This window comes from Erwinia aphidicola (genome assembly GCF_014773485.1).
GTDB classification, from domain to species: domain Bacteria; phylum Pseudomonadota; class Gammaproteobacteria; order Enterobacterales; family Enterobacteriaceae; genus Erwinia; species Erwinia aphidicola.
The window spans coordinates 1-57,671 of record NZ_JACXBP010000011.1; the positions used below are offsets into that span (position 1 = coordinate 1).

Annotated in this window: 52 protein-coding genes and 1 riboswitch (1 of these 53 running past the window's edge); of the genes, 28 read left to right on the forward strand and 24 right to left on the reverse strand. The window is 57.4% G+C overall.

What is annotated here, in order from left to right; translation table 11 throughout:
• Positions 1-360: 360 nt before the first annotated feature.
• Both murI and btuB read right to left on the reverse strand, forming a co-directional pair.
• Complete coding sequence (murI, locus tag ID864_RS20605; RefSeq protein ID WP_048914303.1) at positions 361-1,212, reverse strand: glutamate racemase; 852 nt, start codon at positions 1,210-1,212, stop codon at positions 361-363.
• Complete coding sequence (gene btuB, locus ID864_RS20610; RefSeq protein ID WP_191150298.1) at positions 1,157-3,046, reverse strand: TonB-dependent vitamin B12 receptor BtuB; 1,890 nt, start codon at positions 3,044-3,046, stop codon at positions 1,157-1,159. The genes murI and btuB overlap by 56 nt, the downstream gene beginning before the upstream one ends.
• Positions 3,047-3,113: 67 nt before the next feature.
• Positions 3,114-3,419, reverse strand: a riboswitch (cobalamin riboswitch).
• 123 nt (positions 3,420-3,542) lie between these two features.
• On the opposite strand from btuB, the gene trmA reads away from it, so the two are divergent.
• Positions 3,543-4,643, forward strand: a complete 1,101-nt coding sequence (gene trmA, locus ID864_RS20615) for a tRNA (uridine(54)-C5)-methyltransferase TrmA (protein WP_191150299.1) — start codon at positions 3,543-3,545, stop codon at positions 4,641-4,643.
• 38 nt (positions 4,644-4,681) lie between these two features.
• On the opposite strand, the gene ID864_RS20620 is transcribed toward trmA, so the two are convergent.
• On the reverse strand, positions 4,682-5,035 hold the full coding sequence (locus tag ID864_RS20620; RefSeq protein ID WP_048914300.1) for a YijD family membrane protein: 354 nt from the start codon (positions 5,033-5,035) through the stop codon (positions 4,682-4,684).
• A 12-nt stretch (positions 5,036-5,047) separates the two neighbouring features.
• The gene (fabR, locus tag ID864_RS20625) at positions 5,048-5,689 is read right to left on the reverse strand and encodes an HTH-type transcriptional repressor FabR (RefSeq protein ID WP_048914299.1); all 642 of its coding nucleotides are present in this window, start codon (positions 5,687-5,689) and stop codon (positions 5,048-5,050) included.
• 191 nt (positions 5,690-5,880) lie between these two features.
• Here fabR and sthA point away from each other — a divergent pair, with 191 nt between their 5' ends.
• Positions 5,881-7,281, forward strand: coding sequence for a Si-specific NAD(P)(+) transhydrogenase (sthA, locus tag ID864_RS20630; protein ID WP_048914295.1), 1,401 nt, complete (start codon positions 5,881-5,883; stop codon positions 7,279-7,281).
• Here the strand turns inward: sthA and oxyR are convergent.
• The gene (gene oxyR / locus ID864_RS20635) at positions 7,264-8,184 is read right to left on the reverse strand and encodes a DNA-binding transcriptional regulator OxyR (RefSeq protein WP_048914294.1); all 921 of its coding nucleotides are present in this window, start codon (positions 8,182-8,184) and stop codon (positions 7,264-7,266) included. The two genes, sthA and oxyR, sit on opposite strands and share 18 nt — an antisense overlap.
• A 135-nt stretch (positions 8,185-8,319) precedes the next feature.
• On the opposite strand from oxyR, the gene ID864_RS20640 reads away from it, so the two are divergent.
• Positions 8,320-9,051 (forward strand): glutathione peroxidase, encoded by a 732-nt coding sequence (locus tag ID864_RS20640; protein ID WP_048914293.1) that lies wholly within the window; start codon positions 8,320-8,322, stop codon positions 9,049-9,051.
• Between the two features lie 72 nt (positions 9,052-9,123).
• Here ID864_RS20640 and argH read toward each other — a convergent pair whose 3' ends face one another.
• The 3 genes from argH to argB form a co-directional block, all read right to left on the reverse strand.
• On the reverse strand, positions 9,124-10,497 hold the full coding sequence (argH, locus tag ID864_RS20645; protein WP_048914292.1) for an argininosuccinate lyase: 1,374 nt from the start codon (positions 10,495-10,497) through the stop codon (positions 9,124-9,126).
• A 90-nt stretch (positions 10,498-10,587) separates the two neighbouring features.
• On the reverse strand, positions 10,588-11,802 hold the full coding sequence (locus ID864_RS20650; RefSeq protein WP_048914291.1) for an argininosuccinate synthase: 1,215 nt from the start codon (positions 11,800-11,802) through the stop codon (positions 10,588-10,590).
• A 26-nt stretch (positions 11,803-11,828) separates the two neighbouring features.
• Entirely contained in the window at positions 11,829-12,605 is a 777-nt protein-coding gene (argB, locus tag ID864_RS20655; RefSeq protein WP_048914298.1) for an acetylglutamate kinase, read from the reverse strand.
• Between the two features lie 122 nt (positions 12,606-12,727).
• Between argB and argE the strand changes: the two genes are divergently transcribed.
• Positions 12,728-13,879 (forward strand): acetylornithine deacetylase, encoded by a 1,152-nt coding sequence (gene argE / locus ID864_RS20660; protein ID WP_048914290.1) that lies wholly within the window; start codon positions 12,728-12,730, stop codon positions 13,877-13,879.
• A 245-nt stretch (positions 13,880-14,124) separates the two neighbouring features.
• Positions 14,125-16,776 (forward strand): phosphoenolpyruvate carboxylase, encoded by a 2,652-nt coding sequence (gene ppc / locus ID864_RS20665; protein WP_048914289.1) that lies wholly within the window; start codon positions 14,125-14,127, stop codon positions 16,774-16,776.
• A gap of 147 nt (positions 16,777-16,923) precedes the next feature.
• Here ppc and metF read toward each other — a convergent pair whose 3' ends face one another.
• From metF to metB, 3 genes are all read right to left on the reverse strand, one after another.
• Positions 16,924-17,826, reverse strand: a complete 903-nt coding sequence (metF, locus tag ID864_RS20670) for a methylenetetrahydrofolate reductase (RefSeq protein WP_048914288.1) — start codon at positions 17,824-17,826, stop codon at positions 16,924-16,926.
• 235 nt (positions 17,827-18,061) lie between these two features.
• Positions 18,062-20,497 (reverse strand): bifunctional aspartate kinase/homoserine dehydrogenase II, encoded by a 2,436-nt coding sequence (locus tag ID864_RS20675; RefSeq protein WP_191150300.1) that lies wholly within the window; start codon positions 20,495-20,497, stop codon positions 18,062-18,064.
• 2 nt (positions 20,498-20,499) lie between these two features.
• Positions 20,500-21,660 (reverse strand): cystathionine gamma-synthase, encoded by a 1,161-nt coding sequence (metB, locus tag ID864_RS20680; RefSeq protein WP_048914286.1) that lies wholly within the window; start codon positions 21,658-21,660, stop codon positions 20,500-20,502.
• A 241-nt stretch (positions 21,661-21,901) separates the two neighbouring features.
• Here metB and metJ point away from each other — a divergent pair, with 241 nt between their 5' ends.
• Complete coding sequence (gene metJ / locus ID864_RS20685) at positions 21,902-22,219, forward strand: met regulon transcriptional regulator MetJ (protein ID WP_013200201.1); 318 nt, start codon at positions 21,902-21,904, stop codon at positions 22,217-22,219.
• Between the two features lie 120 nt (positions 22,220-22,339).
• Here the strand turns inward: metJ and rpmE are convergent, their stop codons facing one another.
• Positions 22,340-22,552 (reverse strand): 50S ribosomal protein L31, encoded by a 213-nt coding sequence (rpmE, locus tag ID864_RS20690; protein ID WP_048914285.1) that lies wholly within the window; start codon positions 22,550-22,552, stop codon positions 22,340-22,342.
• A gap of 217 nt (positions 22,553-22,769) precedes the next feature.
• Here rpmE and priA point away from each other — a divergent pair, with 217 nt between their 5' ends.
• The 7 genes from priA to rraA all read left to right on the forward strand — a co-directional run bounded on the left by priA (position 22,770) and on the right by rraA (position 30,936).
• Entirely contained in the window at positions 22,770-24,971 is a 2,202-nt protein-coding gene (gene priA / locus ID864_RS20695) for a primosomal protein N' (RefSeq protein WP_048914284.1), read from the forward strand.
• A gap of 208 nt (positions 24,972-25,179) precedes the next feature.
• Positions 25,180-26,217: a DNA-binding transcriptional regulator CytR gene (cytR, locus tag ID864_RS20700; RefSeq protein ID WP_191150301.1), complete on the forward strand. Its 1,038-nt coding sequence runs from the start codon at positions 25,180-25,182 to the stop codon at positions 26,215-26,217.
• A 154-nt stretch (positions 26,218-26,371) separates the two neighbouring features.
• Entirely contained in the window at positions 26,372-27,289 is a 918-nt protein-coding gene (ftsN, locus tag ID864_RS20705; RefSeq protein ID WP_133622284.1) for a cell division protein FtsN, read from the forward strand.
• A 90-nt stretch (positions 27,290-27,379) separates the two neighbouring features.
• The gene (gene hslV / locus ID864_RS20710) at positions 27,380-27,910 is read left to right on the forward strand and encodes an ATP-dependent protease subunit HslV (protein ID WP_048914281.1); all 531 of its coding nucleotides are present in this window, start codon (positions 27,380-27,382) and stop codon (positions 27,908-27,910) included.
• A 12-nt stretch (positions 27,911-27,922) separates the two neighbouring features.
• Positions 27,923-29,257, forward strand: coding sequence for an HslU--HslV peptidase ATPase subunit (gene hslU / locus ID864_RS20715; protein ID WP_048914280.1), 1,335 nt, complete (start codon positions 27,923-27,925; stop codon positions 29,255-29,257).
• 160 nt (positions 29,258-29,417) lie between these two features.
• A complete protein-coding gene (locus ID864_RS20720) occupies positions 29,418-30,344 on the forward strand; it encodes a 1,4-dihydroxy-2-naphthoate polyprenyltransferase (protein WP_099753993.1) in 927 nt (308 codons plus the stop codon).
• Positions 30,345-30,450: 106 nt separating this feature from the next.
• Positions 30,451-30,936, forward strand: coding sequence for a ribonuclease E activity regulator RraA (gene rraA / locus ID864_RS20725; RefSeq protein WP_048914278.1), 486 nt, complete (start codon positions 30,451-30,453; stop codon positions 30,934-30,936).
• Between the two features lie 65 nt (positions 30,937-31,001).
• On the opposite strand, the gene zapB is transcribed toward rraA, so the two are convergent.
• The gene (gene zapB, locus ID864_RS20730; RefSeq protein WP_048914277.1) at positions 31,002-31,241 is read right to left on the reverse strand and encodes a cell division protein ZapB; all 240 of its coding nucleotides are present in this window, start codon (positions 31,239-31,241) and stop codon (positions 31,002-31,004) included.
• Between the two features lie 445 nt (positions 31,242-31,686).
• Between zapB and ID864_RS20735 the strand changes: the two genes are divergently transcribed.
• The 3 genes from ID864_RS20735 (at position 31,687) to glpX (ending at position 35,184) form a co-directional block, all read left to right on the forward strand.
• The gene (locus tag ID864_RS20735; protein ID WP_191150302.1) at positions 31,687-32,526 is read left to right on the forward strand and encodes an MIP/aquaporin family protein; all 840 of its coding nucleotides are present in this window, start codon (positions 31,687-31,689) and stop codon (positions 32,524-32,526) included.
• A gap of 34 nt (positions 32,527-32,560) precedes the next feature.
• Positions 32,561-34,075, forward strand: a complete 1,515-nt coding sequence (gene glpK / locus ID864_RS20740) for a glycerol kinase GlpK (RefSeq protein WP_048914275.1) — start codon at positions 32,561-32,563, stop codon at positions 34,073-34,075.
• A 98-nt stretch (positions 34,076-34,173) separates the two neighbouring features.
• On the forward strand, positions 34,174-35,184 hold the full coding sequence (gene glpX / locus ID864_RS20745) for a class II fructose-bisphosphatase (protein WP_099753992.1): 1,011 nt from the start codon (positions 34,174-34,176) through the stop codon (positions 35,182-35,184).
• 69 nt (positions 35,185-35,253) lie between these two features.
• Here glpX and emrD read toward each other — a convergent pair whose 3' ends face one another.
• Positions 35,254-36,432, reverse strand: a complete 1,179-nt coding sequence (gene emrD / locus ID864_RS20750; RefSeq protein WP_048914273.1) for a multidrug efflux MFS transporter EmrD — start codon at positions 36,430-36,432, stop codon at positions 35,254-35,256.
• A gap of 310 nt (positions 36,433-36,742) precedes the next feature.
• On the opposite strand from emrD, the gene fpr reads away from it, so the two are divergent.
• Positions 36,743-37,489, forward strand: a complete 747-nt coding sequence (fpr, locus tag ID864_RS20755; protein ID WP_191150303.1) for a ferredoxin--NADP(+) reductase — start codon at positions 36,743-36,745, stop codon at positions 37,487-37,489.
• On the opposite strand, the gene ID864_RS20760 is transcribed toward fpr, so the two are convergent.
• Positions 37,480-37,923: a DUF805 domain-containing protein gene (locus ID864_RS20760; RefSeq protein WP_048914297.1), complete on the reverse strand. Its 444-nt coding sequence runs from the start codon at positions 37,921-37,923 to the stop codon at positions 37,480-37,482. The two genes, fpr and ID864_RS20760, sit on opposite strands and share 10 nt — an antisense overlap.
• A 91-nt stretch (positions 37,924-38,014) precedes the next feature.
• Here ID864_RS20760 and ID864_RS20765 point away from each other — a divergent pair, with 91 nt between their 5' ends.
• Together ID864_RS20765 and tpiA are read left to right on the forward strand one after the other, a co-directional pair.
• Positions 38,015-38,608 (forward strand): DUF1454 family protein, encoded by a 594-nt coding sequence (locus tag ID864_RS20765; RefSeq protein ID WP_048914296.1) that lies wholly within the window; start codon positions 38,015-38,017, stop codon positions 38,606-38,608.
• Between the two features lie 118 nt (positions 38,609-38,726).
• Positions 38,727-39,494, forward strand: coding sequence for a triose-phosphate isomerase (gene tpiA / locus ID864_RS20770; RefSeq protein WP_048914271.1), 768 nt, complete (start codon positions 38,727-38,729; stop codon positions 39,492-39,494).
• Between the two features lie 31 nt (positions 39,495-39,525).
• Here the strand turns inward: tpiA and pdxR are convergent, their stop codons facing one another.
• Positions 39,526-40,962, reverse strand: coding sequence for a MocR-like pyridoxine biosynthesis transcription factor PdxR (pdxR, locus tag ID864_RS20775; RefSeq protein WP_191150304.1), 1,437 nt, complete (start codon positions 40,960-40,962; stop codon positions 39,526-39,528).
• Positions 40,963-41,021: 59 nt separating this feature from the next.
• Between pdxR and ID864_RS20780 the strand changes: the two genes are divergently transcribed.
• Both ID864_RS20780 and mqo read left to right on the forward strand, forming a co-directional pair.
• Positions 41,022-41,477, forward strand: coding sequence for a carboxymuconolactone decarboxylase family protein (locus tag ID864_RS20780; protein WP_191150305.1), 456 nt, complete (start codon positions 41,022-41,024; stop codon positions 41,475-41,477).
• 286 nt (positions 41,478-41,763) lie between these two features.
• Complete coding sequence (gene mqo, locus ID864_RS20785) at positions 41,764-43,359, forward strand: malate dehydrogenase (quinone) (protein WP_099754403.1); 1,596 nt, start codon at positions 41,764-41,766, stop codon at positions 43,357-43,359.
• Positions 43,360-43,431: 72 nt separating this feature from the next.
• Here the strand turns inward: mqo and ID864_RS20790 are convergent, their stop codons facing one another.
• Entirely contained in the window at positions 43,432-44,019 is a 588-nt protein-coding gene (locus tag ID864_RS20790; protein WP_048914266.1) for a LysE family translocator, read from the reverse strand.
• 136 nt (positions 44,020-44,155) lie between these two features.
• On the opposite strand from ID864_RS20790, the gene ID864_RS20795 reads away from it, so the two are divergent.
• The gene (locus ID864_RS20795; RefSeq protein ID WP_048914265.1) at positions 44,156-45,607 is read left to right on the forward strand and encodes an aminotransferase-like domain-containing protein; all 1,452 of its coding nucleotides are present in this window, start codon (positions 44,156-44,158) and stop codon (positions 45,605-45,607) included.
• A 54-nt stretch (positions 45,608-45,661) separates the two neighbouring features.
• Here ID864_RS20795 and ID864_RS20800 read toward each other — a convergent pair whose 3' ends face one another.
• Positions 45,662-46,285, reverse strand: a complete 624-nt coding sequence (locus ID864_RS20800) for a glutathione S-transferase family protein (protein ID WP_048914264.1) — start codon at positions 46,283-46,285, stop codon at positions 45,662-45,664.
• 111 nt (positions 46,286-46,396) lie between these two features.
• Between ID864_RS20800 and ID864_RS20805 the strand changes: the two genes are divergently transcribed.
• Positions 46,397-47,248, forward strand: coding sequence for a PhzF family phenazine biosynthesis protein (locus tag ID864_RS20805; RefSeq protein ID WP_191150306.1), 852 nt, complete (start codon positions 46,397-46,399; stop codon positions 47,246-47,248).
• A gap of 161 nt (positions 47,249-47,409) precedes the next feature.
• Here the strand turns inward: ID864_RS20805 and ID864_RS20810 are convergent, their stop codons facing one another.
• The gene (locus ID864_RS20810; protein WP_191150307.1) at positions 47,410-48,168 is read right to left on the reverse strand and encodes an SDR family NAD(P)-dependent oxidoreductase; all 759 of its coding nucleotides are present in this window, start codon (positions 48,166-48,168) and stop codon (positions 47,410-47,412) included.
• A gap of 115 nt (positions 48,169-48,283) precedes the next feature.
• Between ID864_RS20810 and ID864_RS20815 the strand changes: the two genes are divergently transcribed.
• Entirely contained in the window at positions 48,284-49,183 is a 900-nt protein-coding gene (locus ID864_RS20815) for a LysR family transcriptional regulator (RefSeq protein ID WP_191150308.1), read from the forward strand.
• A 53-nt stretch (positions 49,184-49,236) separates the two neighbouring features.
• Positions 49,237-50,250 carry an inner membrane protein YhjD gene (yhjD, locus tag ID864_RS20820; RefSeq protein WP_048914260.1) on the forward strand — a complete coding sequence of 338 codons (1,014 nt, stop codon included), beginning with the start codon at positions 49,237-49,239 and terminating at the stop codon, positions 50,248-50,250.
• A 129-nt stretch (positions 50,251-50,379) separates the two neighbouring features.
• Here the strand turns inward: yhjD and ID864_RS20825 are convergent, their stop codons facing one another.
• The 5 genes from ID864_RS20825 to cpxP all read right to left on the reverse strand — a co-directional run bounded on the left by ID864_RS20825 (position 50,380) and on the right by cpxP (position 55,178).
• Positions 50,380-51,135, reverse strand: a complete 756-nt coding sequence (locus ID864_RS20825) for a CDP-diacylglycerol diphosphatase (RefSeq protein WP_187497871.1) — start codon at positions 51,133-51,135, stop codon at positions 50,380-50,382.
• Positions 51,136-51,316: 181 nt separating this feature from the next.
• Positions 51,317-52,306, reverse strand: a complete 990-nt coding sequence (locus ID864_RS20830; protein ID WP_191150309.1) for a sulfate ABC transporter substrate-binding protein — start codon at positions 52,304-52,306, stop codon at positions 51,317-51,319.
• A 153-nt stretch (positions 52,307-52,459) separates the two neighbouring features.
• Positions 52,460-53,422: a 6-phosphofructokinase gene (gene pfkA, locus ID864_RS20835; protein ID WP_048914257.1), complete on the reverse strand. Its 963-nt coding sequence runs from the start codon at positions 53,420-53,422 to the stop codon at positions 52,460-52,462.
• Positions 53,423-53,632: 210 nt separating this feature from the next.
• The gene (gene fieF / locus ID864_RS20840) at positions 53,633-54,535 is read right to left on the reverse strand and encodes a CDF family cation-efflux transporter FieF (RefSeq protein WP_048914256.1); all 903 of its coding nucleotides are present in this window, start codon (positions 54,533-54,535) and stop codon (positions 53,633-53,635) included.
• A 130-nt stretch (positions 54,536-54,665) separates the two neighbouring features.
• Positions 54,666-55,178: a cell-envelope stress modulator CpxP gene (cpxP, locus tag ID864_RS20845; RefSeq protein ID WP_191150310.1), complete on the reverse strand. Its 513-nt coding sequence runs from the start codon at positions 55,176-55,178 to the stop codon at positions 54,666-54,668.
• Positions 55,179-55,330: 152 nt separating this feature from the next.
• Between cpxP and cpxR the strand changes: the two genes are divergently transcribed.
• The 3 genes in view from cpxR to trmL are tightly spaced (at most 39 nt apart) and all read left to right on the forward strand, a layout consistent with a single transcriptional unit that may run on beyond the window.
• The gene (gene cpxR, locus ID864_RS20850) at positions 55,331-56,029 is read left to right on the forward strand and encodes an envelope stress response regulator transcription factor CpxR (RefSeq protein WP_048914254.1); all 699 of its coding nucleotides are present in this window, start codon (positions 55,331-55,333) and stop codon (positions 56,027-56,029) included.
• Positions 56,026-57,405 (forward strand): envelope stress sensor histidine kinase CpxA, encoded by a 1,380-nt coding sequence (cpxA, locus tag ID864_RS20855; protein WP_048914253.1) that lies wholly within the window; start codon positions 56,026-56,028, stop codon positions 57,403-57,405. The genes cpxR and cpxA overlap by 4 nt, the downstream gene beginning before the upstream one ends.
• A 39-nt stretch (positions 57,406-57,444) precedes the next feature.
• On the forward strand, positions 57,445-57,671 hold the 5' portion of the coding sequence (trmL, locus tag ID864_RS20860) for a tRNA (uridine(34)/cytosine(34)/5-carboxymethylaminomethyluridine(34)-2'-O)-methyltransferase TrmL (RefSeq protein WP_099754397.1). Its footprint extends 247 nt past the window's final position; 227 of the gene's 474 nt are visible here — the first part of the coding sequence; its start codon is at positions 57,445-57,447; the stop codon falls past the right edge of the window.

Genomic DNA, 57,671 nt, shown 5'->3' on the forward strand with positions numbered 1-57,671 from the left:
AACGTCATAATGAATTTCATTATGTGTTCACTCGTGAGGCTTGATATTTTTTACGTCCGGAGACGTTGATATCAATCCTGCGAGTGCCCACACAGATTGTCTGATAAATTGTTAAAGAGCGTTGCGAGCAGTGCCGGGGCATCCTGTCGCGAGGTGGCGTATATTACGCTTTCCTCCTTCGGAGTCAACTTCTTTTTGAGAAGTTTTTCCGGCGGTTCAGAACTTCCTGAACCTCTTAACACGCTGGCCTGTAAGCCGTTGTTCCGTGTCAGTGGAGGCGCATTATAGGGAATTTCTGGAGGCTGACAAGGGCAAATCGTAAAAAACTTTTTGAGTGCTGTTTTTTTGCTCTAAACACCCTTAAACAGCCAGTTTTTCGAGCTTTTCGAAGCCATAACGCTGTAAAACGGGCATTAATTGCACAGCTTGTTCAGTAATATCCATACAAAAAGCGATATTGGCATCCGCGGAAACGGCATGCGGGGATACATTTTCCAGTAACCAGACGGTGCGTCGCGCAATCGCCGCGCCAGAATCTATTAAACGCGTCCCTTCCGGCAGCACCTGTTGCAGCTCTTCACTAATAAGAGGGAAGTGGGTACAGCCCAGCACCACCGTATCCGGTGGCTCCTGCATCCGCAGCCACGGCTGCAGAACGCGCTTCACTTCTTCTATTGCTACCGGTTGCCCATGCAGTTTTGCTTCCGCCAGCGCCACCAGTTCTGACGAACCGATCATCTCCGTTTTGCATTCGCTACCGAAACGCGCCACCAGCTCATGAGTATAAGGGCGTTTAACGGTGCCGCGCGTTGCCAGCAGGCCAACGACACCGTTACGCGTCAGGCGTGCGGCAGGTTTAATGGCAGGTACGACGCCCACCACCGGAAATTCAAAGCGTGCGCGCAGGGCCGGCAGCGTCACGGTACTTGCCGAGTTACAGGCGATAACCACTAACGCAAGAGGATAGAGGCGGGTGACCGCTTCAACGATAGCGAGCACGCGCTCAACGATAAACTCTTCCGACTTCTCGCCATAAGGAAAGGCAACGTTGTCGAAAGCGTAGAGATAATGGAGGTCCGGCAGCAATTTGCGGATCTCATCATAGACTGAAAGCCCACCGACGCCGGAGTCAAACACCAGCACGGTGGGCCGTTCTTTAGAAGTTGTAGCTGCCGCTGAGGTAGTATTCCCGTCCAGGGGTTTCATAACCATACGCTGTCTCGTAATCTTTATCGAACAGGTTGGCAATTCTACCACGAACGGTGAGATGGGATGTGACCGGATACGAAACTGCAAGATCCCACAGGCTTACGCCGCCCATTTTTACACGCGGGCTTGGATAAACGCTGTAGTCGGTATCATAGCGCTGACCGAGATACTGATAGCTCAGGGACCAGTCAAACGTCGCCACGGCCCAGTCCAGCTGATATTTAACCTGCTGTTTAGCACGGCGCGCCAGCACTTCATTGGTCACGGCATTACGCGGGTCAAGATAGTCGTAAGATAGGGTATGCGCCAGTGGACCGGTATCAAAGGACGCCGTCGCCTCCACACCTTTAATACGCGCTTTCTTAATATTGCTGTAATGCGAGGTGGAATCGAAATCGATCAAATCATCGATATCGTTACGATAGCCGGAAAAACGCCAGTTTACCGGCCCGGTTAACCCTTCAAAGCCCCCTTCCCACTGCTTGCTTTTCTCAGGCTGCAGATCGCGATTACCGTAGCTTTCGCTGTAAACCTGATTGAGGTTAGGAGCCTTAAAAGCAGTACCGTAGGAAGCAAACACGCTGTAGCCATCGACAAACTCCCAGGCCGCGCTGCTCTGCCAGGTGTTATGCCAGCCAAAAGCATTATTGTCATCGCCGCGCACCGCGCCTTCCAGCGTCACGCTACCCAGTTTCTGCTGTGTGGTGGCGTAGATGCCGGTGTTACGCTGCTCCTGGCCCGCCGCAACATAATTAGTGCCAGGTTCTGATGTCTGCTTCTGCCAGTCAACGCCGCCGCTAACCGTACCATAACCGGCCGCCAGCGTATTACCCCACTGCAAGTTGTATTGCTGCACATCATCTAACGTCGAGGCCGGGCCATAGCGCCCTTTTGACGGGTCAAAGTTGAGATCTTTCGTGTGGCTGTAGCTGGCAATCAGCTGTGAGGAGTAAATCCCGCGGTTGAAACGCAGCCCGGTATCCCAGCTTTGGCTATAGAGCTGGCGGGTATCCGGCATGCCCAATAAAGCGAAGGAGGAACTGTCGTAGACCAGTGAACCATCATAGTCAGAGCGGTTGTCAAAGCCATAACCACGGAAAAAACCGGTGAACTCATCATTAAACTGATGCTCCACGCTCCCGTACAGGGATTTACTCATAAAGCCATCGCGATCCGGCTGGGCAGGGTCACCGAATGCATTCGGGTATCCAGCCACCACATCGTAGCCTTTGGTATAGGTGTAGCTGCCGGCCAGCGTCACCAGGGTATTTTCCCCCAGGCGCTGCTGCGTGGAACCGTCATAGGACTGATAGCCATTTGAACCGATACCGGCGTTCAGCGTGGTACCCGGCTTATCACGTCCGGTAATGATATTAATCACGCCACCAATCGCGTCCGAACCATAGACCGCTGAGCGCGCCCCGCGCACATATTCAATGCGCTGAACCAGAGAAACCGGGATCTGGCTAAGATCGGACGCACCGCTAATGCCCGCCTGATTCAGGCGAATACCATCAATCAGCACCAGCACGTGGTTAGAGTTGGTTCCGCGAATAAACAGCGAGCTTTGCTGGCCCATTCCGCCGTTTTGAGCGATATCAACGCCGGGCAAGCGGCGCATCACATCCGTCAGCGTTTTCGACTGCCAGCGGTCGATCTGCTCTTTTGTGACGACCGTCGTGGGTGCCAGCACGGAAGAGACGGGTTGCGCAAAACGATTCGCCGTCACCACCTGCGTCTCTTCATTACTGACTTGTGCAAAGCCGTTTTGCGCCCAGAGGGAAATCGCCGTAGCGCTAAACGCCAGCAGCGTGTTTTTGTTTTTTGTTGTAAACATGACCAAGCATCCAAAAGAAGTGCAGGATGCCGCAGGCATACGATCGATAGCACGCGATGATCGTAAGAAATGCGACGTTATTCCGGCAGGTCTTCGGGCTCAGAATCGGTTGCTCGTCATACTGCACGTTACATGTGCGTTGGCTTCACTCATTCACCCGAATCACTTACTACTGTAAGCTCATTGGGACTCACTTATTTGCCGCCTTCCTGTAACGCGAAGTATTTTGAGCATTGGTGGCAATGACTTCCCGTCCTGAGACAGTGTCTGCGTTACGCTATTGTCACGACATTCTTTACCGCTGCGCGTCAGCTCCAGATTTGCACTGGATTCCCTTTTAACTCGCGGGGAGGCCGGAGCCGCAGTTTAAGTTCAATAAAATTAGAAATCCAGATATCCGGACATCCATAAATGACGATTTTTGCACAATACTGGACATGAGTTAAAGAATCCCTACAATCGCCCGGCTATCACCGCCAAATATTCAGGAATAACCATGACGCCCGAACAGCTGCCTATTGAACAATACGATGACCAACTCGCCGAGAAAGTGACACGACTGACGTCGATGATGTCCGTGTTTAACGCTCCCGAGGTCGAGGTCTTCCGTTCACCGGTAAGCCACTATCGGATGCGCGCCGAATTCCGCGTCTGGCATGACGGTGATGACCTCTACCACATCATTTTCGATCAGGAGACGCGCGACCGCATTCGCGTCGACAGCTTCCCGGCAGCCAGCGAGCTGATTAACCGCCTGATGCCGCGTCTGATTGCCGCTGCCCGAGAGCAGCACGTTCTGCGCTATAAGCTGTTCCAGATTGACTATCTGTCAACGGTCAGCGGCCAGATCGTGGTCTCCCTGCTGTATCACCGCAAGCTGGATGAAGAGTGGCAGCAGGCCGCCAGCACTCTGCGCGACGCGCTACGTGCCGAAGGGTTTGATCTGCATCTGATTGGCCGCGCCACCAAAACTAAGATCTGCCTCGACCGCGACTATGTCGACGAGTGTCTGACTATCGACGGTCGGGAGATGATCTACCGCCAGGTGGAGAACAGCTTCACTCAGCCGAATGCGGCAATGAATGTGCAGATGCTGGAGTGGGCGCTGGATACCACGCGCAATTCAAGCGGTGACCTGCTGGAGCTGTACTGCGGCAACGGTAACTTCTCACTGGCGCTGGCGCGCAATTTCCGTCGGGTGCTGGCGACCGAGATCGCCAAGCCTTCCGTTGCCTCTGCGCAGTACAATATCGCGGTGAACCAGATCGATAACGTGCAGATCATTCGCATGGCGGCAGAAGAGTTTACCCAGGCGATGAACGGTGAAAGAAGCTTCAGAAGGTTGGAAGGGATCGATCTGACCAGCTACGAGTGCGAAACCATCTTCGTCGACCCACCGCGCAGCGGTCTGGATGAGGAAACGGTGAAGATGGTGCAGGCTTATCCACGCATCCTGTATATCTCCTGCAACCCGCAGACGCTGTGCGATAACCTCGCCACGCTGTCGGCTACGCATGAGGTGACGCGCCTGGCGCTGTTCGACCAGTTCCCGTATACCCATCATATGGAGTGCGGCGTGCTATTGACTCGCCGCTGATGAATGATTGTCGGGCGACGCCTGTCGCCCGGCTGTATTCAGCTAACTTTACGTGCTCGCCACTTCATCGCGATCCAGAACACCACTACCACCATCAGCACGGTCGGCACAAAATTCGAACCGATATCAGGGTATTCCGCCCGCACCATTGCGCTATACAGCAGAATACCAAGCAGGAAAAACGCAGCGGCCAGCGAAGGCATCCCGTCCGGCATCGCACGGTTCAGATAGCGCTGATGCAGGCACCAGGCAGCAAGGCACAGCGTGATGAGCGGGAAGATAGAAAATGGTACCAGTGAACTGAACAGTACCGAAAATGAACCGTTGAGTGAAAGCCCGGCAATAAAGGTCAGCAGTAGCGTTCCCTTGTCCCGGCTCGTAGCTAAATTCATGTCACCACCCTTTTAGTCTTTGGATTCCAGCGTCACCGCCAGCCTCTCCTGTTCACGACGATACCAGTAGTACGCCCCTTTCGAGATCATCCGCAGCTGCAGCACCAGTCGTTCTTCCAGCTGGCGGCGCTGTTCAGCGTCAATATCCAGCGCTTCCGCACCGGCATTAAACACAATAATGACCATCGCTTCCGCCTGCGCTTCAGTAAAGCTGCGCGGCATGCGGTTTTCTATTTCCAGATAGTCGGCCAGTTCGGCAATAAAGTGCTGAATTTCACGCGCCACCGCAGCACGAAATGCAGCGGAGGTTCCTGAACGTTCACGCAGTAACAGGCGAAAGGCATTTGGGTTATCGCCGATAAATTCCATAAAGGTGGAGACGGAAGTGCGGATCACGCTGCCACCTTTGGCAATACGCTGACGCGCCTGACGCATCAACTGACGCAGCATCAGGCCGCTCTCATCCACCATGGTCAGCCCTAATTCATCTACATCACGAAAGTGACGATAAAATGACGTTGGGGCGATACCGGCTTCGCGGGCAACTTCCCTCAGGCTAAGGCTGGCGAAACTCCGCTCGGCGCTTAATTGACTAAACGCCGCTTCGATAAGTGTACGCCGTGTACGTTCTTTTTGCTGCGCTCTGACGCCCATATTAGTGCCTGTTTTGCCTGCAAGGGGGCACTATAGCAAAAATTTCAGCGTACAGTGGGTCAAACTTTGTGAACGCCTGTTAACCCTGTAATTTGGCAATTGATGGCAAAAAATACGGTTACAATTGGGAACTGCGCGCTGAGATGTTAGAATCTCGTTGTAAAATTGTATAAGAAATAGGACGTATTGGTATGCAACAGTCTTATGATTACGACGCCATTGTTATTGGTTCCGGTCCGGGCGGTGAAGGTGCCGCAATGGGGCTGGTGAAACAGGGAGCGCGCATAGCCGTTATCGAGCGCTACCACAATATCGGCGGCGGGTGTACACACTGGGGAACCATCCCTTCGAAAGCGCTGCGCCACGCCGTCAGCCGCATTATCGAGTTTAACCAGAACCCACTGTATAGCGACCACACACGTCTTCTGCGTTCTTCTTTTGCCGACATTCTGAATCACACCGAAAACGTTATCAGCCAGCAAACCCGCATGCGTCAGGGTTTCTACGAGCGTAATCACTGTGAGCTGTTCCAGGGTGATGCACGTTTTGTTGATGCCAACACCATCGAAGTTGAAAGCCATGACGGCACGATTGAACGCCTGACCGCCAGCAAATTCGTTATCGCCTGCGGTTCACGCCCTTATCATCCGCCGGATGTCGACTTTGCCCATCCACGCATCTACGACAGCGACTCTATCCTCAACCTGCACCACGAACCGGACCATGTGATTATCTATGGCGCCGGGGTGATCGGCTGTGAGTACGCGTCAATTTTCCGTGGCCTGTCGGTCAAGGTTGACCTGATCAACACCCGCGACCGCCTGCTGGCGTTCCTCGATCAGGAAATGTCAGACTCGCTTTCCTACCACTTCTGGAACAATGGCGTAGTTATTCGTCATAACGAAGAGTTTGAGAAAATTGAAGGGGTGGCAGATGGCGTGATTATGCATCTGAAATCCGGCAAAAAATTGAAAGCCGACTGCCTGCTTTACGCCAATGGCCGTACCGGTAACACCGACTCACTGTCGCTGGAAAACGTCGGTCTGGAGGCGGATGGTCGTGGTCTGTTGAAGGTTAACAGCATGTACCAGACGGCGCAGCCGCATATCTACGCGGTGGGGGATGTGATTGGTTACCCAAGCCTGGCGTCTGCCGCCTACGATCAGGGCCGTATTGCTGCCCAGGCAATGGTAAAAGGTGAAGCGACCGCACACCTGATTGAAGATATCCCAACCGGTATCTATACCATCCCGGAAATCAGCTCCGTTGGTAAAACCGAGCAGCAGCTGACGGCGATGAAGGTGCCTTACGAAGTGGGCCGTGCGCAGTTTAAACACCTGGCGCGTGCGCAGATCGTTGGCATGAACGTCGGTAGCCTGAAAATCCTGTTCCACCGCGAGACCAAAGAGATCCTCGGCATTCACTGCTTCGGCGAGCGTGCTGCGGAGATCATTCACATCGGTCAGGCGATTATGGAGCAGAAAAACGGTGGCAACACGATTGAGTACTTCGTGAATACCACCTTTAACTACCCGACAATGGCGGAAGCCTACCGGGTGGCGGCGCTAAACGGCTTAAACCGCCTGTTTTAACGCGCCGCTGCTCATCACGCCCTGCATATGTTCACGGATCGCCTCAGCCAGCTGCTCATAGCGGCCGCGCAGAGGTGAACCGGGGCGATACACTAACGCGATGGTGCGCTGTGGAACCGGCTTATAACAGTCGAGATAACACACCCCGTCGCGTACTCTCTCCTTAGGCACCGCCAGCGATGGCAACAGCGTAATCCCGCTGCCTGCCGCCACCATATTACGCAGCGTTTCCAGACTGGTTGCGCGGAAGTGCGTATCTTCATCGGCACCCGCCTGGAAGCAGAAGCCCATCGCCTGATCGCGCAGACAGTGTCCGTCTTCCAGCATCAGCAGCTTCTCACCGGCCAGATCCGACATCGGCACGCGATCGCGCTCATGCCATGGATGATCGGCATAGATTGCCAGCTTCATCGGTTCGTCAAACAGCGGGACTTCAATAAACGCTTCCGACTCTTTCACCAGCGCCAGAATGGCACAGTCCAGCTTGCCGCTATCGAGCTGCGCCAGCAGCTGCTGAGTCTGCGCTTCGTGCAGATACATCTCCAGCTTCGGGAAGGTCCGATGCAGCGAAGGAATAATCTGCGGCAGCAGATACGGGCCAACGGTTGGGATCAGGCCGATATGCAGCGGGCCGGACATCGCCTCGCCCTGTTGGCTGGCCATCTCTTTCAGCACTTTCACTTCGCGCAGCACGGTACGCGCCTGATCCACCAGCAGCAGCCCGGCCTGGGTGAATAACACTTTGCGGCTGGTGCGCTCCAGCAGCATCACGCCCAGCTCATCTTCCAGCTTGCGGATCTGCCCGCTCAGCGTTGGCTGGCTGACGTGGCAGGCATCGGCGGCACGGCGAAAATGGCGATGTTCCGCCAGCGAAACCAGATACTCCAGATCACGAATGTTCATCTCAATCCTCTATTCCACGATAGCCCGTGACGATAGATAGCATAGCAACCAACGATTATCCCTATCAAGCCTGAATGACAATAATGTGCCCCTGCAGAAATACAGCAGCCTTATCCGTTTATTAAGAGGTCTTTTATGTTTGCAAGTCAGGAAGGTAAATCAATCCCGCAGGTCACTTTTCACACGCGTCAGGGCGATAGCTGGGTCGACGTCACCACTGATGAGCTGTTTAAAGATAAAACGGTGATCGTCTTTTCACTGCCGGGCGCATTTACCCCAACCTGCTCCTCCAGCCATCTGCCGCGCTACAACGAGCTGTCCGACGTGTTCAAAAAACATGGCGTGGACAGCATCCTGTGCGTGTCGGTCAATGACACCTTTGTGATGAACGCCTGGAAAGCCGATCAGCGCGCCGGGAACATCACCTTTATTCCCGATGGCAACGGGGATTTCACCCGCGGTATGGAGATGCTGGTTGAGAAAGCCGACCTTGGCTTTGGTCCGCGCTCATGGCGCTACTCAATGCTGGTGCGCAACGGCGTGGTAGAGAAAATGTTTGTCGAACCAAACAAGCCGGGCGACCCGTTTGAAGTGTCCGATGCGGATACCATGCTGCGCTATGTTGCGCCGGAATATAAGGTGCAGGAGTCCGTTTCCCTGTTCAGCAAGCCGGGCTGCCCGTTCTGCGCCAAGGCAAAACAGATGCTGATTGACCGTGGGATTCAGTTTGAAGAGATCGTGCTGGGCCAGGATGCGACCACCGTCAGCCTGCGTGCCGTTAGCGGCCGCTCCACCGTGCCACAGGTGTTTATCGGCGGGCGCCACATCGGCGGCAGCGATGATTTAGAGCAGTTCTTCGCGGCGTAAAACAAAAAGGGGATGGTATGCCCATCCCCTACAACTTTACCCAGGGGTCGGACTTGCCGACCCACAACGCGATTACGCCAGACGCTGCTTCGCTGCGGTAATCGCTTTCGATACCTGATGCGGTGAGACGCCGCCTTGCGCATTACGCTTGTCGAGGCAGGATTGCAGCGACAGGATCGGGTAAACATCCTCGCCAATCACGCTGCTGAACTTCTGCAAATCAGATAACTTCAGTGCTTCCAGCGCCACGCCCTGCTTGATCGCTTCCACCACGGTTTCACCGACAATATGGTGCGCTTCACGGAACGGTACGCCTTTGGCGACCAGATAATCCGCCAGCTCGGTGGAGTTAGCATAGCCCTGCTCGGCCGCTTCCTGGCAGCGCGGACGTTTCACCTGAATGCCATCCAGCACCAGTGCCGCCATATGCAGACAGTCAGACCAGGTATCGAGCGCGTCGAACAGCCCTTCTTTGTCTTCCTGCATATCTTTGTTGTACGCCAGCGGCAGGCCTTTCAGCGTCATGCTCATCGCGGTCAGGGCACCCTGTACGCGGCCCACTTTGCCACGGATCAACTCCAGCGCGTCCGGATTTTTCTTCTGCGGCATCAGGGAAGAGCCGGAAGTCACTTTATCAGACAGCTCAACAAAGCCCGCCTCACCGGTATTGAAGAAGATCAGGTCTTCGGCAAAGCGCGACAGGTGCACCATACCGATAGACGCATCGGACAGCAGCTCCAGCACATGATCGCGGTCAGAAACGGTATCAAGGCTGTTGCGGGTGGCAGAGGCAAAGCCTAACCAGCCGGCCAGCTGCTCGCGGTCGATTTCATAGGCGGTTCCTGCCAGTGCGCCACAGCCCAGCGGGCTGACGTCAAGGCGCTTCAGCGTGTCCTGCAGGCGGCTTTCGTCGCGCGCCAGCATCTCAACATAGGCAAGGCACCAGTGTGCAAACGTCACCGGCTGGGCGCGCTGCAGGTGGGTATAACCCGGCATCACCGCGTCCTGATTGGCTTCCGCGGTGGCGATCAGCGCCTGCTGGAACTGACGTGTGGCGATCAGCAGCTCGCTGACCTGCGCCTTACACCACAGTTTCAGGTCGGTCGCGACCTGATCGTTACGGCTACGGCCGGTATGGAGCTTTTTGCCCAGCGAACCGACTTTGTCGATCAGCTTGCCTTCCACCCAGCTGTGAATATCTTCGGCGTCACTTTCCAGAATCTGCTGTGGATTCGCGCGCACTTCTTCCAAAAGAACATTCAGCGCGCCTTCCAGCTGCTGCTGCTCATCGGAGGTTAAAACATTGACGGTCACCAGCGCTTTGGACCAGGCAACGGAACCGGTGATGTCCTGCTCTGCCAGACGATAGTCGAAGCGCAGTGAGTCATTGAATAACTTGAAACGTTGATCTGCAGCCTGCGTAAACCGTCCACCCCAAAGTGCCATGATGCGTACTCCCTTCAAATAATGTAATAAGGGCGGCACATGTGCCGCCCCTACGAATGCCTGTAGGGGCGAGTTACCTCGCCCGAAATATTACTTCTTCTCGTTCAGCGCGCGGATGCGTGAAGAGAGCGAGAACAGACGGATAAAGCCGCCCGCGTGACGGTGATCGTACACTTCGTCTTCGCCGAAGGTGGCGAACTCTTCAGAATAGAGGCTGTTGGCCGATTTCTTCTGGATAGCGGTCACCTGGCCTTTGTACAGCTGCAGCACCACTTCGCCGTTCACATCTTCCGCCAGTGCAGCGGCAGAAGCCTGAATGGATTTACGCAGCGGTGCGAACCAGCGACCGTCATAAACGACATAGGACATTTCCAGGCCCAGCTGCTCACGCCATTTGAAGCTATCACGGTCCAGAACCAGCTGCTCAACCGCGCGCAGCGCGTTAACCATGATGGTGCCGCCAGGCGTTTCGTAGCAGCCGCGGGACTTGATGCCCACCAGACGGTTTTCCACGATGTCGATACGGCCCACGCCGTGACGCGCACCAATGGCATTCAGTTTGTCCAGGCAGCCGAACGGGCTAAGCGCTTCACCATTGACGGCAACCACGCGGCCTTTCTCTACGGAAACGGTAACCTGCTCAGGCTGATCCGGTGCTTCCAGCGGATCGACGGTCCACACCCAGCAATCTTTGTTCGGGGCATTCCACGGGCTTTCCAGCACGCCGCCTTCGGTAGAGATGTGCCACGCATTTTCGTCACGGCTGTAGATTTTCTCCAGCGACGCGGTGGTCGGGATATTACGCTCTTTCAGATAGTCCAGCAGCGCTTCACGGGAACGCAGGTTCCACTCACGCCATGGCGCGACCACTTTCAGCTGGGGAGCCAGCGCAGTGTAGGTGGTTTCGAAACGTACCTGGTCGTTACCTTTACCGGTTGCGCCGTGGCACAGGGCATCAGCCCCCACTTTCAGCGCCAGCTCAACCTGCGCTTTAGCAATGATTGGGCGCGCCATCGACGTCCCCAGCAGGTAAGTGCCTTCATACAGCGCACCGGTCTGCAGCACCGGATAAACGTACTCGCTGATGAACTCTTCACGCAGGTCCACCACGTGACATTCTGACGCACCGGACTGTAACGCTTTCTGCTCAACGCCTTCCAGATCGCCACGCTCCTGACCGATATCCGCCACGAACGCCACCACTTCACAACCGCCGTAGTTCTCTTTCAGCCATGGAATAATGGCCGAAGTGTCCAGACCGCCGGAGTAAGCCAGTACGATTTTTTTGATGCTTTTGTCTTGCATTGTCTTTTCCTTGAAAACGTTTCTGTTTAAGCGAGGATACGGGTGCCGATGGACACGCCGTTAAATAGGGTCGGCAGCTGTTCGGCATGGCGCCAGCTGGCGATATCCACCGGGCGGCCCAGAGTACGGGCGGCTTCCAGTGCAGCATTCACTTTAACGATCATACCGTCGGTAATCACCCCGTCAGCGATCAGCTGCCCGGCTTTTTCCGCCGTCATCTCTTCGATGCGCTGCTTGTTAGCATCGAGAATACCGCTAACGTCCGAGAGCAGGACCAGATCGGCACCCAGCGTCGCGGCCAGTGCCGTCGCCGCCTGGTCAGCGTTGACGTTCATCAGCAGGCCATCAGCGGTGATGCCGATTGAGCTGACCACGGGCAGATAGCCCGCGCCCAGCAGCGTATTAATCAGGCGTGGGGAACCCGGCGTTGCCAGCCCCACGTGACCCAGTTCATCATCAAACTGTGCCACCTCAACACTGCCGCCGTCGCCGAGACACAGGCCAACGGCATCAATGCCATGTTTTTTCGACCAGGCCAGCAGGGTTTTGTTCGCTGTACCCGCCAGCGCCCCGGTGATAATGTCGATCTGATCGGCGGGAGTAACGCGCAAACCGTTTTTCTTCTTCACCGGCAGCGCCAGCTTGCTCATCAGTTCATCGACCAGGCAGCCGCCACCGTGAACGATCAGCAGCGGTCGCTGATGCGTGGTACGGTAGCTAACCAGTGCAGTAAACAGACGCTCAAGCGCCTCTTCGCTGTCCAGCAGCACACCGCCTAACTTGATAATTAACGGATTGGTCATCAACTCAACTCGCTCTCTGTGATAGATAGAATTATTGGTTTCCATCTGGTCGCTGATATTGTATTTTTATTCACTATTAGTGCATGAATATTGATACTATCCTAACCCAAGGACTGTCAACAGTGAAGACAAAATTACCCCCTTTTATTGAGATTTACCGCCAACTGATTGCAACGCCATCAATCAGCGCCACCGACAGCGCGCTCGACCAGAGTAATGAAACTTTAATCAGTTTGCTGGCCGGCTGGTTCCGCGATCTGGGCTTCAGCGTGGAAGTGCAGCCGGTGCCCGGCACGCGCAACAAATTCAATATGCTGGCGAAGAGCGGCGAAGGCGCAGGTGGCCTGCTGTTGGCCGGCCACACCGACACGGTGCCGTTTGACGATGGCCGCTGGACGCGCGACCCGTTCACTCTCACCGAGCACGACAACAAGCTTTACGGCCTCGGCACCGCCGACATGAAAGGTTTCTTCGCCTTTATTTTAGACACCCTGCGTGATATTGACGTGTCAGTGCTGAAAAAGCCGCTGTATATCCTCGCCACCGCCGATGAAGAGACCACCATGGCCGGGGCGAAATTCTTTTCTGAATCCACCACGCTACGCCCGGACTGCGCGATAATCGGTGAGCCTACCTCGCTGAAACCGGTGCGGGCGCACAAAGGCCATCTGTCTAACGTGATCCGCATTCAGGGCCAGTCCGGCCACTCCAGCGATCCGGGGCGCGGCGTCAATGCCATTGAGCTGATGCATGAGTCAATCACCCAGCTGATGGAGCTGCGCAACACGCTGAAGACACGCTTCCACCACGACGGCTTCGCCATTCCTTATCCGACCATGAACTTCGGCCACATCAGCGGCGGTGATGCGGCCAACCGTATCTGCGCCTGCTGCGAGCTGCATATGGATATCCGCCCGCTGCCGGGGCTGACGTTAAGCGATCTCGATGAGCTGCTGAATGACGCGCTGGCCCCGGTCAGTGCGCGCTGGCCGGGTCGACTGACCGTTGGCGAACTGCACCCGCCAATCCCGGGCTACGAATGCCCGCGTGAGCACCAGCTGGTGCAGGTGGTGGAGAAACTGCTGGGGACCGAAACCGAAGTGGTGAACTACTGCACCGAAGCACCGTTTATTCAGGAAATCTGCCCGACGCTGGTTTTAGGCCCGGGATCGATCAATCAGGCACACCAGCCGGATGAATTTATCGATACCGCATTTATTAAGCCGACTCGCGAACTGATCGCCCAGGTGGTGCATCATTTTTGCTATCACTAAGTGAAAATCGGGGCAATTGACTGTGAAAACAGCCGTTTGCCCCTGATTTCAATTATTCGGGATGATAAGAATAACTTATCTCACTCCGTCGCCATTAAATTTCATAAATTCCCGCAAGTTAGCACCACAATGGGGCAGATTTAAGTCAATTGACGAATGGTTCTTAACGTGGCTAGATAAAAGGCTGCGTTATGCCCATAAGGGTGAAATAAAGTAACAAATACAAGAAGGGTGTCAGGGGTCATATGAACGAACAATATTCCGCAATGCGAAGTAATGTCAGTATGCTCGGCAAACTGCTCGGGGATACAATTAAGGATGCTCTGGGAGAGAACATTCTCGATCGGGTTGAAACAATCCGTAAGCTCTCCAAGTCATCACGTGCGGGAAATGATGCCCACCGTCAGGAACTGCTGACCACGCTGCAAAATTTGTCCAACGATGAACTGCTGCCGGTCGCCCGCGCGTTCAGTCAGTTCCTCAATCTGACCAACGTGGCCGAGCAGTACCACACCATTTCACCAAAGGGCGAAGGCCCGAATCAGACAGAGCTGCTGGCGAAGACCTTTGAACGCCTGAAGCAGCAGCCGGACCTGACCGAAGCCGCCGTTCGTGAGGCCATTGAATCCCTGTCGCTGGAACTTGTTCTTACCGCGCACCCGACTGAAATTACCCGCCGTACCCTGATCCACAAACTGGTGGAAGTGAACAGCTGCCTCAAACAGTTGGATCACAACGACCTGTCTGACTATGACCGTGGGCAGATCATGCGCCGCCTGCGCCAGCTGGTCGCCCAGGCCTGGCACACCGATGAAATTCGCAAATACCGCCCTTCCCCGATTGATGAAGCCAAATGGGGCTTTGCTGTGGTTGAAAACAGCCTGTGGGAAGGGGTGCCTAACTTCCTGCGCGAGCTGAACGAGCAGGTTGAAGAGTCCTTTGGCTATCAGCTGCCGGTCGATTTTGTCCCGGTGCAGTTCACCTCGTGGATGGGCGGCGACCGCGACGGCAACCCGAACGTCACCGCCGACATTACCCGCCATGTGCTGCAGCTCAGCCGCTGGAAAGCCACCGATCTGTTCCTGCGTGATATCGCCGTGCTGGTCTCTGAGCTGTCGATGTCGGAATGTACGCCAGAAGTGCGCGAGCTGTGCGGCAACCCGGAAGCACTGGAGCCGTACCGCGAGATCATGAAAAACCTGCGCGGCCAGCTGATGAGCACCCAGGCCTATCTGGAGCGCCGTCTGAAGGGCGAGCGCCTGCCGCGCCCGGCCAACCTGCTGATCTCCAACGACCAGCTGTGGGACCCGCTCTATACCTGCTATCAGTCACTGCAAGCCTGTGGCATGGGCATTATCGCCAACGGCCAGCTGCTCGATACCCTGCGCCGCGTGAAGTGCTTCGGCGTACCGCTGGTGCGTATCGATATCCGTCAGGAGAGCACCCGCCACACCGAAGCCATTGCCGAAATTACCCGCTACCTTGGCCTTGGTGATTATGAGAGCTGGTCAGAAGCCGACAAACAGGCCTTCCTGATCCGCGAGCTAAGCTCTAAACGTCCGCTGCTGCCGCGCCAGTGGGAGCCAAGCGCCGACACCAAAGAGGTGCTGGAAACCTGCCGCGTGGCGGCAGAAGTGCCAAAAGGCTCGATCGCGGCCTACGTGATCTCCATGGCGAAAACGCCGTCGGACGTGCTGGCGGTTCACCTGCTGCTGAAAGAGTCCGGGATAAATTACGCGATGCCGGTAGCGCCGCTGTTTGAAACCCTCGATGACCTGAACAACGCCAACGACGTGATGAGCCAGCTGCTGAATATCGACTGGTATCGCGGCCTGATTCAGGGCAAACAGATGGTGATGATTGGCTATTCCGACTCGGCGAAAGATGCCGGGGTGATGGCAGCCAGCTGGGCGCAGTATCAGGCTCAGGATGCGCTGATCAAAACCTGCGAGAAGGCCGGTATCACGCTGACGCTGTTCCACGGGCGCGGCGGTTCTATCGGCCGTGGCGGCGCACCGGCACACGCCGCGCTGCTGTCACAGCCTCCGGGCAGCCTGAAGGGCGGCCTGCGCGTCACCGAGCAGGGCGAGATGATCCGCTTTAAGTACGGCCTGCCGGAAGTGACCATCAGCAGCCTGTCGCTCTACACCGGGGCGATCCTCGAAGCCAACCTGCTGCCGCCACCGGAGCCAAAAGCAGAGTGGCGCGAGATCATGGACCAGCTGTCCGATGTCTCCTGCAACATGTACCGCGGCTACGTGCGCGAGCATGCGGACTTCGTGCCGTACTTCCGCTCGGCAACGCCGGAGCTGGAGCTGGCCAAGCTGCCGCTGGGTTCACGCCCTGCCAAGCGCCGTCCGACCGGCGGCGTCGAGTCGCTGCGTGCTATCCCGTGGATCTTCGCCTGGACGCAGAACCGCCTGATGCTGCCCGCCTGGCTGGGTGCCGGTGCCGGCCTGCAGAAAGCAATGGAAGATGGCCACCAGGCAACGCTGGAAGCCATGTGTCGCGACTGGCCGTTCTTCTCTACTCGCCTCGGCATGCTGGAAATGGTGTTCTCGAAGGCTGACCTGTGGCTGGCGGAATATTACGATCAGCGCCTGGTCGACAAATCCCTGTGGTCGCTGGGTAAACAGCTGCGCGACCAGCTGGATTCCGATATTAAAGCGGTGCTGACCATCGCCAATGACTCGCATCTGATGGCCGACCAGCCGTGGATTGCCGAGTCGATTGCGCTGCGTAACGTCTATACCGACCCGCTGAACGTGCTGCAGGCAGAGCTGCTGCACCGTTCACGCCAGCAGGAAGCAGAAGGCGGCGAGCCGGATGCCCGCGTCGAGCAGGCGCTGATGGTCACTATCGCCGGGGTGGCGGCGGGGATGCGCAATACCGGTTAAGCCGGTAAAACGGGCCGATCGGAAAAAATGATCGTCATCGTGGCCGGTGGAAATCATCGGCACGGGCCGATCGGAAAAAATGATCGGCCCCTACGGGTTTTGTAGGGGCGGACCTTCTTTTTCGGTCCGCCCTGAAACGTTTAAACCTCAGGCATTTACCACCGTTTCCGGGCGCACGCCCAGCGTGTGGCAGATGGCGTAGCTCAGTTCGGCGCGGTTCAGGGTATAGAAATGGAAGTCCTTCACGCCCTCGCGGCTGAGGATCTTCACCATATCCATCGCCACGTTGGCACCGACCATTTTGCGGGTTTCCGGGTCGTTATCCAGACCTTCAAACATGCTGGTCATCCAGCCCGGTACGCGCACGTTGGTCATGGCGGCGAAACGCTGCAGCTGCCTGAAGTTCGATACCGGCAGGATGCCAGGCACGATCTCGACATCAATGCCGGTCGACACGCAGCGGTCGCGAAAGCGCAGATAGCTCTCCACATCGAAGAAGAACTGGGTGATGGCACGGTTGGCGCCCGCATCGATTTTACGCTTGAGGTTAATCAGATCCGCCTGGGCGCTTTTCGCCTCCGGATGCACCTCCGGGTAAGCCGCCACGGAAATATCGAAATCACCCACCTCTTTCAGCAGCGCAACCAGATCCGCCCCGTACATTTCGGGCTTGCCAGCGCCAGGCGGCAGGTCACCGCGCAGCGCGACGATATGGCGAATCCCATTGTTCCAGTAATCCTGAGCAATATTGCGCAGCTCATCGCGGCTGGCATCGATGCAGGTCAGGTGCGGAGCGGCTTCCAGACCGGTGCGGTCCTTAATGCCTTTAATGATGCTGTGCGTACGGTCGCGCTCGCCGGAATTGGCCCCATAAGTCACCGAAACGAATTTCGGCTTCAGGCTGCTGAGGCGATCGATAGAGCTCCACAGGGTCTCTTCCATTTCACTGGTGCGCGGCGGAAAGAACTCGAATGAGACATTAATCTGCCCGTTAATCTCGGCCAGACTCTGATTCAGTGCTTCGCGCTGATTTGCATGGAAAAAACTCATACCCGCTTACCTCATCGATCGCTTTGGCTTATTTCTTCGCCGTCACACGTCTATCCGTTTAGACGTCCAGACATTCAAAATGACGGAATTTGCCTGGTCAGTCAACAGAAAAATCACGACCTGCGCTGACAGATATGCCATAAAGGTGAGGGAAATTCATACAGAGATTGTGCAGGGGCCAGGCATGCAGAGAGGGTGTAGGGGCCAGGCATGCCTGGCCCAAATCAGGGAGGGGTTACAGCAGCTGTGCCAGCCGATTCAGGTCAGACTGGATTGCCCCGGCAGTAACATCGCGCCCGGCGCCCGGGCCGCGGATCACCAGCGGATTATCGCGATACCAGCGGCTCTCAATGGCGAAGACGTTGTCGCACGGCAGCAGCGCCGCCAGCGGATGATCGGGGCGCACCGCTTCCACGCCGACACGCGCTTTACCGTTGGCATCGAAACGCGCCACGTGGCGCAGCACCAGTCCCAGCTCCTGCGCCGCTTCAAAGCGCTGCACCATCTGCTCATTCAGCTCGTCGGCATTTTCAAAGAAGTCATCCACCGAGCCGGACTGATAGCTGGCAGGCACCAGCGACTCGACGCGCACCTGATCGGGTTCGATGTCATAGCCCGCTTCACGCGCGAGGATCACCAGCTTGCGCATCACATCCTGGCCGGAGAGATCGACGCGCGGATCGGGTTCCGTCAGCCCCTGCTGCCAAGCCTGATCCACCAGCTCAGTAAACGGCACGGTGCCGTCAAACTGCAGAAACAGCCAGGAGAGCGTTCCGGAGAAGACGCCGCTGATCGACAGAATGCTGTCGCCGCTTTCGCGCAGGTCGCGCACGGTGTGGTTAACCGGCAGTCCGGCACCGACGGTCGCGTTATACAGCCAGTGACGCCCGGTTTTAGCGAAGGCATCACGGATCTGGCGATAGCTGCCGCTGGTTGCCGCCCCCGCCACTTTGTTCGCGCCAATCACGTGGAAACCGTAGCTGGCGAAATCGAGGTACTGGGCGGCAAGGGTTTCGCTGGCGGTCACATCCAGCACCACCAGGTCATCAAACGGGTGCTCGCGCATCCACAGGAACAGCGACTCCTGATCCTGCTCAACCGCTTCATCCTCGAAGAACGCCAGCGCCCGGCTGGCATCCAGACCGTCATAGCTCAGCAGGCTGCGGCGGCTGTCCACCACCCCGGCCAGGATATATTCAAAACCGGTGCGCGCAGAAAGGGTCTTCTGCTCGCGCGCGAACAGCTCAAGCCAGCGTGAACCGATATTGCCTTTGCCAAACAGCACCAGGCCAATCTGCTTCTCAGCGCGGAACAGCGTCTGGTGCAGACCACGGGTCAGATGTTCGGTTGGCCCCACGCGCAGCACCGCCACCAGGCTGATGCCCTCCTGCGACTGGCAGATAAACTCCACCGGCTGATCTTTCATCTGCTGCCAGAAACGGTGGCTGTGCAGCGGGTTACGGCAGACGCCTGCGCCGACCATCGCCACCATTGCCATGCCATCGCGCAGCTGTAAACGACCCGGCAGCGCCGAATCCTCCAGCAGGGTCAGCGCGCTGTTTACGACTTCCGAGGTGTAGCAGAGCTGCAGCAGATTACGGTCCGGATGCACGCCGGTTGCCAGCGGGCGCATCTGCGCGCGCTTCAGCAAATGGTCGATCTCTTTGTGCATCGCGGCAAAATCATGCTGCGCCGGGACCTGGAACTCAATCAGGCAGACATCATCGTGGCTGGTAACAATACGCGCGCCGGTGCCGGAAGCCAGCACGCGTTCAATGCGTGTAGAGCCTTCGTCTGGCGTATAGCTGCAGCGCAGCTGTAGGTCGATATCGCTGCCGGAAACCGGCTGTAGCGTGCGGGTGTGCAGCACCGGGGCAGCAAGGCGCGCCAGCTCGCTGGCTTCATCCAGGCGCAGCAGCGGCAGCAGGCAGGCATCTTTCACTTTGCGCGGGTCCGCGCTGTAAACCCCGGCGACATCGCTCCAGATGGTGACGCGTGACACGCCCGCCAGCGCACCGATCTGCGTGGCGGAGTAGTCACTGCCGTTGCGCCCCAACAGCACCGTTTCTCCGGCGTCATTGGCGCAGATAAATCCGGTAACGACCAGGCGCTGCGCTGCGCGTGGCGCCATCAGCTGTTGCAGCAGCGGGGCGGATTTCTCTTCATCCACCTGCGGCTGTGCGCCACGTTCAGCGCGCAGGAACTGGCGTGCATCCAGCCAGCTGGCGTCGATATCACGCCGGGCAAGGACGGCAGCCATCAGGCGCGCCGACCAGATCTCACCGTGCCCCACCACTTCAGCATAAACCGCCTCGGTGATGAGACCGTCCAGCAGCGCGGCCAGTTTTTCCAGGTCATGAATAAATTCAGCAATCATCGGGGCAGCCGTCTCGGGCGGCAGCAGGCTGCTAATCAGTTCGCTCTGATAGCGACGCAGCGCCTGCTGCACCTGATGCGCAGATAACCGGTCGCTCTGGCTAAGCTTCAGCCAGCTGATCAGCTGGTTAGTGGTGCTGCCCGCTGCCGAGACCACCATCAGGTCGCCCGGCTGGCTGTACTCCGCCATAATCCCGGCAACGCGCTGGTAGCATTTGGCATCGGCCAGACTACTGCCACCAAATTTATGCAACTGCCGTGTCCCCAACGCCCCTGCCACTGCTGAATAACTCATGCTTACCTCTTGGTCGCTACCTGGAATGCATTATCCAGATCGGCGATTAAATCTTCGTGATCTTCAATTCCCACCGAGATACGCAGCAGCGTTTCGGAAATGCCTGCCGCCGCACGCGCCTCTGCCGACATGCCCGCATGGGTCATGGTTGCCGTGTGGGAAATCAAGCTTTCCACGCCGCCCAGCGATTCCGCCAGGGTAAATAATTCCAGCGCTTTCAGGAAACGACGCAGCGTGGCTTCGTCACCGTCAAACTCAAAACTTAACATCGCGCCGAAACCTTTTTGCTGACGTACCGCAAACTGATGGCCTGCATTTTCCGGCAGTGACGGATGATACAACTTTTTCACCAGCGGTTGTTGCTTCAGATAATCAACAATCGCCAGCGCGTTACGCTGTGCGGCTGCCATGCGCGGTGCCAGAGTACGCAGACCGCGCAGCAGCAGATAGCTGTCAAAAGCTGCTCCGGTGACGCCAATATTGTTGGCCCACCAGGCGAGTTCGGTCACGTGCTGCGGATCTTTCGCAATGACCGCACCAGCCACCACATCCGAGTGGCCGTTAAGGTATTTGGTACAGGAGTGGATCACCAGATCCGCACCCAGCGCCAGCGGGCTCTGCAACGCCGGGCTGAGGAAGGTGTTATCCACGACACTCACCGCGCCCGCCGCAGAGGCAGCCTGACAGATAGCGGCAATATCCACCACGCGCAGCAGCGGGTTGCTTGGGCTTTCAATCAGCACCAGCTTTGGCTTCTCATCCAGTGCCGCCTGCAGCGCCGCTTCGTCCCCCTGGTCGACAAACTTCACCCGGTACGCGCCGCGCTTGCTCAGGCTGTCAAACAGGCGATAGCTGCCGCCGTAGCAGTCGTGCGGAGCCACCAGCAGGTCACCCGGCTTCAGGAACACGGTACACACCAGGTGGATCGCCGACATCCCGGTATTGGTCATCACCGCCCCGGCACCGCCTTCCAGCTCCGCCAGCGCACGCTGCACCACATCGCGGGTCGGATTGCCGCGCCGCGAGTAGTCATGCGCACGCGGCTCGTTGAAATCGGTAAAGTTATAGGTGCTGGAAAGGTGGATTGGGGGGACAACGCAGCCATATTGCTCGTCATCATTCAAACCGCTGCGTACTGCGATGGTTGCCTGTTTACGCGTCATGGTGCACAAGTTCCTGCTGGATAATAAGAGAAGTGCTATAGAGTAAAGCGGGTGGGTATAGACGTCAATACATCTGGACATCTAAATGTCTTTGCGTATAGATTGAGCAATGCGGCAATAACCGTTAGAATTATGTCGATATCCCCCAGAGAAAGTTGTGCCATCTCTATGTGATGGCGACAAACTTCGGGCATAATTAGCCGAATTTCGGCATTTCCAATTTAATTGATTAAGGTAGCCCATGGCTGAGTGGAACGGCGAATATATCAGCCCTTACGCTGAACACGGTAAGAAGAGCGAGCAGGTCAAAAAAATCACGGTATCCATCCCGCTGAAGGTTCTGAAGATTTTGACCGATGAGCGCACGCGCCGTCAGGTTAATAACTTGCGTCACGCCACCAACAGCGAACTGCTGTGCGAGGCGTTTCTGCATGCGTTTACCGGACAGCCACTGCCGGATGATGTCGACCTGCGGAAAGAGCGCAGCGACGAAATTCCCGAAGAAGCGAAAGCCATCATGCGGGAAATGGGCGTCGATCCCGATACCTGGGAATACTAAGCGCCTGCAAGTTAATCAAAAAGCGGGCTGCCTTGAGTTGAAACACGTCAGCGCGGCCCGATCGTCAGGCACAAAAAAACCCAGCCGAAGCTGGGTTTTTTCTTACATCTTACCGGGTGCTTATTTAGCGCCTGGGATGCTGAAACGCTTGTTGAAGCGGTCAACACGACCACCGGTAGCAACATCACGCTGCTTGCCAGTGTAGAACGGGTGGCAGTTACCACACACGTCCAGGTTCAGGTCGTGACCCACGGTAGAGCGGGTTTTGATTTCGTTACCGCAAGAACATTTAGCAGTAACTTCAGCGTAATTAGGGTGAATACCTTTTTTCATGGGAAAACCTCAGTTAAGGCCGTGTCGCTCTCCCGCGCCAGGATAACTCCTGCACCGGCACCACACGAAGATTAATGTTTCAAGTGAAGTTGATACCAAAATGCCGTACCAACGGCGGCGAACTATACAGAAATTAACCACACACCGCAATCGGATCCGCACATTGAGGAAGACTCAGTGTACACTAACTGGCTTAATTTTTCACCCGGATGAATTCATGCCCGTTGTTCAGGTCGCGCTACCCGTTCCGCTTGCCCGCAACTTTGACTATCTGTTGCCACCTCACCTTATCAGCCACGCCGTGGTGGGTGGGCGAGTGACTGTGCCGTTCGGCAAGCGTAAAGCAACCGGCGTGGTGGTGGCGATTGTCGAACAGAGCGACTTCCCGCTCGACCAGATGAAGAACGTCATAGAGGTGCTGGACAGCGAATCGCTCTACCCGGCTTCGCTGTGGCGCATCCTGCTGTGGGCGGCCGACTACTATCACTTTCCGCTGGGAGAGGTGCTGTTCCACGCCATGCCGGTGCTGCTGCGCCAGGGTAAAGCGGCGGAAGAAGCGCCGCTGTGGCAGTGGGTGATGACCGAAGAAGGCAAGGCCACCGCGCCGGAAAGCCTGAAGCGCGCGCCAAAGCAGCAGCAGGCACTGGCCGCCCTGCGCAACCGCCCGCTGTATCGTCACGAAGTCAGCCAGCACGACATCACCGAAGCGACGCTACAGGCGCTGCGTGCCAAAGGGCTGTGTGAACTGCGTCCGCAGCAGCGTGCCCGCGAGGACTGGCGCACCGGCTATGCCGTCAATGGCGAGCGCCTGCGCCTGAATACCGAGCAGGCCACGGCGGTCGGGGCGATTCGCAGCGCCGACGACTGCTTCTCCGCGTGGCTGCTGGCAGGAATCACCGGCTCCGGCAAAACCGAAGTCTACCTCAGCATGCTGGAAAATATTCTGGCCAGCGGCCGCCAGGCGCTGGTGATGGTGCCGGAAATCGGCCTGACGCCCCAGACTATTGCCCGCTTTCGCGAGCGCTTTAATGCCCCGGTTGACGTGCTGCACTCCGGCTTAAATGACAGCGAGCGCCTGGCCGTCTGGCTGCGTGCGCGCAGCGGCGAGACAGCGATCGTCATCGGCACCCGCTCATCGCTGTTCACGCCGTTTGCCCGCCTCGGCGCAATCATTATTGATGAGGAGCACGACAGCTCCTATAAGCAGCAGGAGGGCTGGCGCTACCATGCCCGTGACCTGGCGGTATTTCGCGCGCGTCAGGAAAATATTCCGATTGTGATGGGTTCCGCCACCCCGGCACTGGAAACCCTGCATAACGTTCAGCTGGGGAAATATCGCCAGCTTAGCCTCAGCAAGCGCGCCGGGAACGCCACCAAAGCCACTCAGCTACTGGTCGACCTGAAGGGCGTGAAGCTGCAGGGTGGGCTGTCACCGATGCTGATCAAAAAAATCGGCCAGCATCTGAAAGCGGATAATCAGGTGCTGCTGTTTCTCAACCGGCGCGGCTTTTCCCCCACCCTGCTGTGCCACGAGTGCGGCTGGATAGCCGAATGCCAGCGCTGCGATCGCTATTACACTCTTCACCAGCATCAGCGCCAGCTGCGCTGCCACCACTGCGACAGCCAGCGCCCGGTGCCGCATCAGTGCCCACAGTGCGGCTCCACCCATCTGGTGCCGGTCGGATTAGGCACGGAACAGCTGGAGCATAATATCGGGGCGCTGTTCCCCGACGTGCCGCTGACGCGTATCGACCGCGACACCACTAGTCGTAAAGGTGCGCTGGAGCAGCAGCTGGCGGAGGTGCACCGCGGCGGTGCGCGTATTCTGGTCGGCACCCAGATGCTGGCGAAAGGCCACCACTTCCCGGACGTCACGCTGGTGTCGCTGCTTGACGTCGACGGCGCGCTGTTTTCCGCCGATTTCCGCTCGGCGGAGCGCTTCGCCCAGCTTTACGTGCAGGTCGCTGGCCGTGCCGGGCGCGCAGGCAAGCAGGGGGAGGTGCTGTTGCAGACCCACCACCCTGAGCACCCGCTGCTGCAAACCCTGCTGCATCAGGGCTACGATGCCTTTGCCCATCAGGCGCTGAGCGAGCGCAGCAGCGTGTTCCTGCCACCCTTTACCAGCCATGCGCTGTTCCGTGCTGAAGACCACGATAATCAGCAGGCCAGCCTGTTCCTCCAGCAGCTGCGTAACCTGCTGGAAGCCAGCCCGCTGAATGATGAATCGTTCTGGGTCATGGGCCCGGTGCCGGCACTGCAGGCAAAACGCAGCGGTCGCTACCGCTGGCAGCTGCTGTTACAACACCCTTCCCGCGCCGTATTGCAGCGGCTAATCAAATCCAGCCTGCCGCTGATTAACACCCTGCCGCAAGCGCGCAAAGTCAAATGGACGCTGGATATCGACCCAAGCGAAAGCTGAGAACGTAACCGGTTGCGTGGCAAAGTTATGCGGCAGATCGAAAAAAGTCGCACAAGTCACAATTTTTATGCAAATTAAGTAACAGCACGTCGTTAGATCTGTTAAGAATGCGGAGTTATCCGCTCGGCTCGCGGTAAACGTCATTATTGCCATAAAAAATCGTCATCAGTTGGTCAGGTCAGCTCAGGCTGGCGTGAGGAGAAAAGCGTTGGGGCACAATCAAGAGACAACAGCGGCGACCATGAAGGACGTGGCTGAACACGCAGGCGTATCGACGGCAACCGTCTCCCGCACGCTGATGAATCCGGAAAAGGTCTCTGCGGCGACGCGTTATAAAGTAGAACAGGCAGTGATCGCCGTGGGTTACTCCCCCCACTCAATGACGCGCAGTTCGCGACGTAGCGAGTCACGTACTGTACTGGTGATCGTACCGGACATCTGCGACCCGTTCTTTAGTGAAATCATTCGCGGCATCGAAGTCGTGGCGGCTTCCGAAGGCTATCTGGTGCTGATTGGCGACTGCGCACACCAGAATCAGCAGGAAAAATCCTTCCTTAACCTGATGCTGACCCGGCAGATTGACGGCATGGTGCTGCTCGGTTCCAACGTGCCGTTTGAAACGGGCGTCGAGGAGCAGCGCAACCTGCCGCCGATGGTAATGGCCAACGAGTTCGCGCCGGAGCTGGAGCTGCCAACGGTACATATCGACAACCTTACCGCCGCCTTTGAAGCCGTCAACCATCTGCAAAAACTTGGCCATCGCCGTATCGCCTGCATAGCCGGGCCGGATGATATGCCGCTCTGCCAGTATCGCCTGCAGGGCTACATCCAGGCGCTGCGCCGTCACGGCATCCCGGTCGATCCGCAATATATCGTGCGCGGTGAATTCAGTTTCGACGCGGGTTCACAGGCGATGAAACATCTGATGAGCCTGCCGAAACCGCCCGACGCGCTGTTCTGCCACAGCGATATTATTGCGCTTGGCGCCATGGCGCAGGCGAAAACGATGGGCCTGCGCGTGCCGCAGGATATTTCTCTGATTGGCTTTGATGATATCGAACTGTCGCGCTACAGCGACCCGCAGCTCACTACCGTCGCGCAGCCACGCTTCAACATTGGTCGCGAAGCAATGCTACTGTTGCTGGAACAGTTACAGGGCAGAATGGTGAGCAATGGCTCGCGCCTGCTGGATTTTGAGCTGAAAATTCGCGGCAGCACCGCACCCTCACTGCGCGATGAGGAGTAACCCTGGTGCGGCGGGAGTAGAATCAGCATATTCTTAGACATATCGCTGCTGGTCAAACTTCCGACCCTTGAGTAACATGGCGGGCTATAACCGGGCGCCCGACCCCCCTGCTTTCTGCCCGGCCTTACCTTCATTGATTATTAGCGGAACGATAGTGGCACAAAAAGATTATGTAGGCCGCGGGCGTTCGACAGGGACGCGTCGCAAAAAGACCAACAGTCGCAGCAAGAAGCGCAGCAGTGGATCCGGTGTATCAAAAATCATGGTAGTGCTGGCAGTTGCCGTTCTGGTCACCTTTATTGGTGGGCTGTGGTTTATTGCACATCATAAAAAAGAAGATGTGCCGGTGATCCCCGATCATAAAGCCACCGGCAACGGCCTGCCGCCGAAGCCGGAAGAGCGCTGGCGCTATATCAAAGAGCTGGAAAATCGTCAGCTCGGTGTCCCGACGCCGACCGAGCCAACCTCCGGCGGCGAAGCGCACTCGCAAACGCAGTTAACCGACGAACAGCGCCAGCTGCTGGACCAGATGCAGGCCGATATGCGCCAGCAGCCGACCCAGCTCAACGAAGTGCCGTGGAATGAGCAAACCCCGGCGCAGCGCCAGCAGACGCTACAGCGCCAGCAGCAGCAAACCCAGCTGCAGCAGCAGTCGCGCATGCCACAGCAGCAAACTCAGCAGCCGGTTCGCACTCAGCCGCAGCAGGCTCAGCAGCCCGCCACGCCGCGCCCGGCACCCATTACGCCGGTCACGCGTGAGCCGGTGCGCCAGCAGCCGAAGCAGGAAACTGCCGCCGCCGCGCCGAAAGTGGAAACTAAGCCTAAAGAGGCCGAAAAAACCAACGGTCAGCGCTGGATGGTGCAGTGTGGATCGTTCAAAGGGACCGACCAGGCGGAATCCATCCGCGCCCAGCTGGCCTTCGAAGGTTTTGAAAGCCGCATCACTACCGGCGGCGGCTGGAATCGCGTGGTGATTGGTCCGTATAACAACCGCAGCGGAGCCGACAGTACCCTGAAACGCCTGCGCGGTTCCGGCCACTCAAATTGTATTCCTCTCTCTGTGGGGGGTTGAAACCCTCTAATCTCGCCCCATATCTGATTGCATCAGTGCCCCGCACAAAGCGTGCGGGGTCATCTTCCGACTGCAACAAGGGGTCTGCCCGTGACAACAATAGTAAGTGTACGACGCAACGGCCAGGTAGTAATTGGCGGTGATGGCCAGGCTACCCTCGGCAATACCGTAATGAAAGGCAACGTCAAAAAAGTGCGTCGTCTCTACAATGACAAAGTCATTGCCGGTTTTGCCGGCGGTACCGCAGATGCCTTCACCCTGTTTGAACTTTTTGAACGCAAACTGGAAATGCACCAGGGCCACCTGGTGAAAGCAGCCGTTGAGCTGGCAAAAGACTGGCGCACCGACCGTATGCTGCGCAAGCTCGAAGCGCTGCTGGCCGTGGCCGACGAAAACGCCTCGCTGATCATTACCGGCAACGGTGACGTTATCCAGCCAGAAAATGACCTCATTGCCATCGGTTCGGGCGGTCCTTACGCTCAGGCAGCAGCTCGTGCGCTGCTGGAAAACACCGACATCGGCGCGCAGGATATTGTGGAAAAAGCGCTCGGTATTGCAGGTGATATCTGCATCTATACCAACCACAATCTCACCATCGAATCACTACCGTCTAAAGCGTAAGGATCCTAATTTATGTCTGCTATGACTCCGCGCGAGATTGTCAGCGAACTCAACAGATTTATCATCGGCCAGGATGGCGCAAAGCGTGCCGTGGCTATCGCCCTGCGTAACCGCTGGCGCCGCATGCAGCTAGATGAAGAGCTGCGTCATGAAGTGACCCCAAAAAACATTCTGATGATCGGCCCGACCGGCGTCGGTAAAACCGAAATTGCCCGCCGCCTGGCGAAGCTGGCTAACGCGCCGTTCATCAAGGTTGAAGCCACCAAGTTCACTGAAGTGGGCTATGTCGGTAAAGAAGTGGATTCGATTATCCGCGATTTGACTGACTCTGCGCTGAAAATGGTGCGTTCTCAGGCTATTGAGAAAAATCGCTACCGCGCCGAAGAGATGGCGGAAGAGCGTATTCTTGACGTGCTGATCCCACCGGCTAAAAACAACTGGGGCCAGAACGAAACGTCGGCGGAACCGTCTGCTGCTCGCCAGTCATTCCGCAAAAAGCTGCGCGAAGGCCAGCTGGATGACAAAGAGATTGAAATCGACCTGGCCGCCGTCTCCGCCAATGGCGTGGAGATCATGGCGCCTCCCGGTATGGAGGAGATGACCAGCCAGCTGCAGTCGATGTTCCAGAACCTCGGCGGCCAGAAGCAGAAACCGCGCAAGCTGAAAATCAAAGAGGCGATGAAGCTGCTGATTGAAGAAGAAGCGGCGAAGCTGGTCAACCCGGAAGAGCTGAAGCAGGAAGCCATCGATGCGGTCGAGCAGCACGGTATCGTGTTTATTGATGAGATTGATAAAGTCTGTAAGCGCGGCGAATCCTCCGGCCCGGACGTCTCTCGCGAAGGCGTACAGCGCGACCTGCTGCCGCTGGTAGAAGGCTGTACCGTATCGACCAAGCACGGCATGGTGAAAACTGACCATATTCTGTTTATCGCCTCCGGCGCATTCCAGGTGGCCAGCCCGTCTGACCTGATCCCTGAGCTGCAGGGCCGTCTGCCAATCCGCGTTGAGCTGCAGGCGCTGACCACGCACGATTTCGAGCGTATCCTCACCGAGCCAAGCGCCTCAATCACCGTGCAGTATAAAGCGCTGATGAATACCGAAGGCGTAGAGATTAACTTCACCGAAGACGGCATCAGCAAAATCGCCGCCGCCGCGTGGCAGGTTAATGAAACCGCTGAGAACATCGGTGCGCGCCGCCTGCACACCGTGCTGGAGCGTCTGATGGAGGAGATCTCCTATGACGCCAGCGACCTGACCGGGCAGTCGTTCACTATCGATGCCGAGTACGTCAGCAAGCACCTGGATGAACTGGTGGCCGACGAAGACCTCAGCCGCTTTATCCTGTAATCCCTGCTCCCCTCATCCCGGCACCTGCCGGGATTTTTTTATCCTGCCTGCACCTTGACCTGGATTAACACTTCCCGGCGCCGTCGCGCGTAAACTGCCCGCTGAACCCGCTCTGGCATTCGCCGGACTCGACCTGTCGCGGATCGGAGGCGCAACCCCTATGGAAAACAGCCAACTGGCCCCCTTAATCAGTCAGCCACAGGCCTGGCTGGAGAGTTTGCGCCTGCGCACGCTGCCGCTGGCCTGCGCCTCCATTATTACTGGCAGTGCGCTGGCGTGGTGGCAGGGGCACTTCGACCTCACCACCGCGCTGCTGGCGCTGCTGACCACCGTACTGCTGCAGATCCTCTCTAATCTCGCCAATGATTACGGGGATACCGGGAAAGGCAGTGACAGTGCCGATCGCATCGGGCCGCTGCGCGGGATGCAGAAAGGGGCCATCAGCCGCTATCAGATGCGTATTGCGCTGGTCTTCACCGTGCTGCTGACGATGGCGAGCGGCATCGTACTGCTGTCACGCGCCTGCCGCTCGCTCAGCGATATGCTGGGCTTCCTTGCCCTGGGCGCGCTGGCGATCGTCGCGGCGATCGCCTATACCGTCGGGCGCAAGCCTTATGGCTACCTGGGCCTTGGCGATCTCTCCGTGATGATATTTTTTGGCTGGCTGGGGGTGATCGGTAGCTGGTATCTGCAAACCCACCAGCTCAGCACGCTGCCGCTGCTGCCTGCCAGCGCCTGCGGGCTGCTGGCGACCGCAGTGCTGAATATCAACAACCTGCGCGATATTGACAGCGACCGGCTGAACGGTAAATTCACCCTGGCCGTGCGCCTGGGCCCGCTGCGGGCGCGGCACTACCACCGGCTACTGCTCGCCGCAGCCTCACTTTGCCTGGCATGCTTCACGCTGCGGTATAACCCCCATCCCGCCGGCTGGCTGTTCCTGCTGAGCGTCCCGCTGTTGTGGCAGCAGGGCAGCAGGGTGCTGCGCGAAACCAGCCCCGCAGCGATGCGCCCGATGCTGGAAAAAACGGTGAAAATGGCCCTGCTGGTGAACGTGCTGTTTGCCGTTGGATTGCTGCTCAGCTAATTGCGATGTGCTTGACCCATCGCAATTTTTAACAATTGATGATTTTGCCAACAGCCGGGTTTAAGCGATATACTTACCCCCCCTGTAGCAAACAGACGAAAACCCTATGAAATACGATACTTCAGAACTGTGCGACATCTATCACGAGGACGTGAATGTCGTTGAACCGCTCTTCTCAAACTTTGGTGGGCGCACCTCGTTTGGCGGGCAAATCATCACGGTAAAATGTTTCGAGGACAACGGTCTGCTCTATGATTTGCTGGAGGAAAACGGTCGTGGCCGCATTCTGCTGGTTGATGGCGGCGGCTCGGTTCGCCGGGCGCTGGTTGATGCTGCTCTTGCAAGGCTGGCAGTGGAAAACGAGTGGGAAGGCATCGTGGTGTACGGCTCGGTGCGCCAGGTCGACGACCTGGAAGAGCTGGATATCGGCATTCAGGCGATTGCGGCGATCCCGGCGGGTGCCGCGGGTGAAGGCATTGGTGAAAGCGACGTGCGGGTTAACTTCGGCGGCGTCACCTTCTTCTCCGGTGACCATCTGTACGCTGATAATACCGGTATGATCCTCTCGGAAGACCCGCTCGATATCGAATAAGCGAAAACGGGTGCCTGCGGCACCCGTTTCTCTCTACAGCTCTCTGTTTTAACGAGGGAGCAGCATTACACCTCTTCCATTTTTCCCAGCAGTGCACGCAGACGTTCCTGCCACACATGCTGCTCTTCCTTCAGGTGCTGGTTTTCGCGCACCAGCGCATCAGTATTACCCGACGCCTGCTGAACCTGCTGGTTCAGATTACCGTTCTGCTCTTTCAGCTCTTCGATTTCCATCTGCAACAGCGTGATGGTATCAATCGCCTGCTGCACTTTCGCTTCCAGTTTCTCAAACACTTCAAATGACATTTCTTAACCTCTCCTATTCGCAGGGCGTTGATGATGCTAGCCGCAGGGGTGAGGAATGAACCGGCATTCCGCGGATAACAACGATGCCCCGATTGTAAGTAGAGCGGCACCCCAAGTCCAGCAGCGAACCCGCACGGGGCGCAGTCTGTAACAATTTTCGGTCTAGACCTGGTTTATGCAACAACTCACCGGGGAAAATGTAAGGTCAGGGTTAATTATTTGCGCATTTCACGCGCGATCAAACGCGCATCCTGGTGTTTCTGGAAAGGAAAAAGACGCGAAAACGCTCATTTTTATGACGCGCTACACAATTTTTGATTTCGCTATTTCTCGTTTATGCTCGTTAACGATAAATTCACAACAGCCCTACATAAGATTTGGGTGGTTCACGGATGAAGCAAAACTAAGATGGTAAACATTTAACCTCGCCTTCAGGAATTTCATCATGAGTCATACAAGCACACTTAAAGGGCAGTGCATCGCCGAGTTCCTTGGTACTGCTACGATCATCTTCTTTGGTGCTGGCTGTGTCGCAGCTATGAAACTCGCCGGTGCCAGTTTTGGCCAGTGGGAAATCAGCATCATCTGGGGTATTGCCGTTTCAATGGCGGTCTACCTTAGCGCCGGTATCTCCGGGGCGCACCTCAACCCTGCCGTCACCGTCGCACTGTGGTTATTCGCCAATTTCGAAGGCCGTAAAGTCATTCCCTACACCCTTGCGCAGGTCGCCGGAGCGTTTTGCTCTGCTGCACTGGTTTACGGTCTTTACTACAATTTATTCCTCGACTACGAACAGACGCATCAGATGGTACGCGGCAGCGTTGAAAGCCTCGACCTCGCGGGCATCTTCTCCACCTATCCCAACCCGCATATTGGCGTCGGCCAGGCCTTCCTGGTTGAGATAGTGATCACCGCGGTGATGATGGGGCTGATTATGGCGCTGACCGATGATGGCAACGGCCTGCCGCGTGGCCCAATGGCGCCGCTGCTGATTGGCCTGCTGATCGCCGTTATCGGTGGTGCGATGGGTCCACTGACCGGATTTGCACTGAACCCGGCACGTGATTTCGGACCAAAACTGTTCGCCTGGGTTGCTGGCTGGGGTAATGTTGCCTTCACCGGCGCCCGTGATATCCCTTATTTCCTTGTTCCGATCTTTGGCCCACTGGTCGGCGCAAGTCTCGGTGCCTTTGGTTACCGCGCCCTGATTGCCAACAACCTGCCAGGCAAGGTTGCTGAAAAACAGGAAAAACCGGTGCCACGCGCTGCACAGCGTAAAGCATAATCCTGCTAACTGCCTACACCATCAGGAAATTATTATGACCGTAGAAAAAAAATACATTGTCGCGCTCGATCAGGGAACCACCAGTTCCCGTGCCGTGATTCTGGACCACGATTCCAACATCGTCGCCGTGTCGCAGCGTGAATTCCAGCAAATTTACCCGAAAGCGGGCTGGGTTGAGCATGACCCAATGGATATCTGGGCATCGCAGAGCTCTACGCTGGTTGAAGTACTGGCACACGCAGACATTAACTCCGATGAGATTGCCGCCATTGGTATCACCAACCAGCGCGAAACCACCATCGTCTGGGAAAAAGAGACCGGCAAGCCAATCTACAACGCTATCGTCTGGCAGGACCCGCGTACCGCCGACTACTGTGCCAAACTGAAACGCGAAGGTCTGGAAGAGTACATCCGTCATACCACGGGCCTGGTGATTAACCCGTACTTCTCCGGGACCAAAGTGAAGTGGATCCTCGACCACGTAGAGGGCTCACGCGAGCGCGCGCGCCGTGGCGAACTGCTGTTCGGTACCGTCGACTCCTGGCTGGTATGGAAAATGACGCAGGGACGGGTTCACATTACCGACTACACCAACGCCTCACGCACCATGATGTTCAACATTCACAAGCTGGAGTGGGATCAGCGCATGCTGGAGATCCTCGATATCCCGCGTGAGATGCTGCCGGAAGTGAAGTCCTCCTCCGAAGTTTACGGCCAGACCAACATTGGTGGTAAAGGCGGTACGCGTATTCCTATCGCCGGTATCGCCGGTGACCAGCAGGCAGCACTGTACGGCCAGCTGTGCGTACAGCCGGGCATGGCGAAAAACACCTACGGCACCGGCTGCTTTATGCTGATGAACACCGGTACCGAAGCGGTGACCTCTACCCACGGCCTGCTGACCACCATCGCCTGCGGCCCGCGCGGCGAGGTTAACTACGCGCTGGAAGGCGCCGTGTTTATCGGTGGCGCATCCATTCAGTGGCTGCGCGATGAGATGAAGCTGATTAACGACTCCACCGACTCCGAATACTTCGCCACCAAGGTAAACGACACCAACGGCGTGTATATGGTGCCTGCATTTACCGGTCTGGGCGCGCCCTACTGGGACCCGTATGCCCGTGGTGCGATCTTCGGCCTGACGCGCGGTGCCAACGCTAACCACATTATCCGCGCGACCCTGGAGTCGATTGCCTATCAGACCCGTGATGTACTGGAAGCGATGCAGAACGACGCCAACACCCGCCTGCAGTCGCTGCGCGTGGATGGGGGTGCCGTAGCCAACAACTTCCTGATGCAGTTCCAGTCCGATATTCTCGGCGCGCGCGTTGAGCGCCCGGAAGTGCGCGAAGTCACCGCGCTCGGCTCGGCTTACCTGGCCGGCCTGGCGGTCGGGTTCTGGAAGGATCTGGACGAAGTGCGCGCCAAGTCAGTGATCGAACGTGAGTTCCGCCCAAGTATCGAAACCACCCAGCGTAACGTGCTGTACGCAGGCTGGAAGAAAGCGGTCGCCCGTGCGCAGGCATGGGAAGAGGCTGACGATAAGTAACTCCCCCTGCCCGCGGTCGCCAGATCGCGGGCATCCTCCTTCCCCTCCCTCTTCCCTGTGATAAACTTCCCGCCTCATTTGTTTCCTTAAGGCATGTCATGAAACGAGAACTGGCGATTGAATTTTCCCGCGTCACCGAAGCGGCAGCACTGGCTGGCTATAAGTGGCTGGGGCGCGGCGACAAAAACGCAGCCGATGGCGCTGCGGTACACGCGATGCGCATTATGCTCAATAAAGTCGATATCGATGGTCAGATCGTGATTGGCGAAGGGGAAATAGATGAAGCGCCGATGCTCTACATCGGTGAGAAAGTCGGTACTGGCCATGGCGATGCGGTGGATATCGCCGTCGATCCCATTGAAGGTACCCGCATGACCGCGCTTGGCCAGGCCAACGCGCTGGCGGTGATGGCGGTGGGTGACAAAGGCACCTTCCTGCATGCCCCGGATATGTACATGGAGAAACTGGTGGTCGGTCCCGGCGCCAAAGGTGCTATCAACCTCGATCTGCCGCTGGAAGAGAACCTGCGGCGCATTGCGCAGGCTCTGAAGAAACCGCTGGCAGAGCTGACCGTTACGCTGCTGGCGAAGCCGCGCCACGATGCGGTGATTGCCCGTCTGCAGCAGCTTGGCGTGCGCGTGTTTACCTTCCCGGATGGCGATGTCGCCGCGTCGATTCTGACCTGTATGCCGGACAGCGAAGTGGATGTGATGTACGGCATCGGCGGCGCGCCGGAGGGTGTGGTCTCAGCCGCGGCGATCCGCGCACTGGACGGCGATATGCAGGGCCGCCTGCTGGCACGTCACGACGTTAAGGGTGACACGCCAGAGAACCGCCGCCTGGGTGAAGAGGAGCTGGAGCGCTGCCGTGCGATGGGGATTGAAGCAGGCCAGGTGCTGGCGCTGGACCAGATGGCGCGCAACGATAACGTGGTGTTTTCCGCCACCGGCATCACCAGCGGCGATCTGCTAAAAGGCATCACGCGCAACGGCAATATGGCGACCACTGAAACCCTGCTGATCCGCGGTAAATCACGCACCATTCGTCGCATCCAGTCGATTCATTACCTCGACCTGAAAGACGAAAGTTTGCATCAGTATATTTTGTAAAACCCGGGGCGGGCATGCCATCGCCCCCTACACGATCCTGTAGGGGCGACGGCATGCCTCGCCCTGCATTTACGCCGCATGCGGCTGCGGATGCTTCGACAGCGGCAGCCAGCACAGCAGGATCAGCAGCGCGGTGCCAAACATCAGCATCCCCAGGCTGAACTGACCGTTCTGCGGCAGCAGCGCCGACAGCCAGGCGGTGATGCCGGACCCCAGATTCTGTAACCCCCCCACCAGCGCCCCGGCGGTACCTGCCATATAGGGCCACGGCTCCATCGCACCGGTGGTCGCCAGCGGAAACAGCATCCCGGCACCAAAGAAGAACAGCGATGCCGGCACGATCAGCGTCCACAGATTCATCACCCCGAGCCAGCCCGGGATCCACATCATCACCCCCGCCAGCAGGCAGCTATTCACCGCGTACCACATCACGGTGGTAAACGAACGCTCGCTGCGCCCGGCAAACCACGCGCCGAAAAAGGCAGCGGGCAGCGGCAGAATAAACAGAACGCTCACCGCCAGGCTGCTGTAACCCAGCACGCCGCCCATCAGCACGCCGCAGCTGGCCTCAAATACCGCAATCCCAGACAGAGCACCGATTAGGATCAGCAGATAGCGCACAAAGCTGCTGTCACCGAGCAAGGGCCGGTAGCGCGAGAAGAACGGGCGAGGCGGTAGGCCACTCGGGCGGGTTTCCGGCAGCCAGCGCAGCATGACGGCAGCGACCATCAGGCACAGCAGCAGCAGGAAAGCAAAGCAGGCCTGCCAGCCAAACAGGTGCGTCAGCCCGGCCCCGATTACCGGCGCAATGAGCGGGCTGACCAGAATGCCCATGTTGAGCAGGCTGTTGGCATGGCGCAGCGCGCTGCCCGAATAGAGGTCGCGCGGCATAGTACGCGCCATCACGCCCGCCACGCCGGTGCCCATGCCCTGGATCGCCGCCCCCAGCACCAGTCCGTTCAGGCTGTGCGCCAGCAGCGCGGTCAGCGAACCGGCAATAAATACCGCCATGCCAAACAGGATCACCGGACGGCGGCCGATATTATCCGACAGCGGCCCGTAAAACAGCTGGGACGCGCCGTAGGTCATCAGGTACGCCGCCATCACTCGCTGCACCGCGCCGTCGCCCACGTGAAACGCCTCGGCAATGGTCGACATCGCCGGAACGTAGATGGTTTGCGCCATCTGTCCCACGGCCAGCAGCGCTATCAGCATCACTAACAGATGCCCGTTTTCTAATTTTTTCATCGCTTAGCGTCATTATAAAGAGGGGAAAAGTTCACTCAGTGAAGAGTGATCTGCCAGATATCCCGGCATAATGGCGCTGAAAATATCAGGATTGCGTGACAAAGCGAGGGGTCAGCAGCAAATAGCGCACGCCGCGCTGTCAGCAAAAGCAGGCGCAGCTGTAAATCATTTTTTACGCTACGTTTATAGAGTGCTCATACTTTGTCGATACGAGCTTTCGCATCGGCCAGCGGCTGGAAAAAGTCGCGACAGCTGGCGAAGATAGCCGCAGAAACGCCAATGATGTCGCAAATGAATTAAGGAGTTTTTTATGGCCGTTTGGGTCAATGCCCGCGTCAGTAAAGTGATCGACTGGACCGACAGTTTATTTAGCCTGATCGTCAACGCCCCCATCGACCCCTTCACCGCCGGTCAGTACGCAAAACTGTCGCTGGAGATTGACGGTGAACGCGTGGTGCGCGCTTACTCCTTCGTCAATGCTCCCAGCAATGAGAACCTGGAGTTCTACCTGGTGACGGTGCCGGAAGGAAAGCTCAGCCCGCGTCTGCACGCGCTGAAACCGGGCGATGAAGTGATGATTACCCAGGACGCACAGGGCTTCTTCGTCATCGACGAAATTTCCGAGTGTAAGAACCTGTGGATGCTGGCAACCGGCACCGCTATCGGCCCGTATCTGTCGATTCTGGAGGAGGGTAAAGGGCTTGAGCGCTTCGAGAATATTGTGCTGCTGCACGCGGCACGCTATGCGCAGGACCTGAGCTATCTGCCGCAGATGCAGGAGCTGCAGCAGCGCTACAACGGCCAGCTGCAGATCCAGACCGTGGTCAGCCGCGAGGAGAGCCCGGGCTCACTGACCGGCCGCGTCCCGGCCCTGATTGAGAGCGGCCAGCTGGAAGCCGCTACCGGGCTGACCATTGATGCCGAAACCTGCCACGTCATGCTGTGCGGCAACCCGCAAATGGTGCGAGACACTCAGCTGGTGCTGAAGGAGACGCGCGGCATGCGTAAACATCTCAAGCGCAAGCCGGGCCATATGACCAGCGAGCACTACTGGTAATCAACCGCCCGCCGGCGCAGAAATGCCACCGACTGCGCCGGTTTGCCAAAGCGGTTATCACCGGGCGTGCCGGCAAGGGCTCCCAGCTCCACCAGCATACTGACGAGGATCAGCGTCGGGATAAAGCGCCCCACCAGCCACTGCGCCTCACCGGGCAGCATGGCCCAGTGCCCGGCCATCAGCATCCAGCCCAGCACCAGCAGCAGCGCCCACTGCCCGCCTTTATTGCGGTCATGCAGCCGCTTGACCAGCACCGCACTGCTCGGCCACAGCAGCGCCACCACGCAGAACGCGGCGGTCTGCGTGTCGACCAGGCCTTGACCGGCAATCGTAAACAGCAATACCAGAAGCAGCAGCCAGGTGGCCTGCCATATCCAGAAGTCGCGCCGCCCCAGCCGGCCACGAAAAGAGAAACACCACTGTTGTAAGGTCATTATTTTTATCTCTGAGTTCCAGGTGCCTTTGACTTTACCGGTCATTGTCCGTTTTAATCTTGAGCTGAGTTTACTGGTTAGGGCCGATGAAATGAAGAATGCACGATGGGCAGGGATTGCACTGCTAACCACCATGACCTTCGCGGTGGCTCACGCAGCGCCTGAGCCCCAGGCGCGAACCGAACATCTGCCGGCAGCCCCGTATTTGCAGGCGGGTTCTCCCACCTTTGATATGACTATCGGCCAGTTTCGCGAAAAGTATAATGCTGCCAACACAACGTTACCGTTAAGTGAATATCGCGCCATTGACAGTAGCGGCGACAAAAGCAATTTGACGCGTGCTGCCAGCAAGATCAACGAAAATCTTTACTCCTCAACGGCACTGGAGCACGGCACCGGCAAAGTCAAAACGCTGCAGATCACCTGGCTACCTATCCCCGGGCCGGAGCAAAAAGCCTCGCGCGATAAAGCCCTGGCGTATATGGCCGCGTTTGTGCGCTATTTTGAACCGATGTTGAGCAATGAACAGTCCCTGAAGCGCGTCAATGACCTGCTGGCAAAGGGTAAAGGCTCCCGATATTTCCAGCAAACCGAAGGCGCACTGCGCTATATCGTTGCTGATAATGGCGAAAAAGGGCTGACGTTTGCCGTCGAGCCGCTGAAACTGGCGCTGGCTGCCCCCTGAGAGCGGATGCGCAAAGGATGACGAAAAGCAAAGCCTTTGCGATGTTTGATCTCTATACTGTCTGGCAGACAATGCTGCCCGTTGGCAGCTTTAATACTCTCAAAGCGTGGAGGATAGAATGCGACATCCATTAGTTATGGGTAACTGGAAACTGAACGGTAACAAACAGATGGTCAACGAGCTGATCGCCGGTCTGCGTACCGAGCTGAGCGGCGTTGATGGTTGTGGCGTAGCGATTGCTCCGCCTGTGATGTATCTGGATCAGGCTAAACACGCCATTTCCGGTAGCCACATCACTCTGGGTGCGCAGAACGTCGACGTTAACCTGTCTGGCGCCTTCACCGGTGAAGTTTCTGCTGACATGCTGAAAGATCTTGGCGCAGAGTACATCATCATTGGTCACTCTGAGCGCCGTACCTACCACGCGGAAAGCGACGAGCTGATCGCCAAAAAATTCGCCGTGCTGAAAGCGGCTGGCCTGACCCCGGTGCTGTGCATCGGCGAAACCGAAGCTGAAAACGAAGCGGGCAAAACCGAAGAAGTTTGCGCACGTCAGATCGACGCCGTGCTGAACAGCCAGGGCGCTGAGGCGTTCAACGGCGTGGTTGTGGCTTACGAGCCAGTCTGGGCCATCGGAACCGGTAAATCAGCGACTCCAGCGCAGGCTCAGGCCGTGCACAAGTTTATCCGTGACCATATCGCGAAGAAAGATGCTGCTGTGGCCGCTCAGGTCATCATCCAGTACGGCGGTTCCGTCAACGACAAAAACGCGGCAGAGCTGTTTGCTCAGCCAGATATCGACGGTGCCCTGGTGGGCGGCGCATCGCTGAAAGCTGACGCTTTCGCGGTGATCGTTAAAGCAGCTGCCGCTGCGAAAAAAGCCTGATGATCTCCCCCTGCCCCTCCCGGGGCAGGGTTTAAGCAAACGCTTCAACCAGCGCTTTCAGCCGCTCTGCACTCTGTACAAACCCCTCTCGTGGCATATTGGTCACGCTCAGCACCAGTCCGTTTTGACAGCGCGAACCTGCCTGATACCACACCGACAGCGGTGAGGGAGCCATACCGTATGCCAGCGCCTCGCGCGCGATGCGCGTATCCCGGCTGCCCGGCGGCAGTACAATCACCACTGCCAGCCCCGCTCGCTGCACCTGCGGGAACAACGGCAGCAGTGCCGCCAGCATCAGCGCCAGCCGCTCGCTGTAGAGCCGCTTCATGCGACGCAGATGGCGCATAAAGTGACCTTCGTGCATAAACTCCGCGACGGCATTGTGCAGCACGAACGAGGATGCCGGCGCCATCAGCGCCGCCGCCTCAGAGAAATGCGCTGCCTGCGCTGCCGGCACCACCAGATAGCCCAGCCGCAGCGCCGGGCTAAGGTTTTTACTGAAGGTGCCAATATGCAGCACCCGGCCGCCGTCCAGCGCAGCCAGCGCAGGGGCAGCACGCCCCTGCAGCTGTAACTCGCCAAGGTAGTCATCCTCGATAATCCAGCTATTATACTGCTGCGCCCAGCTCAGCAGCGCGCTGCGGCGCGCCAGCGACAGCGTCATTCCCAGCGGCGCCTGCTGTCCGGCCGTCACCAGCGCCGCCGCGGCATCGGGTGCCAGCCGCAGCCCCTCCGCCACTAAGATCCCCTGTTCATCCACCGGCAGCGGCACGTTCTCGACCCCGGCCAGCGTCAGCGCCTTACGCGCCAGCAGATAGCCCGGATCTTCCGTCCACACGCGCTGCCCGCGCAGCCCGAGGGCGAGAAAAATCAGCCCGAGCGCCCCGGCATAGCCATTGGTGATAATGATTTGCGCCGTATCGCAGCGGATGCCGCGCGCCATCGACAGATAGCTGACCAGCTGCTGGCGCAGCGCCAGGCTACCGCGCGGGTCCGCATAGCCTGTCGGCTTACTGGCCATTTCACGCGCGTGGCGCGTCACAATGCGCGACCAGACCTTGGCCGGAAACGCATCATCGGCCGGCACGCCCATCTGAAAGGTCAGCGGCACGCTGTCGAAGGCATGCACGATATCGGCCAGCGGCGGCAGCACCGCCGATTCAGGCTGCGGGCTACGGGTTGCCAGCGGGCGCGTGACCTCCGCCACCCAAGTGCCCGCGGCGCCTTTCGCCACCAGCAGCTGGCTGTCGACCAGCATGTCATACGCCGCACGCACGGTGCCGCGCGCCACGCCGAGCTGGGCCGCCAGGTCACGACAGGAAGGCACCCGGGCGCCGGGCGTCAGCCGCCCCTCTTCCACCGCCTGGCCGATCGCATTGCGGATCTGCTCGCTGAGCGAGTGGGTAGAATCGCGTGTTAACGCAATATCCAGCCCCGATGGACCACTGTTTTTGTCAATTCCTGGCACTTTCGGCTACCCATAAAACCGGTAAAAATAACGCCCTGACCCGCTAAGAGGAAAAGACAATGAGTGAACGTATCGACTTTAATGCCACATCACCTGCAGGAATGAAAGCGCTGGCCGGCGTCTACGGCTACGTCGCACAGAGCGGCCTTTCACAAGAACTGATCGAGCTTATCTTCCTGCGCGTCTCGCAGATTAACGGCTGTGCTTACTGTATCGATATGCACACCAAAGCGTTACATAAAGCGGGCATGCCGTGGGACAAAATTGTGCTCACTCAGGTGTGGGAAGAGGCGGGGAACTGGTTCTCTAAGCGTGAAGGTGCCGCGCTGGCCTGGGCCGAATCTCTGACGCTGATTGCCACCACTCACGCGCCGGATGCGGTTTTTGCCGCAGTGCAAGCGGAATTTAGCGACAAAGAAATTAGCGACATGGTGATCGCCATAGGTTTGATGAATGCTTACAACCGGCTGGCCATCAGCCTGCGCAAATTACCTGCCAGCGCCCCACGCGACTAACCCCTTCCTGTTCAGAGAGTTACCCCTCAAATTCCTGTGGAATTTTCAACATTGCAGCGGGCCGTTTAACGGCCCGTATAAATGTTACTTATTTTATTTTCCCTATCATTCTCATTTTTAATCTTTAAACACTTTTTTAATTAGCCCGTAACAATGGTATATTTCTGACGCTTTTGCATCGCGATTAAACCTGCATCAGATCGGTGGTTTTTCGCTATCTGCAATCCTGAAAGGGCGAGGCAGTCCGACTGATTCCAGAAGATTCAGCGCTGTTACTCTACTTAACATGTTGATTTCCTTCAATACACGGAGATGTCGTCTCATGCGCAAACTGGCAGTAGAGAAACACGTCGATGTATTACTAATCGGTGGTGGCGTCATGAGCGCCACGTTAGGTACCTACCTGCAAGAGCTGGAGCCACAGTGGCATATCAGCATGGTAGAGCGTCTGGACAGTGTGGCGGAAGAGAGCTCGAACGGCTGGAACAATGCCGGTACCGGGCACTCCGCGCTAATGGAGCTGAACTACACGCCAGAAAAAGCCGACGGTTCGGTCGAGATCAAAAAAGCGGTGGAAATTAACGAAGCCTTCCAGATTTCCCGCCGTTTCTGGGCACACCAGGTGCAGCGTAACGTGCTGCGCAACCCAAAAAGCTTTGTTACCAGCGTCTCGCATATGAGCTTCGTCTGGGGCGAAGAGAACGTGAAGTTCCTGAAAAAGCGCTACAGCGCCCTGCAAAACAGCACGCTGTTCCGCGGCATGGAATTTTCTGAGGACCCGGACCTGATCCGCCAGTGGGTGCCGCTGGTGATGGAAGGGCGCGACGTCAGCCAGAAAGTGGCGGCTACGCGCATCCCGACCGGTACCGACGTCAACTTCGGCGAGATTACCCGCCAGCTGATCGCCTCACTGCAAAAAAGCGAGCGCTTCGAGCGCCAGACCAGCCATGAAGTGCGGGCGATCAAACGCGCCGCCGACAATAGCTGGACGGTCAGCGTTTACGACCTGAAAAGCGGTGAGCAGCAGACGATCCATGCAAAATACGTGTTTATCGGTGCCGGCGGCGCAGCCCTGACGCTGCTGCAGGAATCCGGTATTCCGGAAGCGAAAAACTACGCGGGTTTCCCGGTGGGCGGCGAGTTTCTCGTCACCGACAATCCGGAAATTGTCGCCCGTCATCAGGCGAAGGTTTACGGCAAAGCGTCCGTGGGCGCGCCACCGATGTCGGTGCCGCACCTCGACAGCCGCACGCTGGACGGCAAGCAGGTGCTGCTGTTCGGGCCGTTCGCCACCTTCTCCACCAAATTCCTCAAGCAGGGCTCGCTGTGGGATATGTTCGGCTCCATCACCCCGTCGAATCTTTTGCCGATGATGCGCGTGGGGCTGGATAACTTTGACCTGGTAAAATACCTGGTCGGCCAGGTGATGCTGAGCGCGGACGACCGCATCAGCGCGCTGCGCGAATACTTCCCGGAGGCAGAGAAAGCCGACTGGCGCCTGGTGAAAGCCGGGCAGCGCGTGCAGATCATTCAGAAAGATGCCGATAAAGGCGGCGTGCTGAAGCTGGGTACTGAAGTGGTCACCTCCGAGGATGGCACCATCTCTGCCCTGCTGGGCGCATCTCCTGGCGCCTCAACGGCAGCGCCGATCATGCTGGATTTGATGAGCAAAGTGTTTAAGCAGCAGATGGCAACGCCTGAATGGCAGAGCAAGCTGAAGGCGATTATTCCTTTCTACGGACAGCGCCTGAACGGTAACGTCGCGGCGACCGAGAAAGAGCTGGCCGAGACCAGCCGCATTCTGCAGCTGGACTACACGCCAATGGCGCCAGCCGCTAACGACGAACCGGTCACTGCGGTAGATTCGGTAATCGGCAAGTAATCGGTTTACGGGCGCGGTATGCCACGCCCGTACGTAGGGGTCGGGCATGCCCGACCCGCTGCGCATTGATGATTACGCCATCTGAAACGCTTCGACTAACATCCACAGGGTCGTCACCAGCAGCGACAGCGCCATCAGGCTGTTAAACAGCTGCAATTTCCACGCTACCTGCAAATGCTTGCCCAGGCGATCGCCCATCGCTGCCCACAGTAAAATGCACGGCAGGTTCAGCGCCATAAAGCCGAGCATTACCGTCAGGATGGTGCTGTTAACGGTGTACATCAGCGCCACATTTATCGCCATCAGCCACGCTTTCGGGTTCACTGCCTGAAATAACACCCCGCCAATAAACGTCATCGGCCGCGCTTTCTCACGCATCTCCGGCGCGCCGGAGCGGTAGATTTTCCACGACAGCCACAGCAGGTAGACGCAGCCGACCAGCGTCAGCGGCAGGCGAATCGCCGACATCCACTGCAACAGTACCTCCAGTAGCCCTCCGGCCAGCGCCGTTTGCAGCGCACAGCCGACCAGAATGCCGCTGACCATTGGCAGCGTGCGGCGCATGCCGAAGTTAACCCCGGAAGTCGCCAACAGCATATTGTTCGGGCCTGGCGTAATCGACATCACGGTGACGTAGCTGATAAATGAGGGATCGAGCATGTTAGGTATCCTGCTGTTCAGATGAGGAGACCAGTGTAATCAGCGTCTGGCAATGGTAACAGATGCAGAAACCCGCTATTGTAATGAGTACAAATTACAATATTTGCAACTGTACCTATTCCTCGAGGAGCACACTGTGTCCATTATCGAGCCGCAGGCCACGCTGTACCATCAGCTGGCGGAAACGCTTGCCGAGGCGATTCGTCAGGGCACCTTTATGCCGGGCAGCCGCCTGCCTGCCATTCGCCGCTGCGCCAGCATCCATCAGGTCAGCGTCAATACCGTACTCACCGCTTATGGCATCCTCGAAGATCGCGGTCTGATTGAAGCGCGCCCCCAGTCCGGCTACTACGTGCGCGATGCGCTACCGGCCCTGACGCGGCAATCCTTTCAGCACAGCAGCGTGCGTTCGCCAGGCCGTGAGAAGCTCGATCTGATCGATGCCGTGTTTGCCGCGCAGAATCACAGTGACTACACCAATATTTCGCTGGCCTGCCCGCAGAGCGGCGATTTCTTCCCGACGGCGAAAATCAGCCGCATTATGGCCTCGCTGCTGCGCCGGGAGCCGCAGCTGATTGGCCGCTATGCCCTGCCGCCCGGCAGCGTGCGCCTGCGCCGTGAGATAGCCCGGCGCTCGATGGACCTCGGCATCACCATCAGCGCGGAAGACGTCACGCTGACGCACGGCTGTATGGAGGCGCTGCAGCTCGGCCTGCGTGCCGTGACTCAGCCGGGCGACTGCGTCGGGGTGGAAACACCCACCTATTTTTATCTGTTTCCACTGCTGGCCAGCCTCGGGCTGAAGGTGCTGGAGATCCCCACCGACCCGCAGTACGGGCTGTCGCTCGATGCGCTGGAGCTGCTGCTGCAGGAGAAGCGGATAAAGGCGCTGATTGCCATGCCGAATGCGCAGAATCCGCTCGGCAGCAGCATGACGCTGGCCGGGAAAAAACGCCTGGCGCGGCTGGTGAATCAGTATCAGGTGCCGCTGCTGGAAGACGGGCTGTATGCGGAGCTGCAGTTCTGCTGGCCGCTAACCCCGGCGGTAAAAGCCTTCGACGAAGGCGGCTGGGTGATGTACTGCACCAGCTTTACTAAAACCGTCGCGCCGGACTTCCACCTCGGCTGGATTGCCGCCGGGCGCTTTGCTCAGCAGCTGGCGCGCCTGAAGGCGGTCTCGTCGCTGGCCGAATCGCGCCTGCTGTCGGAAACGCTGGGGCACTTTCTGGAATCGGGTGGCTACGACCATCATCTGCGCTCGCTGCGCCGCCGCTATGCTGCGCAGCTGGAAGAGGCGCGTGGCATTATCGCCCGCCATTTCCCCCAGGGCACCCGCGCCACGCGGCCCAGCGGCGGGTTTGTTTTCTGGGTAGAGTTACCGGGCAATGTCGACAGCGTGGAGTTGTTCCACCGCCTGCTGCAGGAGAAGATCTGCCTGACGCCAGGCGCGCTCTACACGCTGTCCGAGCGCTGTAACCACGCGCTGCGCCTCTCCTGCTGCTATCCGTTTGACGAGCGTTATACCTGGGCTCTGAAACGTACCGGTGCGCTGGCCTGTGAGATGAGCGGGATTGCCGCCGGGATTTAACCGCGGGTCGACCGAAGAAGAAGGTCGACCCCTGCAGGATAAGGACGGTGCTGCCTATGGCGTACCGTTGCGGCCCCAGGTGGCATAGCCTTTGCGCGCCGTCAGCCGTTCGTAGTAGGCACGCACCGCAGGCAGCTCGGCGTGTTCGAGCGGGGTTTCATACCAGCGGTTGACCGACAGCCCAATGGGGATATCAGCCAGCGAGAATGACTCCCCGGCAACATAGGCGCCGGTGCGCTCCAGCTGCTGGTTAAGGATGCCCATGGTGTACGACCAGCCTTTACAGGCGGCGGCCAGCAGGCGCGGGTCCTGATGCGCCGCAGAGTGGCGTACCAGCGACATAAATGCGTAGCGCCAGGCGGTATTCAGCTCGGTGGCCTGCCAGTCAATCCACTGGTCAACGCGGGCGCGCTGCTGTGGATGCGTCGGGTAAAGCGCTTCGCCACCGTAGGCATTCGCCAGGTAGCGGATAATGGTGTTGGACTCCCACAGGATAAAGTCTCCGTCCATCACCACCGGGATCAGCGCGTTAGGGTTAAGCGCCTTAAATTCGGCCTCCTGCGGCGACTTGAAGCCTTCGCCCCACTCTTCGCGGCGAAAACTGATACCCAGCTCGTCGCAAACCCACAGCACTTTTCTGACGTTAATCGATGAGGCACGTCCCAGTATTTTAAGCATAAAATGGTCACTTTTTTAGCCAGCGTGCTTTATTAATACCATAATAACCGGCACTGACAACCGCCACCCGAATCGCAGACCCACGGTCTGAGAACTTGAACAGGTACAGTTATGACGCAATTACGCGCTTTTAAACAGGTTGATGTTTTTACTTCCTCTCCCTATAACGGCAACCCGCTGGCGGTGATCATGGAAGCCAGCGATCTCAGCGATGAGCAGATGCAAACCATCGCCCGCTGGACTCATCTCTCCGAAACCACCTTTGTTCTGCCGGCCACCGACCCGGCTGCCGACTACCGGGTGCGAATTTTTACCCCGGATTACGAACTGCCGTTTGCCGGGCACCCTACGCTGGGTACGGCTCACGCGCTGCTGGAAGCCGGCATCACGCTAAAAAATGCGGGTGAGATTGTGCAGCAGTGCGGGCTTGGGCGAGTGAAGGTAAAGATTAGCGACGACGGCGCGCTGGCCTTTGCCGCCCCGGAAGCCATTCTTACCCCGTTCAGCGATGCGCCCATCAGCAGCGCGCTGAACAGCGACAGCCTGGAGGAGCAGCTGCCGGTCACCATCGCCGATATGGGTATTCGCTGGCTGCTGGTGCCGATGACCTCAGCAGACGCGGTGCTGGCGATTAAACCGGATGCGGTGGAGCTTGCCCGCCTGATAAAAAAGGCGCGGGTCAATGGCGTGATGCCGTTTGGCCCCATTCAGGGAGCAGGAGAGCAGTATGAAGTGCGCGGCCTGCTGATTGAACAGGGTGCAGTGACGGAAGATCCGGTTACCGGCAGCGCCAACGCCTGCCTTGCCCGCTATTTCCAGCAGCGCGGCGTGGAGCTGGACTACCGCGTGCGTCAGGGGACGGCGATGCAGCGTGCTGGCCGCCTGAGCGTCAGCTACGGCGCCGACGGCATCTGGATTGGTGGCCAGACCGTCACGGTGATTGATGGCACCATCCGCATATAACGGAACGACCAGTGCATCACTGCACACCCCGTAGTGGCTGACCCTCTTTTTCGGTCAGCCCGTTTAGCAGAGCGATACGTCTATCACTGCACACCCAGTAGTGGCTGACCCTCTTTTTCGGTCAGCCAGATGGCGTTTCGCTCAGCCAGCCATTTCAGCAATTACAGGTACATCCCGCCCGACGCTTCAATACGCTGGCCGTTTATCCAGCGGCACTCTTCGCTGAACAGCGCGGCAACGGCATAACCGATATCATCCGGCAGCCCGGCGCGGCCCAGTGCGGTTTGCGAGGCGATCAAGGCGTTAATCTCCGCGTTATCCCGTACCCGGCCGCCGCCGAAGTCGGTTTCAATCGCTCCCGGTGCCAGCACATTAACGGCAATGCTGCGTGCACCCAGCTCTTTTGCCTGGTAGCGCGTCAGCACCTCAATCGCCCCTTTCACCGCCGCATAAGCAGCGGATCCCGGATGGGTAAAGCGCGCCAGGCCGCTCGACACATTGAGAATGCGCCCGCCGTCGGCGATCAGCGGCAGCAGCTTCTGCGTCAGGAAGAACGGCCCTTTAAAATGGATATCCACCAGCTGGTCAAACTGCTGTTCCGTGGTGTCGACAAACGGCTGGTAGAGCGCGGTTCCGGCATTGTTTAATAAATAATCAAAATTTTTACGCTGCCACACCGTTGCCAGCTGTTTTTCCACTTCTGCTGCAAAAGTTACGAACGTCGCGCTGTCGCCCACGTCCAGCGGCAGCGCCACCGCACGCGCTCCCAGCGCGCTGATACGCTCAACAACCCCCTGCGCCTCCTGCTGCTGGTTGCGATACGTCAGAATGATATCAACACCTTTTTCCGCCAGTTTCAGCGCCGCATTTTGGCCTAAACCGCGGCTACCGCCGGTGATCAATGCAATTTTATGGCTCATTTTCTTCTCCAGGGAGTTGGCTGTGGACAAAAAAGAGGATATTACCTGCTGGCTGATCTATAAATGTCCTGAGATACGCTTCACTGTTCCATTACTAACAACAATGAGCGCCACAATGGATAAAATTCACGCAATGCAGGTGTTTGTCAGAGTCGCAGAGATGCAGAGTTTTACCCGCGCTGCCGACAGCCTGGGCTTGCCGAAAGGCAGCCTGTCGCGCCAGATCCAAGCGCTGGAAAACAGCCTCGGTTCACGCCTGCTGCACCGCACCACGCGCCGGGTGCAGCTGACGCAGGATGGCCAGGTCTATTTCGAGCGCTGTCGCGACGTGCTGGCAACGCTGGAGGAGATGGATTCACTGTTTCAGCACGATCCAGCGACTCTGAGCGGCCGCCTGCGCGTGGATATGCCGGTCAGCCTTGCCAGTAATTACCTGATCCCACTGCTGCCTGAGTTTTTGCAGCACTATCCGGGCATTGAGCTGGAGCTGAGCAGCAGCGACCGCCGGGTGGATGTGATCCGTGAGGGATTTGACTGCGTGGTGCGCGTCGGGACGCTGGAGGACTCCGGCCTGATAGCGCGCCAGCTGGGGCATCTGCCGCTGATTAACTGCGCCAGCCCGGATTACCTGGCACGTTTCGGCACGCCAAATACGCTGGAGGCGCTATCCCAACACGCCATGGTGCACTACAGTCAACAGCTGGGCGGCCAGCCGGAAGGATTTGAGTATTTCGATGGCAAAACCGCCAGGCTGATTAAGACCGGCGGGGTGATCACCGTTAACAGCACCGAAACCTACCGTTCGGCCTGCATTGCCGGGCTGGGGATCATTCAGGTGCCGCGCGTGGGGGTGACTCAGGCGCTGAAGGAGAAAAAGCTGGTCGAAATCCTGCCGTATTTTCCGGCAAGGCCAATGCCGCTGTCGCTGCTTTACCCGCATCGCCGCAACCTGGCGCGCCGCGTACAGGTTTTCATTGAATGGCTTAGCCAGGTCCTGAAACGCTACGTTGCCTGATCAACAGGCTATAATTCACCACGTCAGTTCATTAAAAGGATAGAGAAGAAGTTATGACGGATAATCAACAACGCGATCCCCGGAAGCCAGAGCAGCCTGCACAAAAGCCGCTGATCAACATTAAAACCGGCAATCACACGGTCGATAAATCCATTTCCCACGTTTCAAGACTGGTTAGCTGGTTCCAGGCTATTCCGGCGGTGGCGCACTTCATTCGCGCCGGTGAGCGCTTTAACGATCGTCTCGGCAGTCAGTTTGGCGCGGCAATCACCTATTTTTCCTTTCTCTCGCTAATCCCGATCCTGATGGTGTCATTTGCCGCCGTCGGTTTCGTGCTGGCCTCAAACCCGGATCTGCTGACCGGGCTGATCAACAAGATCGTCGGCAGCATCAGCGATCCCGCGCTGGCCGCCACGCTGAAAAGTACCGTTAATACCGCAATTCAGCAGCGCACCACCGTCGGGCTGACGGGTTTACTGGTGGCGCTCTACTCCGGGATTAGCTGGATGGGCAATCTGCGTGAAGCGATCCGCGCGCAGTCGCGTGACGTCTGGGAACGTACGCCACAGGATCAGGAGAAAATCTGGTTTAAATATACCCGTGACTTTATCTCGCTGACCGGGCTGGTTTTTGCGCTGATTATCACGCTGTCGCTGACCTCAATTGCCGGTTCAGCGCAGGCGTCGATTGTGCGGGCGCTGGGGCTGGAAGGTATCGAGTGGCTGCGTCCGGCGATGACGCTGATCGCCCTGTCGATCTCTATCTTCGCCAACTATCTGCTGTTTCTGTGGATTTTCTGGATACTGCCGCGCCATAAGCCGCGTAAAAAAGCGCTGTTTCGCGGCACGCTGCTGGCTGCGATCGGGTTTGAGGTGATTAAATTCATTATGACCCTGACGCTGCCGAAGCTGGCATCCTCACCTTCCGGTGCGGCGTTCGGTTCGGTGCTGGGGCTGATGGCGTTCTTCTATTTCTTTGCACGCCTGACGCTGTTCTGCGCCGCGTGGATTGCCACCGCGCAGTATAAAAATGACCCGGAACCGGAGCAGAATAAACGGGTAGCCTGAATCGGAGCAGATAGCGGGTCGACCGCAAAAAGGTCGACCCTTGAAGTATCCCCACATAAATTGATGTGAATATTGACGTCATTTCTGGGGATCCCTCAGCGGTCCCCACCTACAGAAAACCGCCAGAAGTTATTTCAATATCGCGCAGCTGTGATCCTGCAACTCTTCGGCAGAAGCGCGATTCAGCAGCAGCAGATTGCGCTTGACCACCATCAGCACCCTCTTACCATCGCCCAGTGCGGCAATCGCTACACCGTAGCTACCCATCTCTTCCCGGGCGCCAGGCAGCTCATTGGCAATGCGGATAAACGGGCTGGTGCGCTTAAACTCATCGCGGGTGATGATGCGCAGCTGGTACTGATGCTCCCCAAGCTGCTGGCTCTGCCACTGGGCGGTCAGCGTTTTACCCAGCGCGTCCAGCCGCTGCCGGATATCCGGGCGCAGGCAGGAGATGTGAATATGCAGCTGGTTCTGCGTGCGGCCCCAGCGTGAGTTGACCGTCAGCGCATAATTGCGGTCATCAATTATTGCGCCGCGCTTCTCCTCCATAAAATGCCGCGCCCGCCAGGCCTCGGCAAAATAGTTTGGCGTGGCGGGATTCAGTAATTTCTGGCTCTCTATCCCACTCACTTTCGCCACCGGTATCAGCAAAAATTGCAGCGGGCCGTTGCGGTCTTTCAGCACCACATAGCCGTCCTGAATATTCACCTGTCGGCAGGGAGCCGGGTTATTTTTTTGTTCCTGACCAGGGACACACTGCTGGCTGACGATTTTCCATAACGCATCCGAATTTTTATGAAAATTCAGCGCCATAGAAGCACATCCGACGGTTACCAGTACCCCTAAAGCCACCAGCATAATTACAAGCCGCCTTCGTCCCGACATCTCTCTCACACCTCTGACCACTCATCGCTCACAATGTATTCTAAGCGGGGCAGGAAATCATGCGAATTTAATTGTAGAGCGCCGGTTAACTGAAATTATTTAATACCGTTTATGCCGTAAAACAAATAGAGAAAAAAAAGGGCCGACAATGTCGGCCCTCGTGGAATCGCGGTAATTACGCTTAGCGCTTCATCACCTGGTCATATGTCCCACCTTCAACAAAGTGGGTCTTCTGTGCCTGCGTCCAGCCACCAAACTTATTATCAATGGTAAACAGTTTCACCGGCTGGAAGGTGCTGGCATATTTCTTCGCCACGGCGGCATCGCGCGGACGGTAGAAGTTCTGCGCGGCGATATCCTGGCCTTCCGTGGAGTAGAGGTACTTCAGATATTCATCGGCCACTTTACGCGTATCGCGCTCATCCACCACTTTGTCGACCACGGAAACGGTCGGCTCGGCGAGGATCGATTCGCTTGGCGTGACAATTTCAAACTGGTCTTTGCCAAGCTTATTGACGGCCAGATAGGCTTCGTTTTCCCACGCAATCAGCACATCGCCAATGCCGCGCTCCACGAAAGTATTCGTCGCGCCGCGCGCGCCGGAATCCTGAACTTCTACGTTTTTAAACAGCGCCTTGACGTAATCCTGTGCTTTTGCCTGGTCGCCTTTGTTCTGATCCAGCGCCCAGCCCCAGGCCGCCAGATAGTTCCAGCGCGCACCGCCGGACGTTTTCGGGTTCGGGGTGATCACCGACACGCCAGGTTTGATTAAATCTGGCCAGTCGTGAATTTGTTTTGGGTTACCTTTGCGCACCAGGAAAACAATGGTGGAAGTGTAAGGCGCGGAGTTATCCGGCAGGCGTTTGATCCAGTTTTTATCAATGCGGCCGCGTTCGGCAATGGCATCCACGTCGGAGGCCAGCGCCAGCGTCACCACATCGGCCTTAATCCCGTTGATGACCGAGGTCGCCTGCTTACCTGAACCGCCGTGCGACTGGCGGATCACCACATTATCGCCGGTTTCCTGCTTGTAGTGCGCGCTAAAGGCTTTGTTGTACTGCTCGTAAAGCTCACGGGTCGGATCGTACGACACATTCAGCAGCTGAATATCCTTCGCCAGCACGCTGGTTGAGGCCAGTAACAGGGTAATTCCCACACTCCACTTATTCATTGCACGCACTCCCAAAGGTTTTTATCTGCGTGAAGCGTGACACAAAGCGAAGTATGTATTAAAGAATTAAAAATTAGCTGTAATAACTTTATGGAATAACGCTACGCATAAGAAAGGCGCTGACCTGCAGCGCCCTGCTTTGATACGGAAAAATCAGTAAAGCTTCTTGGCGGTTTCCAGCCAGTCGCCTTTAAACGGACGCTTCATATTCTCAATCGCATCGATAATGTCGTGATGCACCATCTTCTCATTCTGAATACCGACACAGCGGCCACCGTAGCCCTGCAGCAGCAGCTCGATAGAGTAAGCGCCCATGCGGGAAGCCAGAATGCGGTCATAGGCAACCGGCGCACCGCCGCGCTGAATGTGGCCCAGCACCGTGGCACGGGTTTCGCGCTTGGTCTCTTCTTCGATATATTTCGCCAGTTCGTCGATATCGCAGATGTGCTCGGTAATCGCGACGATAGCGTGTTTTTTACCTTTAGCGATACCCGCTTTAATTTCGCTCACCAGCTCTTCACGGGTGTACGGATATTCCGGCAGCACGATGAACTCACAGCCACCGGCAATCGCCGCCGCCAGCGTCAGGTCACCACAGTAGCGGCCCATAACTTCAACGATAGAGATACGCTGGTGTGATGAAGAGGTATCGCGCAGGCGGTCAATCGCTTCGACCACGGTTTCCAGCGCGGTAAAGTAACCGATGGTGTAGTCGGTACCGGCCACGTCATTGTCGATGGTGCCCGGCAGACCGATGCACGGGAAGCCCATCTCTGTCAGGCGCTTGGCACCCATGTAGGAGCCATCGCCGCCGATTACCACCAGCGCATCAATACCGCGCTTTTTCATGTTCTCAATTGCTACGGTACGCACGTCTTCATTACGGAATTCCGGGAAGCGTGCAGAGCCGAGGAAAGTGCCGCCGCGGTTGATCATATCGGACACGCTGTAGCGGTCGAGATTGATCATACGGTCTTCATACAAGCCCAGATAGCCGTCATAAATGCCACAAACTTCCAGTCCTTCACTGAGCGCGGCGCGAACCACACCGCGGATTGCAGCGTTCATCCCTGGGGCGTCACCGCCGCTTGTCAGTACACCGATTTTCTTAATCATGACAACCTCTGAACTTGTAGATGCAAATGTTAAATTCTGGACGCCGGAGCATAACGACGTACGCGAGCGAGATAAGCGACTCAATTAATGGCAATAGTATATCAAACCCTGCCAGCTGAATTGATTCAGGTCAGGCAACATTCGGCTATTTTTTTTGCGTTACATCACGTTTTACGCAGTGCAGGCAGCAACTATTTCATTTAAAAAGTTTTATAGCTGAAAACTTCCCTGACGCCCTTCGGGCACCACGGAGCAGGGATCCTGATGAATAATCACGTCAGAACCTGGAAATTTTTGTAAAATCGCCTGTTCAACCTGTTCGGCTACCTGATGAGCCTGGTACAGTGGCAGGTGATCGTCCATTTCCAAATGCAGCTGAATAAAACGGGTGGGGCCAGACTGACGGGTGCGGATATCGTGGGCGCCCTGCACGCCAGGCCACGCGGCAACAATATCAATAATCGCCTGATGCTCTTCCTCGGGCAGCGCGCGATCGAGCAGCGCCTGCACGGCTTCATAACCCATGCGCAGAGCACTATACAAAATCCACACGCCAATCCCTAACGCAAAGAGCGCATCGGCGCGGTGGAAGCCGTACCAGCTCAATCCCAACGCCAGCAGGATCGCGCCATTCATCACTACGTCAGACTGGTAGTGCAGCATATCGGCACGGATCGCCTGGCTGCGGGTACGCCGCACCACCCAGCGCTGGAAAGTGACCAGCACCAGCGTCGAAAACAGGGCAATAAGCGTCACAATGATGCCGATAATCGGGGCTTTCATCGGTTCAGGAGAAGCGAGATGTTGCAGACCGGTGAGAAAAAGGAACAGGGCAGAACCGGAGATAAACATGCTTTGCGCCAGCGCCGCGAGAGATTCGGCTTTGCCGTGCCCGAAGGTATGCTCCGCATCGGCAGGCTGGAGCGAGTAGCGCACCACCAGCAGATTGGTGAGCGAAGCGGCGATATCCACCAGCGAGTCCACCAGCGCGGCCAATAAGCTGACCGATCCTGTGTACCACCAGGCAAAGATTTTAATCAGCAGCAGTAGCGAAGCCAACGCTGTGGCTGCCAGCGCCGCCGAGTTAACTAAGCGCGCATAGTTTGCATTCATAGCGTTTACCCACCCGATTCAGTGCCTTTGAGTATACTGGTTTTCGGGCAAAAAAAACCCCCACCATCATGGTGGGGGAAGACAGGGATATTGTCTATGGCAAGGAAAAACAGGGATACTATGTTACTGGTTACTGCGGGTTACTACCGGTACTGCTTGCTGCCTGCAGCGGTGATGACAGCTGCATATTCGTTAGCCTGCGCAATTCTTGAAGGCGCTGCTGATGTTTCTGTTGCAAAACGGCCTGCTGCTGTGGCGTTAACAGGTGGTACATCTGATTGCGTATCCGGGCCATCTCGACCTGGCGCGCCACTTCCGCCTGTGCAATCTTTTCCGCCTGAGCCTGGTAAGCCGCTTCGTCAAATTTTTCTGCAATAATCAGTTCGTGCAGTTGCTCTAAATCGTTAATACTTATGGGAGAACGATCGTGACGCGCTTGCTGCATCAGATCGCGCAGTTGCTGGCGCTGCTGCTCCGTCAAGTTGATGCCATCAAACATGTGACTTTGTGGAACCTGCCTCACTGGGCGGTTAGCCTGGTCATCCTGATGCATCTCGTCAGTCGTCGTGGCGTTGGCAGACCAGGCAGCTGAGAGGCTAAGCATCAGTGCCGGAACGACAACGACGGCGGTAACTTTGCGCATCGTTTACTCCCGTGTTGGTTTCCGTATTTCGATTCAACGAGATTGAGTCTACGGGGACAGCTGCAAACATGCGTCAGGGGGTGTAAAACTACGTAAAGCCATGGAATGAGCGCATAAGTTCACGGTATTTTGCCTGCGGAGGGCAATAAAAAATGAATAAAATCCTGTTGGTTGACGATGACCGCGAATTGACTTCGCTGCTGAAAGAATTGCTTGAAATGGAAGGATTCAATGTGCTGGTTGCCGGTGACGGCGAGCAGGCACTGGCGCTACTGGACAGCTCTGTTGATCTGTTATTACTTGATGTGATGATGCCGAAGAAAAATGGCATCGATACTCTGAAGGAGCTGCGTCAACAACATCAGACGCCGGTAATCATGTTAACCGCACGCGGTAGCGAGCTGGACCGTGTTCTGGGCCTCGAACTGGGTGCTGATGATTATCTGCCGAAACCCTTTAACGACCGCGAACTGGTGGCACGTATTCGCGCCATCCTGCGTCGTTCCAACTGGAGCGAACAGCAGCAACAGCACGACAACAGCTCACCGACGCTGGAAGTGGATATGCTACGCCTGAACCCAGGCCGCCAGGAGGCTAGCTTTGAAGATATCACGCTGGATCTGACCGGCACGGAATTTACGCTGCTATATCTGCTGGCCCAGCACCTCGGCCAGGTGGTATCGCGTGAGCACCTGAGCCAGGAAGTGCTTGGCAAGCGTCTGACGCCGTTTGACCGGGCAATTGATATGCATATCTCCAACCTGCGGCGCAAGCTGCCGGAGCGCAAGGACGGCCATCCGTGGTTTAAAACCCTGCGTGGGCGCGGCTATCTGATGGTGTCCGCGACATGATATCCAGCCTGACCACCCGCATCTTTGCCATTTTCTGGCTGACCCTGGCACTGGTACTGATGCTGGTGTTAATGCTGCCCAAACTTGATTCCCGTCAGATGACGCCGCTGCTGGATAACGAGCAGCGGCAGGGAACGATGATTGAGCAGCACGTTGAGGCGGAGCTGAGTCAGGACCCGCCCAATGATTTAATGTGGTGGCGCAGGCTGTTCCGCGCCATCGATAAATGGGCGCCGCCCGGTCAACGCCTGCTGCTGGTGACCAGCGAAGGGCGCGTGATTGGCGCGCAGCATAACGAAATGCAGGTGATCCGTAACTTTATCGGCCAGTCCGATAACTCCGATCATCCGCAGAAGAAAAAGTACGGTCGGCTGGAGATGGTTGGCCCATTTTCGGTGCGCGATGGCGAAGATAACTATCAGCTGTATCTGATCCGTCCTGCGGGCAGTTCCCAGCTCGATTTTATCAACCTGCTGTTTGACCGCCCGCTGCTGCTGCTGATTGTTACCATGCTGATCAGCTCACCGTTGCTGCTGTGGCTGGCGTGGAGCCTGGCAAAACCGGCGCGCAAGCTGAAACATGCGGCGGATGACGTGGCGGCCGGTAATCTTCGCCAGCGGCCGGAGCTGGAATCGGGTCCGCAGGAGTTTCTTGCCGCCGGGGCCAGCTTCAACCAGATGGTCAGTGCGCTGGAACGAATGATGACCGGTCAGCAACGACTGCTGTCCGACATCTCTCACGAGTTGCGCACCCCGCTGACGCGCCTGCAGCTGGCGACCGCGCTGATGCGCCGCCGTCACGGAGAAGGTAAAGAGCTGGGGCGTATTGAGATGGAAGCACAGCGGCTGGACGGTATGATCAACGATCTGCTGGTGCTGTCGCGCACTCAGCATAAGAACGCGCTGGTGAGCGAAGCGATTAAGGCCAATCATCTGTGGTCCGACGTACTGGAAGATGCGCGCTTTGAAGCCGAGCAGATGGGCAAAACGCTGGAAGTGCCTTACCCACCGGGACCGTGGCCGCTTTACGGCAACCCGAACGCGCTGGAAAGTGCCTTTGAGAACATCGTGCGTAATGCCCTGCGCTACTCCCACAGCAAGATTGCCGTCAGCTTCGCGGTTGATAAAAAAGGCATCACTATCCACGTTGATGACGATGGCCCGGGCGTCAGCGCGGAAGATCGTGAGCAAATTTTCCGCCCGTTCTACCGCACCGATGAGGCGCGCGACAGGGAGTCCGGCGGCACGGGGCTGGGGCTGGCGATTGTCGATAACGCCATTCAGCAGCATCGCGGCTGGGCAAAAGCTGATGACAGCCCGCTCGGTGGCCTGCGCCTGACGATATGGCTGCCGCTGTATACCACCCACAGCGAATAATTTGCTATCCTTCGGCCCTCGTTCCTGAGGGCCGCTTTCATGCTTAATATCGTCTTGTTTGAACCCGAAATCCCGCCGAACACCGGCAATATCATTCGCCTGTGCGCCAATACCGGCTTTCAACTGCACTTAATCAAACCGCTCGGTTTCGCGTGGGATGATAAACGGCTGCGCCGCGCCGGGCTGGACTACCATGAATTCACCGCCATTAAGCATCACGATAGCTATGACGCTTTCGCCGCCTCAGAGGCCCCACAGCGGCTTTT

Excerpts from the sequence above, each read along its gene's own strand:
- oxyR (WP_048914294.1), bottom strand. The coding sequence starts at position 8,184 with ATGAACATTCGTGATCTGGAGTATCTGGTTTCGCTGGCGGAACATCGC.
- pfkA (WP_048914257.1), bottom strand. The coding sequence starts at position 53,422 with ATGATTAAGAAAATCGGTGTACTGACAAGCGGCGGTGACGCCCCAGGG.
- ID864_RS20780 (WP_191150305.1), top strand. The coding sequence starts at position 41,022 with ATGAGTGAACGTATCGACTTTAATGCCACATCACCTGCAGGAATGAAA.
- rpmE (WP_048914285.1), bottom strand. The coding sequence starts at position 22,552 with ATGAAAAAAGGTATTCACCCTAATTACGCTGAAGTTACTGCTAAATGT.
- ID864_RS20805 (WP_191150306.1), top strand. The coding sequence starts at position 46,397 with ATGACGCAATTACGCGCTTTTAAACAGGTTGATGTTTTTACTTCCTCT.
- murI (WP_048914303.1), bottom strand. The coding sequence starts at position 1,212 with ATGGTTATGAAACCCCTGGACGGGAATACTACCTCAGCGGCAGCTACA.
- ID864_RS20675 (WP_191150300.1), bottom strand. The coding sequence starts at position 20,497 with ATGAGTTATTCAGCAGTGGCAGGGGCGTTGGGGACACGGCAGTTGCAT.
- glpK (WP_048914275.1), top strand. The coding sequence starts at position 32,561 with ATGACCGTAGAAAAAAAATACATTGTCGCGCTCGATCAGGGAACCACC.
- ID864_RS20735 (WP_191150302.1), top strand. The coding sequence starts at position 31,687 with ATGAGTCATACAAGCACACTTAAAGGGCAGTGCATCGCCGAGTTCCTT.
- tpiA (WP_048914271.1), top strand. The coding sequence starts at position 38,727 with ATGCGACATCCATTAGTTATGGGTAACTGGAAACTGAACGGTAACAAA.
- ID864_RS20720 (WP_099753993.1), top strand. The coding sequence starts at position 29,418 with ATGGAAAACAGCCAACTGGCCCCCTTAATCAGTCAGCCACAGGCCTGG.
- cpxA (WP_048914253.1), top strand. The coding sequence starts at position 56,026 with ATGATATCCAGCCTGACCACCCGCATCTTTGCCATTTTCTGGCTGACC.
- metJ (WP_013200201.1), top strand. The coding sequence starts at position 21,902 with ATGGCTGAGTGGAACGGCGAATATATCAGCCCTTACGCTGAACACGGT.
- glpX (WP_099753992.1), top strand. The coding sequence starts at position 34,174 with ATGAAACGAGAACTGGCGATTGAATTTTCCCGCGTCACCGAAGCGGCA.
- cpxP (WP_191150310.1), bottom strand. The coding sequence starts at position 55,178 with ATGCGCAAAGTTACCGCCGTCGTTGTCGTTCCGGCACTGATGCTTAGC.
- ID864_RS20620 (WP_048914300.1), bottom strand. The coding sequence starts at position 5,035 with ATGAATTTAGCTACGAGCCGGGACAAGGGAACGCTACTGCTGACCTTT.
- emrD (WP_048914273.1), bottom strand. The coding sequence starts at position 36,432 with ATGAAAAAATTAGAAAACGGGCATCTGTTAGTGATGCTGATAGCGCTG.
- trmA (WP_191150299.1), top strand. The coding sequence starts at position 3,543 with ATGACGCCCGAACAGCTGCCTATTGAACAATACGATGACCAACTCGCC.
- argB (WP_048914298.1), bottom strand. The coding sequence starts at position 12,605 with ATGACCAATCCGTTAATTATCAAGTTAGGCGGTGTGCTGCTGGACAGC.
- hslU (WP_048914280.1), top strand. The coding sequence starts at position 27,923 with ATGTCTGCTATGACTCCGCGCGAGATTGTCAGCGAACTCAACAGATTT.
- ID864_RS20810 (WP_191150307.1), bottom strand. The coding sequence starts at position 48,168 with ATGAGCCATAAAATTGCATTGATCACCGGCGGTAGCCGCGGTTTAGGC.
- metF (WP_048914288.1), bottom strand. The coding sequence starts at position 17,826 with ATGAGTTTTTTCCATGCAAATCAGCGCGAAGCACTGAATCAGAGTCTG.
- sthA (WP_048914295.1), top strand. The coding sequence starts at position 5,881 with ATGCAACAGTCTTATGATTACGACGCCATTGTTATTGGTTCCGGTCCG.
- ID864_RS20800 (WP_048914264.1), bottom strand. The coding sequence starts at position 46,285 with ATGCTTAAAATACTGGGACGTGCCTCATCGATTAACGTCAGAAAAGTG.
- fieF (WP_048914256.1), bottom strand. The coding sequence starts at position 54,535 with ATGAATGCAAACTATGCGCGCTTAGTTAACTCGGCGGCGCTGGCAGCC.
- yhjD (WP_048914260.1), top strand. The coding sequence starts at position 49,237 with ATGACGGATAATCAACAACGCGATCCCCGGAAGCCAGAGCAGCCTGCA.
- metB (WP_048914286.1), bottom strand. The coding sequence starts at position 21,660 with ATGACGCGTAAACAGGCAACCATCGCAGTACGCAGCGGTTTGAATGAT.
- btuB (WP_191150298.1), bottom strand. The coding sequence starts at position 3,046 with ATGTTTACAACAAAAAACAAAAACACGCTGCTGGCGTTTAGCGCTACG.
- ID864_RS20825 (WP_187497871.1), bottom strand. The coding sequence starts at position 51,135 with ATGTCGGGACGAAGGCGGCTTGTAATTATGCTGGTGGCTTTAGGGGTA.
- cpxR (WP_048914254.1), top strand. The coding sequence starts at position 55,331 with ATGAATAAAATCCTGTTGGTTGACGATGACCGCGAATTGACTTCGCTG.
- mqo (WP_099754403.1), top strand. The coding sequence starts at position 41,764 with ATGTTGATTTCCTTCAATACACGGAGATGTCGTCTCATGCGCAAACTG.
- ID864_RS20765 (WP_048914296.1), top strand. The coding sequence starts at position 38,015 with ATGAAGAATGCACGATGGGCAGGGATTGCACTGCTAACCACCATGACC.
- fabR (WP_048914299.1), bottom strand. The coding sequence starts at position 5,689 with ATGGGCGTCAGAGCGCAGCAAAAAGAACGTACACGGCGTACACTTATC.
- rraA (WP_048914278.1), top strand. The coding sequence starts at position 30,451 with ATGAAATACGATACTTCAGAACTGTGCGACATCTATCACGAGGACGTG.
- ID864_RS20815 (WP_191150308.1), top strand. The coding sequence starts at position 48,284 with ATGGATAAAATTCACGCAATGCAGGTGTTTGTCAGAGTCGCAGAGATG.
- zapB (WP_048914277.1), bottom strand. The coding sequence starts at position 31,241 with ATGTCATTTGAAGTGTTTGAGAAACTGGAAGCGAAAGTGCAGCAGGCG.
- ID864_RS20760 (WP_048914297.1), bottom strand. The coding sequence starts at position 37,923 with ATGACCTTACAACAGTGGTGTTTCTCTTTTCGTGGCCGGCTGGGGCGG.
- argH (WP_048914292.1), bottom strand. The coding sequence starts at position 10,497 with ATGGCACTTTGGGGTGGACGGTTTACGCAGGCTGCAGATCAACGTTTC.
- ID864_RS20790 (WP_048914266.1), bottom strand. The coding sequence starts at position 44,019 with ATGCTCGATCCCTCATTTATCAGCTACGTCACCGTGATGTCGATTACG.
- fpr (WP_191150303.1), top strand. The coding sequence starts at position 36,743 with ATGGCCGTTTGGGTCAATGCCCGCGTCAGTAAAGTGATCGACTGGACC.
- priA (WP_048914284.1), top strand. The coding sequence starts at position 22,770 with ATGCCCGTTGTTCAGGTCGCGCTACCCGTTCCGCTTGCCCGCAACTTT.
- ID864_RS20640 (WP_048914293.1), top strand. The coding sequence starts at position 8,320 with ATGTTTGCAAGTCAGGAAGGTAAATCAATCCCGCAGGTCACTTTTCAC.
- ID864_RS20650 (WP_048914291.1), bottom strand. The coding sequence starts at position 11,802 with ATGCAAGACAAAAGCATCAAAAAAATCGTACTGGCTTACTCCGGCGGT.
- ID864_RS20830 (WP_191150309.1), bottom strand. The coding sequence starts at position 52,306 with ATGAATAAGTGGAGTGTGGGAATTACCCTGTTACTGGCCTCAACCAGC.
- ppc (WP_048914289.1), top strand. The coding sequence starts at position 14,125 with ATGAACGAACAATATTCCGCAATGCGAAGTAATGTCAGTATGCTCGGC.